At 65.2% G+C, this 57,671-nt stretch carries 39 protein-coding genes and 1 pseudogene (1 of these 40 running past the window's edge); 29 read left to right on the top strand and 11 right to left on the bottom strand.

What is annotated here, in order from left to right; genetic code table 11:
- From guaA to ACOGXH_RS01450, 3 genes are all read left to right on the top strand, one after another.
- Positions 1–1,221, top strand: the 3' portion of a protein-coding gene (guaA, locus tag ACOGXH_RS01460; protein ID WP_419927345.1) for a glutamine-hydrolyzing GMP synthase. Its footprint begins 339 nt before the window's first position; the window shows 1,221 of its 1,560 coding nt (coding positions 340–1,560); its start codon lies off the left edge, out of view; it ends in the stop codon at positions 1,219–1,221.
- A 343-nt stretch (positions 1,222–1,564) separates the two neighbouring features.
- Positions 1,565–2,086, top strand: a complete 522-nt coding sequence (locus tag ACOGXH_RS01455) for a hypothetical protein (protein ID WP_419927344.1) — start codon at positions 1,565–1,567, stop codon at positions 2,084–2,086.
- Between the two features lie 56 nt (positions 2,087–2,142).
- Entirely contained in the window at positions 2,143–3,060 is a 918-nt protein-coding gene (locus ACOGXH_RS01450) for a cache domain-containing protein (protein WP_419927343.1), read from the top strand.
- On the opposite strand, the gene ACOGXH_RS01445 is transcribed toward ACOGXH_RS01450, so the two are convergent.
- Complete coding sequence (locus ACOGXH_RS01445) at positions 3,057–4,421, bottom strand: KamA family radical SAM protein (RefSeq protein ID WP_419927342.1); 1,365 nt, start codon at positions 4,419–4,421, stop codon at positions 3,057–3,059. The genes ACOGXH_RS01450 and ACOGXH_RS01445 overlap by 4 nt on opposite strands.
- Positions 4,422–4,528: 107 nt before the next feature.
- On the opposite strand from ACOGXH_RS01445, the gene ACOGXH_RS01440 reads away from it, so the two are divergent.
- The 4 genes from ACOGXH_RS01440 (at position 4,529) to ACOGXH_RS01425 (ending at position 7,196) form a co-directional block, all read left to right on the top strand.
- Positions 4,529–5,659 (top strand): hypothetical protein, encoded by a 1,131-nt coding sequence (locus ACOGXH_RS01440; RefSeq protein ID WP_419927341.1) that lies wholly within the window; start codon positions 4,529–4,531, stop codon positions 5,657–5,659.
- A gap of 199 nt (positions 5,660–5,858) precedes the next feature.
- The gene (locus ACOGXH_RS01435; RefSeq protein WP_419927340.1) at positions 5,859–6,101 is read left to right on the top strand and encodes a hypothetical protein; all 243 of its coding nucleotides are present in this window, start codon (positions 5,859–5,861) and stop codon (positions 6,099–6,101) included.
- Positions 6,098–6,517, top strand: coding sequence for a PIN domain-containing protein (locus tag ACOGXH_RS01430; protein ID WP_419927339.1), 420 nt, complete (start codon positions 6,098–6,100; stop codon positions 6,515–6,517). The genes ACOGXH_RS01435 and ACOGXH_RS01430 overlap by 4 nt, the downstream gene beginning before the upstream one ends.
- Positions 6,518–6,806: 289 nt before the next feature.
- Positions 6,807–7,196 (top strand): hypothetical protein, encoded by a 390-nt coding sequence (locus ACOGXH_RS01425; RefSeq protein ID WP_419927338.1) that lies wholly within the window; start codon positions 6,807–6,809, stop codon positions 7,194–7,196.
- A 107-nt stretch (positions 7,197–7,303) separates the two neighbouring features.
- On the opposite strand, the gene ACOGXH_RS01420 is transcribed toward ACOGXH_RS01425, so the two are convergent.
- Positions 7,304–7,945 carry a TetR/AcrR family transcriptional regulator gene (locus ACOGXH_RS01420; protein WP_419927337.1) on the bottom strand — a complete coding sequence of 214 codons (642 nt, stop codon included), beginning with the start codon at positions 7,943–7,945 and terminating at the stop codon, positions 7,304–7,306.
- Positions 7,946–7,997: 52 nt separating this feature from the next.
- On the bottom strand, positions 7,998–11,063 hold the full coding sequence (locus tag ACOGXH_RS01415) for a cadherin-like beta sandwich domain-containing protein (protein WP_419927336.1): 3,066 nt from the start codon (positions 11,061–11,063) through the stop codon (positions 7,998–8,000).
- 339 nt (positions 11,064–11,402) lie between these two features.
- On the opposite strand from ACOGXH_RS01415, the gene ACOGXH_RS01410 reads away from it, so the two are divergent.
- From ACOGXH_RS01410 to ACOGXH_RS01390, 5 genes are all read left to right on the top strand, one after another.
- Positions 11,403–13,016: a hypothetical protein gene (locus ACOGXH_RS01410; protein ID WP_419927334.1), complete on the top strand. Its 1,614-nt coding sequence runs from the start codon at positions 11,403–11,405 to the stop codon at positions 13,014–13,016.
- Between the two features lie 68 nt (positions 13,017–13,084).
- Positions 13,085–14,725 carry a hypothetical protein gene (locus tag ACOGXH_RS01405; protein ID WP_419927333.1) on the top strand — a complete coding sequence of 547 codons (1,641 nt, stop codon included), beginning with the start codon at positions 13,085–13,087 and terminating at the stop codon, positions 14,723–14,725.
- A gap of 93 nt (positions 14,726–14,818) precedes the next feature.
- On the top strand, positions 14,819–15,190 hold the full coding sequence (locus ACOGXH_RS01400; protein ID WP_419927332.1) for a hypothetical protein: 372 nt from the start codon (positions 14,819–14,821) through the stop codon (positions 15,188–15,190).
- 73 nt (positions 15,191–15,263) lie between these two features.
- Positions 15,264–15,527: a type II toxin-antitoxin system Phd/YefM family antitoxin gene (locus ACOGXH_RS01395; RefSeq protein WP_419927331.1), complete on the top strand. Its 264-nt coding sequence runs from the start codon at positions 15,264–15,266 to the stop codon at positions 15,525–15,527.
- Position 15,528: 1 nt separating this feature from the next.
- Complete coding sequence (locus ACOGXH_RS01390; protein ID WP_419927330.1) at positions 15,529–15,930, top strand: type II toxin-antitoxin system VapC family toxin; 402 nt, start codon at positions 15,529–15,531, stop codon at positions 15,928–15,930.
- 237 nt (positions 15,931–16,167) lie between these two features.
- Here ACOGXH_RS01390 and ACOGXH_RS01385 read toward each other — a convergent pair whose 3' ends face one another.
- Both ACOGXH_RS01385 and ACOGXH_RS01380 read right to left on the bottom strand, forming a co-directional pair.
- Positions 16,168–20,868, bottom strand: coding sequence for a SwmB domain-containing protein (locus ACOGXH_RS01385; protein WP_419930307.1), 4,701 nt, complete (start codon positions 20,866–20,868; stop codon positions 16,168–16,170).
- 36 nt (positions 20,869–20,904) lie between these two features.
- Positions 20,905–21,414, bottom strand: a pseudogene (locus ACOGXH_RS01380) (choice-of-anchor R domain-containing protein); the annotation flags it as partial.
- Positions 21,415–21,708: 294 nt separating this feature from the next.
- Between ACOGXH_RS01380 and ACOGXH_RS01375 the strand changes: the two are divergent.
- Both ACOGXH_RS01375 and ACOGXH_RS01370 read left to right on the top strand, forming a co-directional pair.
- Positions 21,709–21,942, top strand: a complete 234-nt coding sequence (locus tag ACOGXH_RS01375; RefSeq protein ID WP_419927329.1) for a FitA-like ribbon-helix-helix domain-containing protein — start codon at positions 21,709–21,711, stop codon at positions 21,940–21,942.
- On the top strand, positions 21,939–22,340 hold the full coding sequence (locus ACOGXH_RS01370; protein ID WP_419927328.1) for a type II toxin-antitoxin system VapC family toxin: 402 nt from the start codon (positions 21,939–21,941) through the stop codon (positions 22,338–22,340). The genes ACOGXH_RS01375 and ACOGXH_RS01370 overlap by 4 nt, the downstream gene beginning before the upstream one ends.
- A 43-nt stretch (positions 22,341–22,383) precedes the next feature.
- Here ACOGXH_RS01370 and ACOGXH_RS01365 read toward each other — a convergent pair whose 3' ends face one another.
- Complete coding sequence (locus tag ACOGXH_RS01365; protein ID WP_419927327.1) at positions 22,384–23,568, bottom strand: ATP-binding protein; 1,185 nt, start codon at positions 23,566–23,568, stop codon at positions 22,384–22,386.
- Positions 23,569–23,734: 166 nt separating this feature from the next.
- Between ACOGXH_RS01365 and ACOGXH_RS01360 the strand changes: the two genes are divergently transcribed.
- Entirely contained in the window at positions 23,735–23,974 is a 240-nt protein-coding gene (locus ACOGXH_RS01360) for a ribbon-helix-helix protein, CopG family (RefSeq protein ID WP_419927326.1), read from the top strand.
- A complete protein-coding gene (locus tag ACOGXH_RS01355; RefSeq protein ID WP_419927325.1) occupies positions 23,961–24,278 on the top strand; it encodes a type II toxin-antitoxin system PemK/MazF family toxin in 318 nt (105 codons plus the stop codon). The genes ACOGXH_RS01360 and ACOGXH_RS01355 overlap by 14 nt, the downstream gene beginning before the upstream one ends.
- 28 nt (positions 24,279–24,306) lie before the next feature.
- Here ACOGXH_RS01355 and ACOGXH_RS01350 read toward each other — a convergent pair whose 3' ends face one another.
- Positions 24,307–25,062 carry an SDR family NAD(P)-dependent oxidoreductase gene (locus ACOGXH_RS01350; protein ID WP_419927324.1) on the bottom strand — a complete coding sequence of 252 codons (756 nt, stop codon included), beginning with the start codon at positions 25,060–25,062 and terminating at the stop codon, positions 24,307–24,309.
- A gap of 139 nt (positions 25,063–25,201) precedes the next feature.
- Between ACOGXH_RS01350 and ACOGXH_RS01345 the strand changes: the two genes are divergently transcribed.
- Positions 25,202–26,362, top strand: a complete 1,161-nt coding sequence (locus ACOGXH_RS01345) for an IS481 family transposase (RefSeq protein WP_419927323.1) — start codon at positions 25,202–25,204, stop codon at positions 26,360–26,362.
- A gap of 513 nt (positions 26,363–26,875) precedes the next feature.
- On the opposite strand, the gene ACOGXH_RS01340 is transcribed toward ACOGXH_RS01345, so the two are convergent.
- Genes ACOGXH_RS01340 through ACOGXH_RS01330 form a run of 3 tightly spaced genes read right to left on the bottom strand, consistent with a single transcriptional unit; the run spans position 26,876 to position 28,446 of the window.
- On the bottom strand, positions 26,876–27,472 hold the full coding sequence (locus tag ACOGXH_RS01340) for a hypothetical protein (RefSeq protein WP_419927322.1): 597 nt from the start codon (positions 27,470–27,472) through the stop codon (positions 26,876–26,878).
- Positions 27,394–28,251: a hypothetical protein gene (locus ACOGXH_RS01335; RefSeq protein ID WP_419927321.1), complete on the bottom strand. Its 858-nt coding sequence runs from the start codon at positions 28,249–28,251 to the stop codon at positions 27,394–27,396. Before ACOGXH_RS01335 ends, ACOGXH_RS01340 begins: the two co-directional genes overlap by 79 nt.
- A gap of 3 nt (positions 28,252–28,254) precedes the next feature.
- The gene (locus tag ACOGXH_RS01330; RefSeq protein ID WP_419927320.1) at positions 28,255–28,446 is read right to left on the bottom strand and encodes a hypothetical protein; all 192 of its coding nucleotides are present in this window, start codon (positions 28,444–28,446) and stop codon (positions 28,255–28,257) included.
- Between the two features lie 104 nt (positions 28,447–28,550).
- Here ACOGXH_RS01330 and ACOGXH_RS01325 point away from each other — a divergent pair, with 104 nt between their 5' ends.
- Together ACOGXH_RS01325 and ACOGXH_RS01320 are read left to right on the top strand one after the other, a co-directional pair.
- Positions 28,551–28,832 carry a hypothetical protein gene (locus ACOGXH_RS01325; RefSeq protein ID WP_419927319.1) on the top strand — a complete coding sequence of 94 codons (282 nt, stop codon included), beginning with the start codon at positions 28,551–28,553 and terminating at the stop codon, positions 28,830–28,832.
- A 758-nt stretch (positions 28,833–29,590) separates the two neighbouring features.
- A complete protein-coding gene (locus ACOGXH_RS01320) occupies positions 29,591–30,022 on the top strand; it encodes a hypothetical protein (RefSeq protein ID WP_419927318.1) in 432 nt (143 codons plus the stop codon).
- Between the two features lie 174 nt (positions 30,023–30,196).
- Here the strand turns inward: ACOGXH_RS01320 and ACOGXH_RS01315 are convergent, their stop codons facing one another.
- The gene (locus ACOGXH_RS01315) at positions 30,197–33,079 is read right to left on the bottom strand and encodes a cadherin-like beta sandwich domain-containing protein (protein WP_419927317.1); all 2,883 of its coding nucleotides are present in this window, start codon (positions 33,077–33,079) and stop codon (positions 30,197–30,199) included.
- Between the two features lie 530 nt (positions 33,080–33,609).
- Between ACOGXH_RS01315 and ACOGXH_RS01310 the strand changes: the two genes are divergently transcribed.
- From ACOGXH_RS01310 to ACOGXH_RS01265, 10 genes are all read left to right on the top strand, one after another.
- Entirely contained in the window at positions 33,610–37,047 is a 3,438-nt protein-coding gene (locus ACOGXH_RS01310; RefSeq protein WP_419927316.1) for a fibronectin type III domain-containing protein, read from the top strand.
- A 213-nt stretch (positions 37,048–37,260) separates the two neighbouring features.
- Positions 37,261–42,210: a cadherin-like beta sandwich domain-containing protein gene (locus ACOGXH_RS01305; protein WP_419927315.1), complete on the top strand. Its 4,950-nt coding sequence runs from the start codon at positions 37,261–37,263 to the stop codon at positions 42,208–42,210.
- Between the two features lie 236 nt (positions 42,211–42,446).
- Positions 42,447–44,804: a cadherin-like beta sandwich domain-containing protein gene (locus ACOGXH_RS01300; protein WP_419927314.1), complete on the top strand. Its 2,358-nt coding sequence runs from the start codon at positions 42,447–42,449 to the stop codon at positions 44,802–44,804.
- 236 nt (positions 44,805–45,040) lie between these two features.
- Positions 45,041–47,587, top strand: coding sequence for a cadherin-like beta sandwich domain-containing protein (locus tag ACOGXH_RS01295; RefSeq protein ID WP_419927313.1), 2,547 nt, complete (start codon positions 45,041–45,043; stop codon positions 47,585–47,587).
- 236 nt (positions 47,588–47,823) lie between these two features.
- The gene (locus ACOGXH_RS01290; RefSeq protein WP_419927312.1) at positions 47,824–50,682 is read left to right on the top strand and encodes a cadherin-like beta sandwich domain-containing protein; all 2,859 of its coding nucleotides are present in this window, start codon (positions 47,824–47,826) and stop codon (positions 50,680–50,682) included.
- Positions 50,683–50,701: 19 nt separating this feature from the next.
- Positions 50,702–51,058 (top strand): hypothetical protein, encoded by a 357-nt coding sequence (locus tag ACOGXH_RS01285; RefSeq protein WP_419927311.1) that lies wholly within the window; start codon positions 50,702–50,704, stop codon positions 51,056–51,058.
- Positions 51,059–51,318: 260 nt separating this feature from the next.
- Positions 51,319–52,512, top strand: coding sequence for a hypothetical protein (locus ACOGXH_RS01280; protein ID WP_419927310.1), 1,194 nt, complete (start codon positions 51,319–51,321; stop codon positions 52,510–52,512).
- Positions 52,513–52,727: 215 nt separating this feature from the next.
- The gene (locus ACOGXH_RS01275) at positions 52,728–54,428 is read left to right on the top strand and encodes a hypothetical protein (RefSeq protein ID WP_419927309.1); all 1,701 of its coding nucleotides are present in this window, start codon (positions 52,728–52,730) and stop codon (positions 54,426–54,428) included.
- Between the two features lie 128 nt (positions 54,429–54,556).
- A complete protein-coding gene (locus tag ACOGXH_RS01270) occupies positions 54,557–56,698 on the top strand; it encodes a hypothetical protein (protein ID WP_419927308.1) in 2,142 nt (713 codons plus the stop codon).
- A 100-nt stretch (positions 56,699–56,798) separates the two neighbouring features.
- A partial coding sequence (locus tag ACOGXH_RS01265) for a hypothetical protein (RefSeq protein ID WP_419927307.1) occupies positions 56,799–57,671 on the top strand: 873 nt, incomplete at its 3' end.

Genomic DNA, 57,671 nt, shown 5'->3' with positions numbered 1-57,671 from the left:
CGAACGGCCATGAGCGTGAGCCACCCCGGCACGTTGTTCAGCCCTGACGAGGACACCGAGCGTCCAGTGTGGATGAGCCACTTCGACTCCATCTCCACCCCGCCCGACGGCTTTGTGGTCACCGCCTCCACCCCCCAAGCCCCCGTGGCCGCCCTGGAGAACCCCGACCAACGCATATTCGGCGTCCAGTTTCACCCCGAGGTGGCCCATACCCCCGGCGGTCAGGCGGTGCTGGAGCGCTTCTTGTACCGAGGCGCTGGCTTGGCCCCGTCGTGGACCACCGAGTCGTTCATCGACGAGGCGGTAGCCGCCATCCGCGCTCAAATCGGCGACGGGCGGGCGGTGTGCGGCCTGAGTGGCGGGGTGGACTCAGCAGTGGCCGCCGCCCTGGTCCACCGAGCGGTGGGCCATCAGCTCACGTGTGTGTTCGTCGACACCGGCCTGATGCGACAAGACGAAGGCCAACAGGTAATCGACGCCTTCCGCCGTTCCCAGGGCATCGAGCTGATCGCGGTGGACGCCGCCGATCGCTTCTTCGACGCCCTGGTGGGGGTGATCGACCCCGAGGAGAAGCGCAAGATAATCGGCGAGCTGTTCATCCGCATCTTCGAGGAGGCCGCCAACCAGGTGGACGGCGCCGCCTATCTGGTTCAGGGCACGCTGTACCCGGATGTGATCGAGTCGGGCTCCGACTCCGCCGCCAAGATCAAGAGCCACCACAACGTGGGCGGCATCCCCGAGGAGATGGACTTCGAGCTGGTGGAGCCGCTGCGGGACCTGTTCAAAGACGAGGTGCGGGCGGTGGGCCACGAGCTGGGCCTGCCCGACGAGATCGTATGGCGCCACCCCTTCCCCGGCCCCGGCCTCGGAGTTCGGGTGATAGGCGAAGTCACCCCCGACAAAGCAGCCCTGCTAGCCAAGGCCGACGCCATCGTGAGAGCCGAGATCACCGCGGCCGGCCTGGAGCGGGAGATATGGCAGGCCTTCGCGGTGCTGCCCGATATCCGCACGGTGGGGGTGATGGGCGACGAGCGGACTTACGGGCAGGTGGTGGTCATCCGGGCTGTGACCAGCGAGGACGCCATGACCGCCGACTGGGCCCGGCTGCCCTACGAGCTGCTGGAGAAAATGTCGAGCCGCATCATCAACGAGGTGGACGGCATCAACCGGGTGGCCTACGACATCACCTCCAAGCCCCCCGGCACCATCGAATGGGAATGAGCGCAAGGAAGCTCCACACCTGAGAATCACGGCATAGACACTTCACAATCACCACATAGTCTCCATATACTTTGTCGATATGGGGAAGGCTGGCAGAGCAAGAAACCGATCAACCGCTCGCGCGGTTGCAGTTTTCGCTGTTGGCATCGTTCTCGTGTCCGGGTTGGTTCTGGCAACTGGCGCGCAAGCACAGAGCGTGACGTGTACGGGAGGTGAATCCTCCCTCTCGATGTCGTGGAGCGGCGAGACGCATGTATTCCAGTACACGGCGTATGTAAGAAATTCCTCGAATCAGGAAACATCGCAGATCTTGGCCTGGAGGAGTGCGTCTGGAACCGCATCGGTGACGTTCTCGTCTTTGTCAGCAGACACCTACACCGTATGGGTGGTCAAGCAAACCGTCGACGGCTCATGGATCAAGTTCGGGGAAACCACCTGCACGGTGACTGCCCCAACCGCCACGGCCACCGCGACCGCCACGGCCACACCCACTTCGGTGGCGACGAGCGGGGCCGGCACCATCGGCTGCTCAACTGGCGCTTCTTCGATCACCGTGACGTTGGATCCTGAGACGGGGACGACCTCCTGGGAGGTGTTCGTGGAGCATTCCACGGGGTATCCGAGGATCGGGCAATTGACCAGTCGCTCATGGTCTCAGGCCCAGCTGGACATACTCAACAACGACGACCCCGACGACGATGCCGCGGTTCTCGCCCAAGGGCCCCAGGGCGACTTGTCGCTTTCGACCACGTTTACTGGGCTTGCTCAGGGCAGTTGGACCGTGGACGGCTTTGCGACCATCTCCGGCCAAACCGAGCGGTCGACGCTCGCCAGCATCACCTGCACCGTGGCCGGCGGGTTGTAGCGGTCGCGGCATTACGCGGCTGTGCACAACGGCGGGAACGCTGAGCAAATCGGAAGATGAACGCTGGCTTGAAGTTGGGCAAGATCGCCTTGGCTGTGCTCGCCGTCGCAACCGCCGGTTTGCTGTCTGGAGCTGGCTGTAGCGATGACGCCGGCACTTTTGGTGGGGTGTCGGCGCCTTCGAAGTCTGATCCGGCGGCCTACACGAAGTTCGTCGTGGACCAGGCCATCGCCCGCTATGAGGCCGAAGGGCTTGACGCCGCGCTGGCCCACTTCAATAGCCCGGACAGCGTCGATGACCAGTGGTACGTGTTCGTCATCGACGAGGACGACACCGTGATTGGCCACTACGTCGCCGATCGGCAGGGTCTGGACGTCAAGGGCTGGGTGGGCACCGACATCAACGGCTACAACTTCGGTCCCGAGATGCTCGCCGCCACCGAGTCGGGCCGCTGGGTGCCCTATGTGTATGTCAACCCCGTCACTGGCGCCCTGGGCGACGAGGGTGCGTTTGAGCTGAAGAACGCCTGGGTCGTCCGCCACGACGGGCTGCTGTTCGGGTCGGGGTGGTATATCAACACCGAGGAGTTCGTACCCCAGCTCATTGCCGAGTCGGCCGAGCACTTCCGCCGAGGCGGGCTAGAGGCCATTTTCGAGTTCTACAACGATCCCCAGGGCATCTCTGTCGGCCTCATTCCGACTGCGCAGTATTACAACAGCACCGACACTCTCGACGGATACTTCACCGGCATTATCGCCACCCCCGACGGCGAGATCCTGACCCATATAGACCCCACCTTCATTGGAACCGACATCGAGGACCTGCTGGGTCCAGCCGTACGCAGCGCTACCCCCGAGGGCACCTGGATCACCGCCGACGACAACCCCGCCGACCAGGGTCCCCAGACCATGCGCTTCTGGGTCATGGACGTTGACGGCACCCTCATCGGCGCCGGCTGGTACAGCGCGGGCTAGGCCGCCCGGGTCGTGATGAGCTGCACCCGCTGGGGGGTGTCGGTCTTCATGTTGTTCAGCTCGTCAGTCCAGAAGAACTTCTCCTCGCCGAACGCCGGCCGCAGCTCATCCAACCAGGACGCCTCTTCGTCATAGGCGGCAAAGAACAGCTTGTTCACCCAATCGGGATCGCGGGCCTGGACGAACTTCAAAGCGATCACCTTCTCGCCACCGATCTCGGTTACGCCGTCCACCAGCACTTTGCCCGGTGTGGCCGACATCGACGGCCCTCGCCAGGTGCGGGCCAGGCCCGACACCTGTTTATAGGCATCGGTGTAGATCTGGTAGGCCTCCACCAGCGGCACCTCGAAGTACCGCTTGGCCCCGGTGTCGCGCTCCACGAACATGTAGTAAGGCACGGCACCCAACTGCACCTCGGTGGTGATCATGTCGGCCCAGTCCCGGGCGCTGTCGTTCACGTGGCGGATCAGCGGCGCCTGGCAGCGCACCACCGCACCGGTCTCGATGATGCGCCGCAGCGCCTCCCGAGACGCATCGGTGGCCAGCTCTACGGGATGGGAATAGTGGGCCATGATGGCCAGGTGGCGGCCTGAGGCCACGATCTCCTCGAACAGCCGCAACAGGTCGTCGGCCTCCTCGCCCTCGGTGAACTTGTAGGGCCAGTAGGCCGGCGCCTTGGTGCCGAACCGGATGGTGCTGATCTCCAGATCGTCGGCCATTAGCGGCTCGGCGTAGCGGCGGATGAGCTCAGTGCGCATGATCATCGGGTCGCCCCCGGTGAACAGCACATCCGACACCGTCGGGTTGAGCTTGAGATAGGCCGCCAGCCGGTCGATCTCCTTGCTGGCGAACTTGAGGTCGTCGAGCTGCACGAACTGCGGCCACCGGAAGCAGTAGGTGCAGTAGGCGTGGCAGGTCTGGCCCTGGGTGGGGAAGAACAGCACCGTCTCCCGATATTTGTGCTGCACGCCCTGCACCACCTCTTCCTCCAGGTAGCCGGCGTTCATCTCCACCTGGCCGGCGGGATGGGGGTTCAGGCTGAGTTGGATCTCTCGGGCGGCCGCCTTGATCTCGGGTTGCGGCACCTCGGCCTTGATCAGATCGGCAATGCGGGAGAAGTGCTCAGGGTCGAGCATGCCCTCTTGGGGGAAGGTGAGCTGGAACATGGGATCGTCGGGCACGTTGTCCCAGTTGATGAGCTCCTCGCATACGTAGTTGTTGGTCTTGAACGGAAGCACCGAGCCCACTACGCGGGTCACCATCTTCTGGTGGTCGCTCAGCCGGTCAAAACCGGGGGTGTCCTCCAGATTGCGGAGCTGGAAGGTGCGGAAGGTGTGCTGCTCGCCATTGCCGGTGCTCATAGTGGGGTCCTCGCAGTCGAATTTTCTAGCTGTTAACTGGGTATACAACCGATGATACCAGTACCTCCGACCATCATCGGAAAGACACGGTCTGCCACGATAGGCGGGTGCTAACCAAATTCGACGATTTCCCCATCCACCAGACCCCCGATCCCATCTCCACCCCATCCACCGGGGAGAAGGACTTCTACGAGCGCTACTGGTTCAACGGCTACTCCAAGGTCGGCGACATGTACCTCGGCGTGGGCACCGCCCGCTATCCCCACCTCGGCATCCAGGACTGCGGCATCAGCATCGTCCACAACGGGGTGCAGCACGCCTTCCACGCCTCGGCCCGGGCCAACCCCGAGCCCTCAGACCTCAGCGTCGGCCCCTTCAACCTGGAGATCACCGAGCCCATGAAGGCCTGTCGAGTGGTGCTGGAGCCCAACGACACCGACTTCGCCGCCGACCTAACCTTCGAGGCCCGCACCGCGGCCATCGAGGAGCCCCGCCACCACTGGTCCGATGGCAGCCGCCGGATCATGGACACCACCCGGTTCACCCAATTCGGCAGCTGGCACGGCTGGATCGAATACGACGGCCAGCGCATGGAGATCGACCGGACCGAGACCTACGGCACCAAAGACCGCTCCTGGGGCGTCCGCCCGGTGGCCGGCGGCGACAACCGGGGTGCCCCCCAGGCGCCGCGGGCCATGGGGCTGTTCTTCTTGTGGGCCCCGCTGCACTGGGATGACATGTGCAGCCACTATCAGCTCTTCGAGGACACCCTGGGCCGGCCCCGGTTCCACGTGGGGGCCTTTTTGCCCGCCTATGAGAACCTCGACGACAACCCCGGCGTGGAGGACCCCGGCGTCGAGCCCATGCACCGCTTAGAGCACCAACTCGAGTTCGAGTCCGGCAGCCGCATGATCAAGAGCGCCACCTTGGCCATGACCTCGCTGGAGGACGACACCCGCCACGAGATCACCTTCGAGAAGCAGTTCACCTACCGCATGAAGGGCATCGGCTACAGCCACCCCACCTGGTCGCACGGCGACTGGAAAGGCGAGCTGGCCATGGAGTCGGAACGCTGGAAGCTGGCCGACGTCGACGAGACCGCCTTCGAGAACCAGCACGTCCAGCACCTCATGAAGGTCCGGATGGGCGACCGCCAAGGCATCGGCGTCCTCGAGCAATCCATCTTCGGCCCCTACCGCCCCTACGGCCTAGAAGGCCACATAGCTCCCCCGAGCTAGAAGCGATTACCTCAGAGTCCGATTTTTCGAGCGAAAAGTTATCTGAATGAGCTGATATTTCATAAATATCTCCGGTAAAGAACAGAAAATATAGATATAGTCTGTACTTCATGAAGGACACCAGCCGCAGCGGGGGCGTGAAGAACAACGACCTCACTCCCGAGGGTGTTGTTATACATATGTTGTACACTGGACGGGCATGGGTATGAAGTTGATGGCCGTGCGGGTCGAGACCGAGCTGTGGGACGCTGCCGCCCGCCGAGCCGAGGTATTGGGCACGTCGGTCTCAGAAGTCGTGCGGGAGGCGCTGCGCGAGGCAGTAACAGCCCGTCCGCTGGGCGACCGCGTGGGCCTTCTCCGAGGCTCGATCCATGCCGACACCTCCGACGCCCCCCAACACGACTGGCTATCGGAGATACGCGCCCACAACTGGCGCTCGTGAGCATCTGGCTGGTCGACACCGGGCCCCTGGTCGCCTACCTCGATTCCAGCGAGACCGAACACCACCATGTCGGTGACATCATCGACGGCTTCACCGGCGTGCTGGCCACAACAGCCGCAGTGGTAACCGAAACCATGCACTTCGTAAGCCGTGCCCGATACGGCGCCATTGCCATCAGCGAGTTCATCTCCCACAGCGGCATGCAGGTGCAGGGGATGTGCGAGCCTGCCGATATCCGAGCCGCCTCCGAGTTGATGCAGCGCTACGCCGACACCCCCATGGACTTCGCCGATGCCACCCTGGTGCTGCTAGCCGAGCGGCTGGCGGTGCCAGACGTCCTCACGCTAGACCGCAGGGGCTTCAACACCTACCGCCTGGCCGACGGCACCGCCTTCAACCCCGTCATCGACAACTGAGATCCTCCGGCTAGTTGGCGGCGGTCCAACCGACACGCAGCGACAACCATGCGCCACTATGCATTTCACTGTGGAACAACAGCGATTTCGAGGGCCTGCACAATCTCATCGACGTCGTGGCGGTCTAAGGGACCTGCCCTACGGCCTCGAAGGCCACATAGCTCCCTCGAGCTAGAGCTGCTTAGTCGGCTGGAGGGGGGCGGACGCCTCTGAGGTATCTCTCCATGCAGGCGATCCAGTCACTTGTGGGAGGGATTAGGTCTTCGTCCAATCCACCAGACCTGATCATGTGGACGCCGACTTCTATCGCCTGCAACGCGAGCGCGAAAGCAGCGGCGCTAATCTCAGAATCGACATGGCCTTCGTCTTTGGCTCGCTCAACCAAACGCAATGTGTGGGCAAACGAGTCATTGAGATATTCCGCCAAGCGCGCTTGTCCGTCAGCATTGGTTTGGTTGCTGCCGAATACCTGGGTGAAATCGTCTCGCCGCGAGCTGGATTCCATCAGACTTGCTCCCCACAGCAGCAAGAGGTCGGGCAAGGACCGGTCGTCATCCACAGCTCCACCACCTCCTCAGAAAAAAGAAAAAGAATCACGCTTGCAATTGTGATCGTTCACTATATATCTAGCCCCTACATACCTTGCACAGTTGAAACACATCCACCAGCTACCCTCTGAAGCGCGACAACCCGCCCATCTAAGTGCTTCAATTCCGCAGTGCTGGGGCTGAACTAAAAGGCGACCGCAGCCTTCCCTGCAAGCATTCCAATGGGGCCGACAGCCCCTCAGTCGGCTTCAGGGGGGTGCACGCCTCCGAAGTACCTCTCCATGCAGGCGGTCCAGTCGCTTGTGGAGGGGACATAGTCCTCGTCCAACCCGCCAGACCTGATCAAGTGGACGCCTACGCCTACCGCCTGCAAGGTCAGCGCCACAGCAGCGGTGCTGACCTCGGGATCGACATGGCCTTCTTCCTTGGCCCGCTCCACCAGACGCAGTATCTGGACAAACGACTCATTGAGATATTGTTTTAGGCGCGCTTGCACTTCGGGGTTGTTTTGGGCGCTTCCGAATACTTGGGTGAACACCTCTCGCGGCGAACTGGGTTCCATCAGATCTGCTCCCCACAACAACACCAGGTCGGGCAAGGACAAGTCGTCGAGACTGAGGCCGAGGCTCTCGAATCTCTGCTCGGGAAGAATCTGGTCCAAGATGTGATCGAGGGCCGCGACCATCATCTCGGTCTTGGTGGACCACCGAGCGTAGATCGAGCCGACGGTCACTCCGGCGCTACGGGCGATGTCGGAGACCCGGGCACTGTCATATCCGCGCTCCACAAACTCGGTAGCGGCGGCCTCCAGCAGCCTATGGGTTGTAGCGGCTCGATTGCCCCGGCCGTTTGAGCCGTGGCCGCTCTCCTGCGCTTTCATCTCAGATCAGGCTACATAACACTCCACTCCGGATGATGGGTCCACACGAGCACTATCTCTGTGCGGCGGTCAGAGTGACGTTGAAATCGGCCACCGCGGTGCCATCGGAGTCCAAGAGGGCGTTGGAGGCCGCGGCGCCCACGTAGCGGACGGTGGCCTCGTCACCGACAGCGACGGCGGCACCGAGGGTAAGCGTAAGGAGGTTGCTCTCAGCCGCGAACCCGGTGGGCGCCTGGCCGTCTACCGCATTGCCGTCGCGGTCTTTGCCGCCGTCGACGACGAACGCATAGCGCAGAGCTCTAGCCGCTGCATCGTCGATGGCAGCCAGTTCTTTGGTGAAGACGAGCGTCAGCTCGTTGCCACTCACCATCGCGTGGACTGGCACCGCCACCGTCGCAGACGGAGGGTCGATCGTGATGATGGTTGGCGGGGCCTCATCAACGTCGGTCACCTCGACTGCGACGCTTGACTGCCGCGTCTGATCGCCCACGGCACCGCTGATGGTGACTTCATAGACATTGTCTCCGTCGCTGTCGGCAGGCGCTTCAAAGTCGGGCGGCTCAGCAAAGCTCAGCGTCCCATCGTCGCTGATCTCGAATCGGTCGGCGTCGTTGCCCGACAGCGACCACGACACCACCGCATTGGTGGGGCTGGTCACCGAGCAGCTGCCCGCGATCAAGCCGGCGGTAAGTCGGACGCCAGACTTACCCTCTTGCGACTCTGCCACCGTCCACCGTTGAGTTGCCCCATCTTGGCCCTGCGCGGGCTGGCAGGTCATCACCATAATCACCTCCAGCGCCGGTGACACCCGCCGCCAGTCCACCTTGTGGGCAGGATCATGGTTCAAGCCACTGTGGGCTAGATCGGCATCGGCTCCGCCGGCTGCCGCTTGAATAGTGCCGCCGTTCAAAGCGAGCGTGTTGGCCAGCACCGCGATCCCCTGGCTCGAATAATTAGGCCAGGTCACCTGGTAGGTGAAGGTCAGCTCAGCCGTGCCGCTGCCGCTCGCATACACCGCGTCCTTGCGGCCCCAACTCGCCGGGTCCATGTCGATTCCCAACGTCGGCGAACCTGTCACCACCACTGCTTCGCTGAACGCAACCCGCACCGAGATCATGTTCGACAATTCATACCAACTGTCTTGGCCCGCCGAAGAAGCCACCTCCACGCCAGTAACCGAAGGCACCAGGGTGGAGAACGACTCCGAAATCACGCCCGCAGAGAAGTCCTCGTCGAAGGACGCCTGCACCTGATACTCGGTCCCCGCATTGAGGCCAGCGATCGAAATCCGCGCCGGTGACGACGTCACTTCCTCCTCAGTCTCCGTCCAGGCCCCCGAGGTCCCGGCCCGGTAGCGCAGATAGAGCATTCCGGCGGGGTTGTTGGCCTGCACCACCACCTCCGCGGAGCCGGACTCGATGTTCTGCACAGCTACTCCCGTCACCGACGGCGCCAAGGTGGTGAACGACCCCGACACCACGCCCGCAGAGAAGTCCTCGTCGAAGGACGCCTGCACCTGATACTTGGTGTCCGCGGTGAGACCGGCGATCGAGAACTGCGCTGGTGACGACGTCACCTCCTCCTCAGTCTCCGTCCAAGCCCCCGAGGTCCCCGCCCGGTAGCGCAGATAGAGCGTCCCGGCGGGGTTGGCGGTCTCAACAACGACGTCCGCAGAGTCCGACGCAACATTTTGCACCGCCACTCCCGTCACCGCCGTGGGCGACTTGATGAGTATTGGCACCTTGTTGTCGACGAGCTGTGAGAGGCCCGTGTAGTCGCTCGGGGCGAGGGCCACGTAGAAGATCTCGGCCGCTACACCGCTAATCCCGCTCGTGTCGTGGATCTGGATGGTGACCGTGCGGGTGTCTCCGGCCGAGGCGGTGCCCGACCAGTCGAATTTCTCGTACCCGTAGGTGCGGTACAGCGTGCGTGAACCGCCCGAGAACAGCTCCCCGTAGCCGTGGTTGAAGGCTTTGCGCGCCGGCTGCTGATTGCCCAGCGACACGTCCTTGCTGTAGGCGGGGTCGGTGTCGGGAATGATCGGGTCTTCAGCTACCAGCGCCCGGGAGGCCCCGTCGGCCGAGCTGTGAATGATCGCCACCACCGGCCATCCGGCCGAACTGGTGGCTCGCAGCGTGCATTGCGCATTCGTGGCCTTGGCAACCTCCGCCGGGCAGGTGAGGGTGAAGCTCGGCAAAGACACCGCCACCGTGTCCACACCGTCTCCCAGTGCCGAGCGGACAATGCTCACCGTATGGGTGCCGGTGGTGGTGCCGTCCTCGGCTGTCACGGTCAGAGTCACCGTGGTGGTGCCGACGGAAAGGGGCACCGCCGCGCTCTCCTCCTCGCTGATTACCCCGATGCTGGTGGCGCCCCTGCCGTCGAGGTCCAGGGTGCTCCCGTTGAACGACGCGCTCATGGTCATGACTGTCCCGCGGGCCGACGCCGCGGTCAGCGTCGCCTCCGTCACTTCGTAGGCCACGGTTCGCGACTGCCTGCCCTGCGTGGGTGACAGCGTGTGGCTCTGTCCAGCGGACAGCTTCAAGTTGCTTAGCGATGTGTCGGTGCTGGGGCCATCGTCGTCGGTGAGGGTGACGCCCGTCTTGTTGTTATAGAGGAGGCCGACGCCCCTGCTGCCGTCGGGACCAAGCGCCACGTAGAACTTCTCGCTGTCCTCGTCGAAGCTGTCGTGGCTGGCGACGACATTCACCGTGCGGCTGCTGCCCGTTGCACCCTTGGCGCCGGCGGTGCCCGACCAGTCGAAGCGGGAGTAGCCCACGAGGGTGTCGCCGATCCAGGTGACGCCGCCGTCGATGGTGGCCCCGGGACTCGGGGTGCCCAGGGACACGTCGATCAAGGTGCCCCGCACCAGCGCCCGGTCGTCGTCGGTGGACAGATGCAAAATCGCCACCACCGGCCACGGCTTCGCCTCTTCGGCGGTGTTCGTCAGCGTGCACGCCAGCGTGGCGTTCTCGGCCACGGTACCGGTAGGACAAGTCAGCTCGAAGTCACCCTGGGTCACCGTGATCGAAGAGTCGGTGCTGGCCAATCCGCCAAAGAGCACGAAGCCGAGCCCCGCCGCCAGCACGGCGATCGCGGCCCACAGCCCGATATGCACTCGGACTCTGCCAAGTCTCTGACGCTCTGTTGATCTCAGTTGATTCAATGCCCTCTCCATATGCATATAATTCTGACCATTCACTATATGCGAGATGTAATCAAAACATCAGGGAGCCGTATCGACCTCCTCTCCCAAAGGCGCAGGGGCAACATCAAGCGGGAGCGCTCTAGGGGTTGGGCAAATGCGATCGTCGCGCTTTCTGTGGCGGCGACGATTCTCGTGCTGCCAGCTTCTGGTGGGGCATCCTTGAATTCGCTGGGATCCGCCCCAGCCGCCCCGGCCGTCGCGGCCCCGTCATCGCTCGGGCCGATGTCGTCAGGCTCCTACGGTCCTGCAGTGGCATTCACCGACACAGAGCACTCGGTCCTGCCCATGAACCAACTAATAACCAGAGCCCAGCATCCTGGAGGCAACAGCGCGCTACCCGGGACTGTCTCGCTGTCGGTTCCCGCCAACCGATACAACTACTTCGGCGAACTGAAGATGAAGGAAAGGTCCGGCACGAATCTGGATCTGACGTACAAGGTCGAGAACCAGCCCGACCGTTCGTCGTATCGGTTCTGCCAACGGGGGTCGAATGCCTGCCAGGAGGTGGAGATGAGGGCCACGGCCGAGCAGGGGCTGCTGTACCTGTGGCACTCCGGCTCGATGAGCACGCCCATCATGATGTCTGGGTTCCCCCAACAGCGGCTGGAGGTGTCGGCATCGGACGCCACCACGGGGCTGAAGGTGTACCGCGAGGTGCTAGTGAACCCGCCGCCCGACGTGCCGGAGTGTGAGTCGGACTACGGCGAGGCAACCGTCGACGCATACGTGTGCCTGTACCTGCGGGAGCTGATTCCAGAGGGGGCTGGGGGCGGCGCCAATGAATCGACACTGCGGGCCAAACTGCCCGGCCTCGTGCAGGATGCGTCGAATTACCAACTGGTGTTCGCTGAGGAATTCAACGGCACCCCGCCTGCGGCCAACTCCGCGGGCTGCCGCGACGGGCTGTCAACATTGGACGATTCCGCGTGGAATCACGGCGACCCGTGCCTCTGGGTGGACTCCCGGGGCGAATCGTGCGGCAACGTCGCCAACGGCAGCCTCCGCGTCGCCGCGGCCTACAAGTGCTTTGCCGGGCTGAACACATTCGGCAAGCTTCACTACAAGTACGGGTATATGGAATTCCAGTACACCATCAATACCGACTATTGGCCCGCTGACCTGAACTACAACTTCATCGCCTGGGCTCCGCTTTCTCCAGAGCAGCACCTGTGGGAACAGTACGGAGTGGCAATCACCGACTGGGAGGACTTTCTCAAGTACTCATCTGTCGAACTCGACTTCCTTGAGTATTCACCCTCCAGCAAACACTCATCTTGGATTCAGCACGCAAACTGGCACTACAACTTGTTCACGACGCAGCCAGCATTCAAGAGCGGGAAGCGGTTGGACTACTGCGGTCCCCACCCCCACAGCCGGAACGGGAACAGACCGTACTGGAACTTTTTGGTGAATCCCAGGCCGTGTCCAAAGTCGTCAAATCACACTCACACTGTCACTTTGGGAGTGGAATGGACTCCACGCGGTTACCGGACCTTTGTCAGGTGGGACGGCGTCAACATGTGGAACGGCGAGAAGTATGTTCCCATTGAGAATGAGCTGACGTTGTGGCACAAGGACATGATAGAAGTCTTCACCAATACAAGAGACTGGCGTGGTCGGCGTGATGTCACCATTAGGGGAGATGCCCGGGATCAGTACTTCGAATACCTCGACCCTGCGGACCCCAGCACCCTCCTCGAGCAGGTCGGCATCGTACACACGCCGAATCCCCTGTCCATCGGCACTTGGGGATTCCCGAACAGCAGGAATCACACCTACATCCGATCGACGCTGAGCTTCGACTACATCCGCCTGTGGAAGCCCCAGAACCACTACTCCGACATGGAGCCCGTGTATCAGTGATCAGCCGCAGGCCGACCGCGGCGCGGTTGGCGGCCTTGCTGACTGCGGCATTGGTAGCGGCGGTCCTCGTGGGGCCGGCGCCTAGCGGGAGTCCCCTCGACTCGCTGGGTGCCGCCCCGGCCGCCGCCGCTCCGTCGTCGCCGGGGCCGGTGACCTCGGACAGCCATAGCCCCGCGGTGAGCTTCACCGCTATGGATTATCCGGTCGGCTTCTGGCAGCGGATCTTCGGCGCCACGGAGCCAGCGGACAGCAGTTCGCCGCAGCTCAAGGCGCCGACGGGAACCTTCACCTTTGCATGGTTCGGCGAGGTGACCGCCTATGAGCGCTCGGACGACCTGGATCTGTTGTTCGCGGTGGAGCACCAGCAAGACCCTTCGGGCTACCAGTTCTGCGCATCGCCGGACATCTGCGGTGACGTGAACGTGGCTGTCACACCGGAGGGACTGCTCTATCTACAATGGCCGCTACCCCACGCCGACTTCGGGTACTTCGCAGACTTTCCGGCCCGCTCGGTGGAAGTCTCGGCGGCAGACGCCGCCTCGTCGTTGAAGGTGTACCGGGAGGTGCTGGTGGGTCCACCGACCGCCGAGTCCGGATGCGAGGACTATGGCGTGAACAACCCCGACGCCTACGCATGCCTATTCCTCCGGGAGGTGATCCCCAAAGGGTTCGGAGACAGCAGCAACGAGGCGACGCTGCGGGCCAAACTGCCCAGCCTGGTACAGGACGCCGCCAACTACAACCTCGTGTTCTCCGAGGAGTTCAACGGCACCCTGCCCGCGGCCAACGCCGCCGGCTGCATCGACGGCCTGTCCACCCTCGACACCGACGTGTGGAGCTACCGGGACGCCTGCGACAACATCGACTCCAGGGGCGAGACCTGTGGCAACGTCGTGAACGGCCACCTCGTGATCGGCGCAACGGGAACCTGTTACAACGAGAAAATCTCCACCCACGGCAACCTCCACGCCAAATACGGCTACTTCGAAGTCAAGTACACCGTGAATGCGCGACGGTGGCCTCAATTCGCCAACTTAAACGTCGTCCTGCATGCCCGCGGTGAGAGGCTTCGGGGACTTTTCGACCGGTACGGAGTCGACATCGACAACTGGGAGGACTATCTCACCAACGTGGACGTTGAAGTCGACCTCGTCGAATACGACGCCCAGAACCGCCAGGACGTCTCGCACCAATACGGCAACTGGGCCTTCAATTTCCGCAATGCCGATATGGAGCCGATACGCACCGTGAAGTGGAACCGGTACTGCGGTGGCTTCTACTCAATCACCAACAATCCCAACCTGCCCTGTCGCGCCACCGACACCTTCACCGTTACCAGAGGGGTCGAGTGGACTCCCCGCGGCTACCGGACCTTCGTCAAGGTGGACGGCATCACCGACGACATGATCGTGGTGCCTGAAGACAAGATCGGCGTCGAAGTTCGGCGGGTGATTGATGGCGAGATCCGCTATCGGGAGGGGTTGGGCGGCAGCGACAAGGACAAGTACTTCGAATACCTCGATCCCGAAGACCCCGACACGCTGCTGGAGCAGGTCGTGGTCTCCCACGTTCCCCTCCCAATCGCCATCGGCACCTGGGGATGGCTGGGCGAGAAACACCCCTACATCCGCACCCGGATGAAGGTCGACCACGTCCGCCTGTGGCAACCCGAGAACCACTACTCCGACATGGAGCCCGTCTTCCAGTGAGCGGCCCTATCCGCCCGCTTGATGTAAATACACTAAAATATATCTAAAAATATTGTTCTTGCGTTGTGCGGAGTGTTTCAGTAGGGTGGGGGCGTGGAGGGAGTGACGCTGACGGTGGCCGATTTGGCCATGGTGTTTGGGCCGATGTTCGCCGTCGTTATTGCGTTGATGCGCTACCAGCACGTCGACGGCACCAAGACGCGGGAGCTGATGCACAAGCTGATCACCGATTCGACCCGGGAGACTCGGGAACTCGTTGAGAAGACCAACCAAGAGACTCGGGAACTCGTCAAGGAGAACCGAGAGCTCATCGAGAAGAACCATCAAGAGCTGTCGGGCAGCATCTCCGAGTTAAGCGGACGCCTCTCCTCATTAGGCGAACGCGTGGCCCGCATCGAAGGTTTTCTGAAGCTCTGGCCCTCACCCCCACCGTCCCCCGAAGACGGCGACGCCCAAGCGGCCTAACAACTGGGCCTCCGACACGGACATGGACACCGATCTGACCCAGTCCGCTACTCAATGTGCTACAATGAAGCACATGGCGGAGGTGGGTATTCGTGCTCTCAAGCAGAACGCTTCGGCGGTGGTGGCCAAAGCAGCCGCCGGCGAGATTTTGACGATCACCAGCCGGGGACGGCCTGTGGCACTGCTAACACCGATTCCCAAGTCGCGTCTTCAAGAGTTGGCTGATGCCGGTCTGGTGACAGAGGCCACAAGAGGCATCGCTGATCTGCCCGATCCCATCGAAGGGCCGAGCCTGTCGGAGGTGCTCGCTGAAATGAGGGAGGGCGAACGCTACTGAGATGGCGTTCTATGTCGATACCTCGGCATTGGTGAAGTTGGTTGCCGCCGAGCCCGAGACACCGGGGTTCCAATCCTGGCGGGCCCAGCAGCACCGAGATCTGGTGGCCGGCGACCTCGTGCGCACAGAGCTGCTGCGCGCCGCTCGCCGGTTGACATCAGATCACGTTCGAACCGCCGCAGAAGTGCTCGCCTCAGTGCGGCTAGTCAGGGTCGGAGAGCACATCTTTGAGAGGGCGGGACTCCTGGACCCGCCCTCTTTGCGCTCCCTAGACGCTATTCACCTCGCATTGGCCATAGACCTCAGCCGAGACCTTGAAGGCATCGTCACCTACGACAACAGACTGGCTGAGGCAGCCCAGCAAAACGCAATCCCCGTCATCTCGCCAGGAACAGACCAGTAGATCACGCCCCTCCCGGCCCGCTGACCTCGCCGAGACACCGGCATGGAGCCCGTCTACCAGTAGGACTACTTGAGCACCCAACTTCGAGGCGTTCAGGAAACCCCGGCGGGTTCGTCAACGGATTTGGTCCAGCAGGAGATGGTCTGGTCGGCTCTGATGGCACACGAAAGGTGATCGCCGCCATCAACGGCCGCGGCCCTGCTGTCGCACCCATGCCTCTTCCCCCGCGGACAAGGATTACTCGGGTGTTGTGGTGGTGGCGGTGAAGGTGAAGTCGGTGAGGGGGGTGCCGTCGGCGTCTTGGAGGGCGTTGCCGGCGGCGGATGCGTAGTAGCTGACGGTGGCGTCGTCGCCGGGGGCGACGGCGGTGCCGAGGGTGAGGGTGAGCGTGTTGCCGTCCACGGTGACACCGCTGGGGGACTGGCTGTTGACCGGCGTGCCCTGGTGATAGGCGCCGTCGACCAGGAAAGCCCAGCGCAACGACCTGGCCGCTGAGCCGCTGATGGCGGCGAGGTCGCGGTTGAAAGTGAGCGTGAGCTCGTTGCCGCTCACCGTCGCACAGACCGGCGTCATGGGGCCGTTCAGATCGGGGGTGCAGTCCCCCGCTTCGGGTTCCTCGGGTGTCTCAACCTTCTTGGGTACCGCGGGCGCCGCGGGTTCCTCGGGTACCGGGGTGTTATTGGTGACTGCCTGGTCGGCGAAGGCGGCCGCCATCGGACCGGGGCCGGGGATGTAGCTCACGGTGACGGTCTGGCCCGCCGTCACCGGCGAAGCCAGAGCCAGCACGATGGTGGTGCCGCTGGCCGAGACCGGGTCGGTGTCGGCCAGCGCGACCGCGGTGCCGTCAACTTTGACCTCCAGTTCATCGGCGGTGGGCGGGTCATATGTCGGCGGCATCAGGCCATCAGCGGCGAGCGTGATCGTCACCGTGGCGCCGTCCACGGCCGCCGACGAGAACGTCGGGCACGCATAGGCCACCTGGTGGGTGCGGAACGTGGCGGTCGCCGACGCAGAGGCGCCGGAGGGATCGGTCGCCGTCAAAGTGATGACCGTGTCGAACTTGCCGCCGGTCGGCGGATCCAACAGGGCCAGCGCGCACGCGGTCTTGGCCCGGAACCAGATCCGACCATAGCCCTCGATGTAGCCGTAGCCGTCGGGCCCGTAGATGTCGTCGCGGCTGGCCGACAGCGTGAACGACAGCTCGTCGCCGTCGGGGTCGCTGAAGTCGTCCTTGGATACCGTCAACGACACCCAGGTCTCCGGCAGCGCGTTGTCGTGGTTCTTGGACGTGCCCGCGAACACCGGCGCCCGGTTGCCGTTGGCGTCGGGCGGCGACTGCCGCCAGTCCACCTTGTGGGACTGGTCGTGGCCGAGACCAGTGTGGGACAGATCGGCATCGGCCTGCGACGCCGACGACCGGATCGTGCCCCCACCCAGAGCCAGTGTGTCGGCCAGCACCGCGATGCCCTGAGACGAGAAATTCGGCTCGGCCACCTGGTGGTTGAACGTCAACTCAGCAGTCCCGCTGCCGCTGGCATAGGTGGCGTCCTTGCGGCCCCAATGCGCCGGATCCATGTCGATGCCCAAAGTCGGCGTGCCCGAGACATCCACCGCCTCGCTGAACGTCACCCGAATCCTGATCACCTGGCCCATCGCATAGGTGTCATGCACACCGGCGTCGGACACCACCTCCACTCCGGTGACCGTCGGCGACGTGGCAGGCACCACCGTCGACGCTGAGAACGGCGCGATCTGGTTGCCGTCGCTGTCCCACAGCCCCGGGCCCGAGCGGGGGTGCTGATAATTCACCGTCGCCTCCTCGCCGGGGCCGAGCGTTCGGCTGAGGGCCACCTGCAACTGCCTGCCGCCGGGCGAGAACTGGACGCTCTCTACCTCCACTGGTGCCGCCGGGGCGCCCCGCGGGGTGCGCGCCCGCACGGTGAACCCGACGGGGTCGGGCACCTGCTGGTGCATCGATCGGTCAAAGCTCAGCCCCACCCGGTCGGTACCGCTGTTGCCTTGGAGGCCGCTGTTGCCCATCGGGGACGCCGAGACGGGTGTGCGCACGCATCGGCTCGACTGCTGGTTGGTCACCGCCTGGTCGGAGAACGACGCCGCGTCGGTGCCCCACAGGTTGCTGAGCGCATTGTCGTCCGGTGCTGTGTAGCTCACCGAGATGCCTTTACGGCAGGGCAGGAACCCGGGGCTGATGGTTAGCTCCACCTTCGTGCCGCGTATCGCCACATCGGTGATCGCCTGCCCGTGGTTGGTGCCGAGTACCGAGTCGCCGATCGTGAACGCGTCCGCCGAGGGGACCTTGGACGGGTCGAGCGCCCGGTTGAAGGTGAGCCGCAGGACGTTCTGGTCGGCCACCGCTGGCGAAGCGGCCGCCAGCGACGGCGCGCCTGGGTCGGACGTGATGCTGCGGTCCAGCCGCCGCCTGGAGAACGCCGCAGCCTTGTTGCCCGCCACGTCTTGAATGGCGTTTTCGGTGAGGACGGTGTAGTCGAGGCCGAACGCTGATTCCGTACGCGTCGGGAGGGTCAGCGTCACTGCGTCGTCATGGACAGCGATGTCGCTCGCAACAAAGAAGTTCGTCGTGCCATGAGGGGCCAACAAGAACGCGAGCGCCGACAGCCCCCCGCTGAGCGAAGGCACCGAACTGGTGTCCAGCTCCTCGCTGTAATACAGCACCAGCGTCGTCCCTTCGAGAACGCTGTCAACGATGGTGGGCGCGGTGCGGTCGGCCACGCTGATCACCGTGTCCCAGATGTCGATCACCTTCGGTCCTGACGACGCCCCTCGCAGAGGACTCGTGTCGGTGCTGAGCGGCTCGTACCACACCGCGGCGCGTTCACCCTCGGCCACCGCCGAGGCCAGCGTGACCGTGGCCGTCTTGCCGCTCACGGTCGCAGTGCCGGTGCCGCGGATTGGCCGCACCGGTTGGAAGAAGTCGACCGGATCGGCCTCGACGCGGAAACGGCTTCCCGGCGGCGCGGACGAGCTGTCCAGATCGCCGTCGAAGGTCAGCGTCAGCTCGGTGCCTGCGACCTGGCCCGACACCAGCCGCGGCGGTGCCGTCGCGGGAACTGTGGCCGTCACCGCCTGGCCCGACACGCTGGGCACCCGGATGCTGTCGGCGTCGAGCAGGCCTGAGCCGGCCGTCTGGGCGATGCCCGAGTAGTAGTCCACGGTTACCTGCTTGCTCGGCACGATGTTCGATCCGAAGGTGAGCGTCACCACAGCCCCGCTGATGGAGACCGACTCGGGTGCCACGCGGCGCAGCGGGATGCTGCCGTCTGGGGTGTTGTCGTTGTCCTCGTCGACGCTCCAGTGCATACCCGTGGCCGAGAACGCCCTGGCCAGGTCCGCAGCAGCGCCGCCGGACTCGATCGACACGTCCCGGTTGAAGGTGACCGTCATGGTGTTCCCGCTCACCGCTGCGCTCGACGGCACCGTGTTGCGCGCATTCACCACCGGCTGGTCGGTGAAGGGTCGTACCGCGGGCTTCAAGGGGGTGAAGCTCGCAGTTACTTCTTGGTTGCGGGTCACCGCAGTGGCCAAGGTGAGCACCAATGACAGGCGATCGCTGCTGCGGGTGACGGGGTTCACGCTGGCGAGCTGTGCAGTGGCGCCGTCGACTTCGATTTCAAACTGATCGGCTGCGCCGGTTTCGGCAAAACTGGATTCCAGTCTGGAGTTGAACGTGATTGTCATGGTGGCTCCGTTCACCGACGCGCTGACGAACTCGCCGCAGTGCCAGCTCGTTTCCAGGGTTGAAGTCAAGGTGGCGCTGGCACCGTCGGGGTCGAATGCCTCGAGGGTTACGACGTTCTCGAACTTGCCGTCGTCGTTGACGAGCAGAGGAGGTGTCAGGTCCTCGAGCACGCAGGCATCGTGAGACTGGAAGAACCATCCGATTTCGTTGATGAGATGGAGGTTGAGCGCTTCGGGACGGGTCGCTGTGACCGTGTAGCGCAGCGTGTCGTTGTCGGCATCGCTCATTTTGGCCTTGATTGACCTATGCTGGGATGTAACCCCCGAAGACAAATTGACAGAGCCCAGGTCGGCGGTATCGACGGGATCGGTCGAGGGGTTGTCATCGTCGTCGAATTTCGGCCCGGTGTTTCCGGCCGCGTTACCGAGGCTGCCCTTCACCCGGTGGCCGGACTGAGCGCTCAGACCCGCGGCAAAGTCCACGCCCGCGTTCTTCTCCGCTGCGTCGGTACCCGCGGCGCCCTTCAGCGTCGCGCCGTTGCGCAGGCGCACCACCCGGTCTTTGTTGTTGTTCGTGCCCCCCGGCGTTTCGACCGCCACACCGTCGGTGTCGGTGTCGCCAGCGACCACCGTGTAGCTGAACCACAGCGTCGATGCGGTGCCGCTGGTCTCCCCATCGGTCACCAGCTCCGCTCTCCGCTTGTTGCTGCCGATCGTCACCTGCACCCCAATGCCCGCGGAGGCGGCGCTCAGATCCCACGCCACCGGGCCGTTCCAGGTCACCGCCACCACGATCGGCTGGCCCGTGAGATAGGTCGGTAATAGCTCTGGAGGGGGGCCCGGATTGACCTGTTCCGAGTTACGCGGCCTGGACACGATCTCGATGCTCGAGATCACCGGCGCGGTCACGTTGGTCACCGGCTGAGCGCCGAACGTCTCCACGTCGACGTTGGACGTGTTCTCCAGCGGCATGGCCGTGGCCCCCGTCGGCTTGGTGTAGCCCACGGTGACGGTTTGGCCGAACGTGACCGCCGACGACAGCGTGAGCGTGACCTTCTTGCCCGAAATCGCCACACCCCCCGACGCCACGCTGCGGCTGCTACTGGTGCCGTCGCTCGCCGTTACCGTCACCGTGAAATCGCCCGGCGCCGGCACCACGGCGGTGTTCAGGCTCTGGTTGAACTCCATGGCCAGCCTCGTGCCGTCAACCTCTGCTGACACCAACCCCGGTAGAGGATTTGCGGAACCGTTCACGCGGAATAGCACCGTGGTGCTTTGGGTGACAAAGTTCCCGGTCGAAGTTGCGCTCCTCCAGCGCGTGTTGTCATTCGCACTCCATCCGGACGCGCCACCCGAATCCTCTGAGTCCGATTGTGTTCGTGTCACGTTCCCGGCAGCGCCCTCCACCACCACGAAATAGGTCGTACTCGCCGACAGCGTGGTGTTGGCAGGCGCTGCGAACCTATTGATCCCCCGGACCAGCGTTGCCGGGTTGATGAGCGTCGCGACGTCTGTCAGGTTGCCGGAGGAACCCGTCGCCAGCCTGACACTCAAGCCCGATGGCGTTGAGCCCGCTCCAAACCGAATCTCGATGTCCTGCAATTGGTAGTCGGTCACGTGTGACCCAGTTGCAAATCCCGCCGCAACGTCGTGGGCCTCGAGATTCCAGGAACTGGTGTTCGGGGTTTGGTCAATAGTCGACACCAGCGTCGTCGTGGTCTGCGCCTGCACCGGCCCCGTGGCCAGCGCGAGCAGCGTGGCCAGCATGGCGAGTGCAATGAGAAGGGCGTTGAGTCTCTTCCCGCCCCTCCCTCCGGGCATTTGTTCCCAATCCACAGCGGCACCTCTCTCGCGACTAGGGAATTACAAACCCCCGATACAATAGTGACTGTTCATTATATTTCCAACACCCACAGTCCCCGGTCATAGGCCCAGCACCTCGACCGCCTACCCCCGGCCAGCCAAACCCCACCCGCGCTGGGATGCTGAACCAAGTGAGACTCTGATGGCTCCCGACGGCTCGCTGATTATTGCATGAGATATTCATGCTATGTTCATGCAATGGCCAATCTTCAGGTGAGGAACATGCCCGACGTGCTCCATGAGCGATTGCGGGCGCACGCCCGCGAGCGCAATTGCTCGATGAGTGCGGCGGTGCTCGATGCCATCGAGCGAGAGCTGGCCCGCTGGGAGTGGAGCAAGCATCTGTCCCAACGTCCGACCGTTGATCTGGGTATCGACGCGGCCTCGCTTCTGATCGAAGTGCGGCACGCCCGAGACGCAGAGATTGAATGACCGGCTACGTTGTTGACGCCTCGGTGGCGGTTGAGTATCTCCTGCGCACCCCGCTAGGTGTGGCGCTAGCCGACACCGTGGAAGAAGCATCGCTGGCCGCCCCCGAGATGCTCGATGCCGAGGTCATGTCGGTGCTGCGCCGGGCCGTGCTCACCGGACGCCTCGACGAGGCCCGAGCAGTGATGGCTCTGAGCGATCTGGCCCTATGGCCCATTGATCGCATCTCCCACCGGGCCTTGACGCTGTTGGCCTGGGAGCACTACAGCAACATCAGCGCCTACGACGCCTTCTATGTTGCCGCCGCTCGCACACTGGGAGTCCCACTGTTGACCGCCGATGGCCGACTGGCGCGATTAACGGGCCTCGACATCGCCGTCCACCACATCCAACTGAGCTGAGAGAGCTTGGCACCGCGAATTCAAAGGCGTGGCCACGTGAGAGTCAACCAGAGGGTGGGGAGAGGTCTGCTTGGTGCAGTTGGGCCCAGGGGACCAAGCTCTCCTCGGTTCGCTGTTGGAGCTGGTCGCCTCCGTATACCGCGACCAGATCGCACCGATGCTGGTCCTGGAGGTGGGCGGCCACTTTCCGGGCGGTTTTGAGGAAGCCGGCTGAGGGGGTGGTCGCGGATTTCGCCTCCAGCAGGGTCAGCCGCTCCGTGTGCTCGACGACTAGGTCGACCTCGGTTCCGCTGCGGTCGCGGTAGAACGAAAGGCCCCGGGTCAGGCCGCGGTGCGTGCGTTGCTTGGCAATCTCCGAGACCACCCACGTCTCGAAGATCGGGCCGCGCAGCGGGTGCGAGTGCAATTGCGAGGCTGAGCGGATGCCCAGGAGGTGGCATACCAGGCCGGTGTCGTAGAAATGCAGCTTGGGCATCTTCACCAGCCGCTTGCGGAGGTTGGAGTGGAAGGGGGGAAGCAAGAACACCACGAAGCTGGCCTCGAGGATGCTGAGCCAGGCCTTCGCCGTGGGCTGGGAAATACCGCAATCGTCGGCCAGCGACGAGAGGTTGGCCAACTGCGCGGTGCGGCCCGCGCACAGTTGCACGAATCGTCCGAAAGCCGAGAGGTCGCCCACGTTTCGCAGCGTCCGAACGTCGCGCTCGAGATAGGTGGCAATGTAAGACCCGATCCAGTCGGCCGGGTCGAGGCCGCGGTCGTAGATGCGGGGATAACCCCCGGTGAGGAGGGCCTCATCCAGGCTCTGGGGATAGCGGGAAAATCGGATCGCCTCGCCGCGGCTCAACGGCAGCAGGTTGAGCACTGCGGTGCGGCCAGCTAGCGACTGGTTGACCGACTCGACGAGCGAGAAGTTCTGCGAACCGGTGAGGATCCACTGCCCCGGCGTGGGATCGGCGTCGATGAGCCCCTGGAGATACGACGGCAAGTCCGGGGCCCGCTGGACCTCGTCGATGATCGCCCCCCGGGGAAATTGGGCCAGAAATGCCCGAGGATCCTCAGTGGCGAACGAGCGCACATCGGGTGCTTCCAAGCTCACGTAGGGATGTTGCGGAAACACCGTTTGGCACAGGGTGGTCTTCCCGCTTTGGCGTGGACCAGTGAGCGTGATCGCGGGCGCGCTCCGCGCCGACCGAACCAGCGCCGGCGCCAGATCGCGATCAACTGCCATAATCACAAGCCTAAACCAATCTGGCTGTTTCAAAATTCAATTTTGAAACAGCCACTCCCCGCAGCCATCGGCGCTGCGGCGGGCTGTGCTCACCGAACGCCTCGGGAAATTGCCGGTATCATGCATTCTAGGTGGATGTACCCCATTTTGTGATACACTCTGGCCCGTGGCTCATGCAGTATCAGTTCGACTCGATGATGAGGCCGTCGGCGCTCTAAATCGGCTCACTTCGACCGGTCTGTCTCAGTCGGAGGCGATCCGGAGCGCCCTCGTTGACGCGGCGGATCGTCTCCACGACATGGTCTCTTTGGCCACTGAGGCCAGAGCGCTTGAGGCCGACGAATTTGATCGGGCGGAAATGCTCGCCATCGCAGAGATGATGGAGAGCCTGCGTGCAGAGGGGTGATGTCTTTCGCTTGCGTCTCCCGAAGGGCGTCGGCCACGAACAGCAGGGAGAGAGGTTCGGTGTAGTTGTGCAGTCGGATGCCCTGCTGCCTCGCTCAGTGGTTCTCGTTGCGCCGACATCGACGAGCGCCCTGCCCGCTTCCTTTCGTCCCGAAGTTCAGGTCGACGGATCGGCCACCAAGGTGTTGGTAGAGCAGGTCGGTGCGGTGGATGCAGGCCGATTGGGCGAACTCGTCGGCCGGCTCACTCCGGAAGAGCAATGGGGCGTGGACACCGCCCTGACCGTTGTTCTGGGTCTGAACTAGGGCCGGTTGCGGACGACCCCGAGGACAGCTAACGCAGGTAGGCGTCTCCGCCGTCGATGTTGACGGTGGTGCCGGTCATGTAGCTGGCGGTGTCGCTGCACAAGAAGGCCACCACCCGGCCGATGTCGACCTCGGCGTCGCCCACCCGCTTGAGAGCGAAGCGCTCTTGGAGGGCGGCGAAGCCGTCGGGGTTGAATCCCTTCCAGTTTTCCATGGCCGGCGACATGGCCACCGGCATCAGGGTGATGGCCCGGATGCCGTCGGCGCCCCATTCCATGGCCGCGGCCCGGGTGATGGACTGGATGGCCGACTTCACCCCTGCATACACCCCCATGCCGCTGGGATCGGTCTTGAGGCTGGAGCCCGAGCCCTGGTTGATGATCACCCCGCCGTCTTTGAGGTACGGATGGCATAGCCGCATGAAGCGGATGGAGGCCAGCGGGCCCGACGTCCACGCCGCCATGCACGCTTCGTCGCTCACCTCCAGCAAGTGCCCGTGGGGCACCTGCTGGGCGTTGTTCACCAGGATGTCGATGGTGCCGAAGTGCTCCACGGTGCGATCCACGCAGGCTTGGATGTCGTCCAGTTCGTTCACGTCGCACACCAGCGCCAGCGCCGAACCACCCCGCTCGCTTATCTCGGCCGCTACCGCCTGCACTTTCGACTCGGTGCGAGCCGCTACCGTGACTCCGGCCCCCTCGGCTGCCAGCGCCAAGGCAATACCCCGACCCACTCCCTGGCCCCCGCCGGTCACTATGGCCGTCTTTCCGTCAAGCATTCCCATGGCGTCGAACACTATCCCGGCGAGTCGGGCAAACCACGGGCGACCAGCGATGAGCGGAGAGGGTGGTGTGTTGGTTCAGGACATAGGAACCTTATGTCGCGAGACATAGGAACATCGCGGCGGCGGTCCAGGGTGGGGGATGTCGAGGGCCCGCTTGGTGATCACCGCTGTCGTTGTCGAGGGGCGCACGCACGCCGATGTCGCCGCCCAGTACGGCCTTTCGAGGTCATGGGTCACCCGTTTGGTCGCCCGGTACCGCGCCGAGGGGCCTGCCGCGTTCGAGGCCCGGTCCCGGCGCCCCAACACCACACCGACAGCGATTTCGCCCGAGGTTGTGGAGCTGGTCGTGAACCTGCGCTCAGAGCTCGCCGCACAAGGGCTCGACGCCGGGCCGCACACCATCTGCTGGCACCTCGCCCAGCGCCACCAGATCACCGTGTCGCCGGCCACGGTCCGGCGCCGCCTCGTCGAGCTCGGCCTCGTCGAGGCCAACCCCAAAAAGCGGCCCCGATCGTCCTACACACGCTTCGAAGCCGATCTGCCCAACGAGTGCTGGCAGTCCGACTTCTGCCGCTGGGCGCTCGCCGACGGCTCGACTGTCGAGGTCATCACCTGGCTCGACGACTGCTCCCGCTACGCCCTGTCGGTCACCGCCCACCGGCGCATCACCGGCCCCATCGCGGCGGCCACATTCGACCACACGTGCGCTGACCACGGCATTCCCGCCTCCACGCTCACCGACAACGCCATGGTCTACACCACCCGCCTCTCCGGCGGGAAAGGCGGCCGCAACGCCCTGGAGTCCCGCCTCGCGGCCCTCGGCGTCGCCCAGAAGAACTCCAAGCCCAACTGCCCCACCACCTGCGGCAAAGTCGAGCGATTCCAGCAAACCCTCAAGAAATGGCTCAAAGCCCGAACCCCGCCCCACAGCCTCGACCAGCTCCAAACCCAGATCGACGAATTCACCCGCACCTACAACCACCACCGCCCCCACCGATCCCTCGGACGCTCAACCCCAGCCGCCGCCTACACCCGACTCCCCAAAGCCACACCCCACCAAAACAGCGACAGAACCCACTACCGCGTCCGACGCGACCGCATCGACAAATCCGGCACCGTCACCATCCGCCACAACGGCAAACTCCACCACATCGGCATCGGCCGAGCCCACAAACACACCCCCGTCATCCTCCTAGTCGACGGCACCCACACCAGAGTCATCGACCACACCACCGGCGAACTCCTACGACAACCCCACCTCGACCCCACACGCGACCACCAACCCCGCCACAAGAACTGACAAACACCCCGCCGCGCAGGTTCACAAGGTTCCTATGTCTCGCGACATCACATGAGCGGAGAGGGTGGGAGTCGAACACAATCCCCTGACCAGGGGATATAGGTGCTCTCAATACTGCTGTATCAACTCCCGTGTCACTTTCGGATCCGGCGCCCCCTCACCGGGCCCGGAGGCCGTGTCAGCGGACTGCCGGGTATTGGTACTGAGGTGGCAGCGATCCTTTCACCTGGGAATATGGATCCAATAGCGTTTCCAGTGTCACATATAATATTACTTTTGGGTCGTGCGACCAGGCCCTGCCGGGGCGCTTGCAACCTCGCACATGAGCATACCAGGCGGGCTGGCGCGAAATACGGCGCGAAATAAACGGTAGCAAGATGGGGGTGGGGCTGCGTGTTTTAGCCGTGTGGCGCTGGTCGGGGGTGCCAGGTGCTTTCGGGGGGGCGTGTTGAGCGGTTTTGGGGTGTGGGCGGGCGCATTCGGTCGGTGCTGGTTGTGTTCGATCGGATTTGGCTAGGCGGCTTTGGGTTTCTGCTTGCCGAATTTCAGCTGTTCGGGGTCTAGGTCGCGGATCAGCCTGTGGAGATCGAGCGGGCTTTTGCGCCCTTTGGGGTCGATGCTGCGTGCCAGTTCGTTGGGGTCGAGGTTGCGCACTAGGTCGTAGGGTTCCAGCGGTTTGAATTGGCCGAACCATTCTGTGATGCCGGCTCCGGCGCGGTGGTGGTGGGCGATGATCGCAGCGGTGTTGTTGTTGTGGACGTGGGCAAGGAGATCGAGTTGGAGGCGACCGGCGCTGGTGGAGCGGGCCCGGTCCAGCGGGGTGGAGCGCTTGTAGTCGCTGATGCCTGATTCGCTGTCTTGGCGCAGGCCGTGGAGATCCCGGGCTGTTTCGCCGCTGTCTTCTGCCCATGCGCGCAGGTAGCGGGTCCGCCGCCTGTGGGGTCGGGCTTCTGCTTCTTCGGTTGTGCTGTTCAGCCCGATCCTGGTTTTCGCCCCGACGAGGTCTTCGGGCACGAGGTCGCTGTCGGGGATCAGCAATTCCGAGTACACGTAGATGCGCTTGCTGTTCTCGGGTCGGATGCGGGTGATCCGCTTGAGGATGAGCGGCACGTACCAGTCGTCGCCTGCGCCGTCGGTGCGGACCATGACCGCGGAACCGGCCACCGCGATGACTTCGATGCTCTCTTTGATGCCGTCGGTCCGGGTGAATTTTGGGGTCGGAGGCTCACCGCGCCGGGCTTGTGCCCTTTGGTGCGGCGCGTCCCGGTGTGGGGGATGACCCCCATGTCGAGAAGCCGGTCCTGGGTCTCCGAGTCCATGGCCCCGTCGTGGACCGCGGCGAAGAGGCCTTTGGCGATTTCGGGGCTGTAGTCCAGCATCCGGGATATGTGCTCGGAGAACAGGTCGTCCTCCGTCACCCCTTTGGGCTTCACCTGGGAGGCGAAGACCACCCTTTCCTGGCGGTGGGGGCTGCGGGCCGACGTCTGCACGAACTGGTGCCCCCTGGCCGGCCGGTCTTCCGATCGGTGGAAGTAGACGGCGTCCGGGTCGTGCTTGCTCTTGTTCCGCTCTGTCGGGGTGTGCACATCGGTCATGGTCCTGAGCCAGGCGGCGTCTCCGGTGGCGGTATTGGTCTTGTCGGGGGCGGTCGGCGTGCCCGCTGACGGGTCGAACAGGCCGATATGCAGGGCCGTGTCGCACGCGCCTTTCAGCTTCTGGTCCAGGTGGGCTTCGCGCATCTCGGCAATGCGGCAGTTCTTCTCGAAGTAGCTGAACTGCAATCTGCTGACCGGCTGGATGGACAGGCACCGCTCCGGGCGGTCGGGCCACGCCCTCATGAGCGCGAGCTGCACCCACATCATGAGCTGGGGGTCATGGATCTGCCGCAATCCTCATCGCACGCTCCCGTAGATGTCGGCGGCTTTCGAGGCGAACAGCCAGTCGGCCACGGTGTGCTCCCGGAGCCGGCCCCGGGTCTCGCCTTTCTCCGGCATCGCCTCTTCCAAGCTGTCGACCTCGTCCCAGAAGTCCTTGCTCGTAGCGACCGCCTGCAGAAGCTGGAGCTCGGACCAGTCCAGCGCCATCGCAGACTGATACGACTGGGGTCGCCGCCCCGAAGCTGAAGGGACTGACATGGCTGGTGGCCCTGCTGCTGGCTGCGGTGGTCACCCTGATTGCTGTCAGTCTCGTGAGTTCCGCATCGCAGCGTGAGGCACTAGACGAAGTGCGGGAGGCTGTTGAAGCGAACACGGCGGCTGTGCAGGAGATCGAGCAGAGCAAGGATCAACAACAGGCTGTGGTGCATTCCTACGCTGATGAGTGCAGCGACCGGGGAGGAACCCAGGTTTATGTGATCCAGCAGTCGCTAAGGGCGTGCAACGCCGGATGGAGAGACTCGTTCAGCATCCTCCACGACCGAAACAGGGACGACGAGTGCGGCGATGCGTACTACTGGTCGCCTCCCGGGTAGGAGATGGCGCAATCAGTCCGAACCCCTTCTCAACAGCTCGCCCAAACGCGGTTGGAAACGCTCCCCCCGGATTCGAAAGACGGCTGTTGGTGAGTCAGCGATTCTAGAGCTGGCCTGCTCTCCTAGCTCCCGCTCCTCGTCTTGTTGTAGTGGGGGTTGCGCCCCTTGTTCTGTCGGCGGTGTCTCGCCAGTCTTCCGGCTTCCCACCGTCGAGCTAATCCCCTGGGCATTCCGACCGTCTCCACTTCCAGGTGCCCGTACTTGCCTGACTTCTGGTGCGCGACGGCCCGCCGCCGAGGACTGTTCGTGATTCCGACGTAGACGACTTTGCCGCGAGGGCTACGCAGCGTGTACTCCCGCACAGATCGCCATCGTCTGGTGCGCCGTCGCCGAGTCATTCGCCCGCCGTAACACGACAACAGCATCCTCCCATTGTGGGAAACGGTCCCTCGTTGCATGGGGTGTGTTCTTGCAACCAAGCGACACGGGCTGGTTCTCAGGTGAGGTTGTCGTACAGCAGGATGCCGATGAAGACAGCCACTGGCAGGATCGAATGGGCGATGCCTGTTCTGGCGAGCCGCAGGTTGGGAGAGCCGTGAAGGACAGCTATCCGTCGAATATTTCCAATCAGCAATAGCGATGGCCGCTGCAAAGACTGTCAGTAGCTATAGCATGTCCTGTGACCCGCGCGGTTTCCGGGTGAAGTGGGCAAACGTGATGCGGGCAAAGTGGCGCGCTGGTCGCGAGTCTTGCACAAGATGAGTGACCGGACCTTCTACTACGTTTACGCCGCAGTCATCGCCACCGCGTCGATAGCGGCCTTGGGAGCGTTCTTCCCCTGGGGCACATTCACCGGGGAGAGCGGCACTTCCTACTTGGACGGCTACAGGACTGACGACGACCCGCTGGTGCTGGCCTATTATTTCGCGACGCTGTTCTTGCTAGCGGTGTACAGGTATTTCGACCGGCTCTGGCTGCTGGTCATCGCCACCGTGCCCGCCGCTTTGATGCTGGATGTTTCGGCACGAGTGATGAAGCGGTTGCAGGGTTTGGACTACAGCGGCACGAGAGAGTTCAGCGTCGGTTACGGCATCTACCTCACCCTGGCCGCTGCGTGCCTGCTCATGTTGTTGATGGGGCTGCTGCTTTGGGATCGGATCAGGTTCGGCCCTGCTCGTGCGGGGCTATAGCAGTCTTGTCCCAGCGTCTCAAGATGACGAGCGACGCTATCCAGATAAGGTTGACGCTGGCCGCGAGCCCGCGCGTCCCATGCCCCTGCTGCCCGCGCCAACTCCCCCCGACAGTCCGCATCGGCTTGACGCGCTGAAGCGAACCCCGAGAGCCGACCGGTCGCCGCCAGCCGGTCAGCTGTTGTCGTCGGGGGCTGGGGGCACGGTGACGGTCACCGTGTAGGTGCGGACGTCGGCGTTGTCGGTGTTCACGTCGCCGTCGGCGTCATAGGACGAGGTGACCGTGATGGTGTTGTCGCCCTCCGACAGCGTCACCGTGGTCCCCGTGCCCGTTGTGCCGTCGGCGGCCTCCCACGCGACCGTCACTGTCGCGTCGTCCGCGAACGCCGCCGCCGCGGTCACCGTCGCCGACGTCGCGCCCGCCGCTGCGGTGCCCGCATAGGCGAACGTGCCGGTCTGGAACACCCCGAAGTCCACATCGGAGATCGACAGCGACCTCAGAGCCGCCGAGACCGGCATGTTGTAGGCGAACACCTTGCTGTCGGTGCCGTCCGGCCGCCCGGCAACCCACATGGTCGCGCCGTCGGACCAGATTCCCTGGATCCGCTTGTTTCCCGACTTCGACAGGGTGGTGAAGTCCAGACTGCTGCGCCGGACGCCAGTCGCCAGGTCGTAGGCGTACAGCTTGCTGTTGAAGCTGTTCGCGACCCACATGGTGACGCCGTCTGACCAGATGCCCTGAGCGTCTCGATTCTTCGAGAACTGCGGGTAGAGATCGATGGTGCGGGAACTCACATGATCGCCGCTCTCGACGTCGTAGGCATGTATGCGCTCGGTCACTTGGTCGAGCACCCACATGAGGGTGCCATCAGACCACAGCGACTCGGGATCGGCCGGCTTGTCGAATCGCGGGAGCACGATCTCCTTGTCGGCAAGCCTGCTGCCGGTGTCGAAGTCGATGGCGACGACTTTGGCCGCAGTGCCGAGGTCGTCGGCCAGCCACATGGTCTCACCGTCAGACCAGAACCCCTTGATGTTCACATTTCGATCCAGCAATTCTTGATAAGCGAATGTGCTGAGGCAGGCGCCGGAGTCTGAATGGACGTTGAGGCAGGCGCCGGTGTCCAAGTCGAGCTCGTAGACCCAATAGGAGTTCACCTGCACCCAGACCGTGGTCCCATCGGACCACAGATCGGTCACGCCGCTCCGGTCTCGCGGAAGCACCGGAGAGACGTCCTTGCCAGAGTCATGGGCGAACGGGACGTACTCCTCTGCCTCCTCGTCGTCGGTGTTCTGCTGGGCGGCGACGGGCTCCTCCTCGTCGTCGTCTTGTTCGACGAACTCGACTTGCGGCGGCGGCAGCTCGATCTGGGGCTCCTCGGCGTCCTGATCGTCCTGGGTGCCCTGCCCTTCCTGCTGGGAAGACTCGCCGTCGTCCTGTTCGTCGCGCTGTTCGGCCTGCTGCTGGGCGAGCAGTGTCGTCGCTGAGTGCACGGTCGCTGTGGTCTGGGTGGTCCACGGCGACGCCGACACCTTGCCCCGGGCGTCGCGGAAGCGCGCCCTCATCTGCACCTTGTAGGCGGCGCCCTCCTCGAGGCCGCTCAGCGTCACCGAGGAGGCGTCTGCGGCGGGCCACTCGTTGCCGCGGTGGGCCTCGTTCTCGAACCGGAACGACAAGAACTCCAGGTCCTCGCGCGCCCAGCTCACCCGGTACTCGAACGGCGTCAGCGCCGGCGCCTCCCACGAAATTGCCAGCTCGCCCGCCGCCCCGCTCGACAGCGACACCTCGCCGATCTCGTCCTCAGCCCGCACCACCGCAACCTGCTCTTGCTGCTGCTCTGCCTGCTGCTCGTCGCCCTGCTGCTCGTCGCCGTTCTGCTGGCCGTCGGCCTGCCCATCAGCCTGGCCCTGCCCATCAGCCTGACCCTGCTGCTGCTCGTCGCCGTTCTGCTGACCGTCGGCCTGCCCATCAGCCTGACCCTGCTGCTGCTCGTCGCCGTTCTGCTGACCGTCGGCCTGCCCATCAGCCTGACCCTGCTGCTCGTCGTGCTGCTCGTCGTGCTGCTGTTCGTCGTGCTGCTGCTCGTCGTGCTGCTCGTCGTGCTGCTGCTCGTCGTGCTGCTGATCTGCCTGCTGATCTGCCTGCTGATCTGCCTGCTGATCTGCCTGCTGCTCGCCCTGCTGCTGGTCGGCGTCCTGCTCGGCGTTTTGTTGTTGGGTTTGGGGGGGTTGGGTTTGGGGTTGTTGTGCGTTGTTGGGGGCCATGCGGTAGGCGAACACGCGGTGGCGCAGGTGGTCCAGCACCCACATGGTGTCGCCGTTTGACCAGATCCCCGCCGGGTCGGAGTTGCCCGCGTCGGCCAGGCCGGCGAACCCCGACTGCGGCCTCGGCTCGCCCGTCGCCAGGTCGTAGGCCCGGATCGCCGCCGCGGGTCCGTCGGCGACCCACATCGTGGCCCCGTCAGACCACAGCCCACGCGTGCCCGACCCCGCTATCCCCGCCAGCGACCGGCCCTCCAGCGCGTCGCCGGTCGCCGCGTCGAACGCGGCCAGCCCGCCCCCTGAGGGGTCCACCACCCACAGCGTGTCCCCGTCGGACCACACATCGCGCGGCGAGAAACCCGGCACGACCGTGCGCCCCGCCAACAGCGCGCCCGACACCAGATCGAACGCGAACACCCTCTCGCTGGCCAGATCGCTCACCCACAACACCGACCCGTCCCCGCCGACGCCCATCGGCATCCAAAACCCCACCTCGGCCCCGTCGAGGTCGCGGCCCGCGCGGCGCTCCCCCGCCGCCAGGCCATAGGCCAGCACCGCACCCGCCACCGGATCGGCCACCCACAGCGTCGCACCGTCAGACCACAGCGAATACGGCAGCACATGACCCGCGCCCAGCGAAACATCGCCGCCCGCCACCCGGCCCCACGCCGCGCCGCCGTCGCCCGAGCCGCTCCCAGCCCCCGCCGGCGCCGCCACACCCACCACCAACACCAACACCAACACCGCCGACCACCACCGACGCACCACACCGCGCACCACACCCCGAACAAACACTACGAACCCCCCAGCCAAACCGGACTGACACCATCATGCCAGCCCACAACCACCACCCGCCAACAACACACCCCAACCGGCCCGCCCCACCCGCGACAAAACGCCCCGCAGACCACGCCCGACACACAAAATTCCCGACAGGCCCCCTGACAGGCCGTGATGGCTTTTCGGGGCTCACCGAGGTGTCTTGGATCTCGGCGAGGTGCGCTTGGATCTCCCCGGTGGTGAGCCCCTGGCGGTCTGCCCAGAACATTGGGTCGTTGGCCGCTATGTGTTGGGCGGTCCGTGTCATCTGCGATCTGACGGTGCCTGCCGCCACTGACGAATCGAGTAGGGGCAGTCCGGCGCGGCAGCATTGTCGTGCTGATTGGGGTGTGTTATACAGTATTGCTATTGGCGGCAGGACAGTGTTGATGTCGGTTGTTTTATGGAGGCTGGTGCGGTGAGCGATTCGGTGAGGGTGGGCGTGCAGCGGGTGCGCGAGGTGACGGCTGGTTGCCCCCCCCCCCCGCCCGAGAAACCGCCGCGGGGTGAGGCGCTGGGCGGCGGCGCTTGCGGTGTTGGCGCTGGGCGCGTCGGTGGCGGTGCCGGTGGGTGCCAGCGAGTCGGTGCCTTCGTTGGCCGGGGTGGCGGTTGCCAGTGATGCTGCGGGTGAGCTGAGGGTTTCGTGGGAGGCGCCAGAGGTGGCGCCGTTCGAGTATCGGGTGCGGTGGGCGCGCGACGATTTGGAGTTTTTGTCGTGGCGGCAGGCCGATGAGGCCCATCGGGGCAATGAGTGGCCGGCTGGGGACGCGACGTCGGTGACGCTGAGCGGTCTTGATGAGGGCGCCGGCTACAAGGTGATGGTGCGGGCGCGGTTCCGCACCGCTGAGGGCAAGGTGGCCGCGTCGCCGTGGAGCGACGAGCTCACCGTCACCGTCGCCGCCGCGCCCCCGCCCGTCCAACAGCAGCAGCAGGAGCCCCACCAGGACGAGCAGGCCCAGCGGGACGAACGGTCCCAGCAGGGCGAGCAGGACGATCAAGAGCAGCAGCAGGCCCAGCAGAAGTCTGACCCGCAGCAGGACGAGGAGTCGTCGCAGGGCGAGTCCCAGCAGAAGTCTGACCCGCAGCAGGATGAGGAGTCATCGCAGGGCGAGGCCCAGCAGGAGGCCGAGGATCAGCAGCAGGAGGCCGGCCAGCAGGAGGCTGAGGAACAGCAGCAGGAGGCCGGCCAGCAGGAGGCTGAGCAGGGGTCTGAGGGGTCTGGGCTTGGCTGGGGCGAGATCGGCGGGTTCGAGGTGTCGAGCGGTGCGCCGGGGGAGTTGACGATTTCGTGGTCGACGCCGGATCCGGTGCCGGATGACTATCGGGTGATGTGGGCGCAGGAGGATCTGGGGTGGCTGACCTATCGGCAGCTGGGCGACGGCGAGACCCGCGGGAACCTGTACCCGCAGGGCGATGTGACGTCGTTCACGCTGCGGAACCTGCCTGTGGGCGTCGCCTACAAGGTGCAGATGCGCGCCCGCTACGGGGTGAGCGGCTCGGGGCCGTTCGCTCGCACCGAGCGCAGCGGCCCGCTCACCGGTCTGGCCACCGTCGAGATCGCCGACACGGTGCCGCCGCCGGGCGCGCCGCGGCTGATGGGCACTGCGCTGGGCCCGTTCGGGGCGGTCACGCTGTGGTGGGCCGCGCCCGCCGAGGGCGGCCCCGTGGAGGGCTATCGGGTGTGGCGCGGCCCCCGGCCTGACGAGCTGGCGGTGATCGCGGACGGCCTCGCCCCTGAGGCGACCACTTACACCGACACGACCACGCCGCCGGGCCAGACGCTGCACTACGCCGTGCAGGCCTACAACGGCACCGGCGAGGGCCCCGCCTCTGGCGCCCTCAGCGCTGCCACGCCCGCGCTGCCCCAAGCACGCGCCGAGCCGGTGCTGATCGAACCGGTGCTGATCGAGTTCGTCGACCCCGAGCCGCTCATCGCCGCCCCCCAGAACACAGAAACCCCGCTGGTCACCAACTTTGCTCGTAGTGCGTCTGGAAGTTATGAGCGATCGGTGGCGCAGCGGTTCTTAGTAGACAACACCGGAACCTGGCGGCTCAATGCGATCGAGCTGAGGATGAGTCGCCAAATCCCCGCTGTGCGCAACGCGGCGACTGTGGGGGTGCATGCCGACGTCGGCGGCGCAGCCGGCGAGCTCTTGTGGCAGCTGACCCCGCCGTCGGACTACCTCACCGACGCCGACACCGACTTCCGCACCTATCGGTTCAGCGCGCCCGAAGGCGCCATCCTCGAAGGAAGTACACCTTATTGGGTCGTCGCGACCGAGGAGTCTACTGGCCCCAACCAAATCCCCGGTTTCGAGTTCGCTATCGGCGGCGGTGAGGAGGGCACCGGGTTCAACATTAGCAACAGTAGTTTAATCGGATTGAGTCTCTCGACCTTCAGGGCGCTCCCGCTGAAGATGGCGGTCCACGGCGCCCAGTTCGACGAGCCCCACGACGAGGCGTCGCGCAGTGTGGTGGCTGCGGGTGGCACGGTTGGGGGTGCGTTTCATCGGTCTCGTGATGTGGATTGGTTCAAGATGACGGGTTTGGAGGCGGGCCGGGTGTATGTGGTTGATGTGCGCGGTGCGTACCGTGCGGCGATCGTGGGCATCTACAACGCCGACGCGACGCGGCTCGACAACGACGGCAGCGGTGGCGACGACGATTACCAGTTGCACAGCGTGGGGGGCGATGCGCGTCGTCGCGCCTATTTTTCGCCGCCGTCGGATGGGGATTATTTCGTGGGGGTGGAGCTGCCGCATCTGAGGGGCGGGGTGTGGGCGTTCTACAGCGATGTGGTGTCGGATCCGGCGTCGGCGCCCGCTGGTGCGCTGGTGGATCGCTGCCACAGATGCGGGCTCCGGGAGGCGTATGTGGTGCTGTCCACCTACACGGTGGCGGTCACCGACCTGCGCAGCACTGATGTGACGCATAATCTCGGTTCCAATGTCGCTGCCGACATTGCCACGGTGGCGGTGGGGTCGAGCGTCGAGGGGTTCTTGCACGACAGCTTCACGCTCGGCGCGCTCACGACCGGCGCGGGCGCGCAGCTGGTGCGGGTGGAGGGGCTCGAGGCGGGCCGCCGCAACCAGTTCACGCTCAGGATGCACGACATCGGCGGGTCGCTGCTCAACGACGTCAGGCCGCAGGTGAACCTTTTCACCCTCGACGGCTCCGATCCCGAGGGGCTGAGAGGCCTTGTCAACTTCGGGGTTTCGGGGGGCTTTTCCCGCACCGGCGGCTCCTGGGAGCACTATTTCAACCGGACCGCCGGGGATTATGTGCGCACGGCTGCCAATTTCGAGAACGAGGGGCTCGTCATAAGCGCCGTAGACGGCTTCGGCGGGGAGCCGCCGAGCGCGTATTTGGGGTCGCGTTACACGCTGTATGCGTGGGGGGAGGCCGAAGATCCCGTGGGGGAGGCCCCCGGCGAGGACCTGCCCGGCACCGACGGGTGGCGCTGGCAGCAGCGCCGGCACCTGTTCACGCCGGGGTTCGTGAGCGCCGACGCCGGAGAGGCGGCGGTGTCGGCGACGGTGGACCGCGACGGCGACAGCGACTGGTTCCGGGCGTGGATGAGCATGCACGACTACAACACCGCGACGGTCACCCAGACCGCGTCGGCGGGCTGTCTGCGGGTGCGCATGTACCAGTCCCCCAGGATCAACGACGTGGCGGTTCCGTGGATCCGCGGCGAGAGCGAGTGGTCGAACGCGACGCGCATCACCGCCGCCTGGGACCCCTACTACGACCACGGCGGGCTGCGCGAGCAGTTCACCTTCGAGGGCATCCACTACATTGAAGTCGAGGCTGGCCCGCTGTACACCCACAACACCGACAGCACCACCCGCTGCACCCTGTCGGGCCTTACCGGCACCCAGCGAGCCGACTACACCGAGTCGAACCCCCGCACCGCCTACACCGTCTCCTTCGCCAACAACTAGCCTCCCACCCGGCACCGACCCCCTCACGGGGGTCTGTCAGGGGCCTGTCGGGGATTTTGTGTGTCGGGCGTGGTCGGGTCTGTCGGGGATTTTGTGTGTCGGGCGTGGTCTGAGGGTCCGCGGTTTGGTGTGGTGGGCTGGTTCGGGTGTGTTGTTGATGGCGGTTGTGGGTTGGTATATTCGTGCCGGTTCAGCTTTGCGGGGAGTTGTGGAATGTTTGCTCGCGGTTGTGGGTGGCGGTTGTGGCCGGCGGTGTTGGTGTTGGCTGGGGTGTTGGTGCCGGTTGGGTTTGGTGGTGCTGGTGCGCAGGGGCTTGCGGCGTTTTCCCGGTTGGTGGATGCGGAGTTCGACTCGTTGGCTGGGGCGGGCAATGAGTATCCGGGGGCGTTGTGGTCGGACGGGTCGGTGTTGTGGGTGGCTGATCTGGTGGAGGACAAGGTGTTCGCGTACGATGCCGCGACTGGCGTGCGCCGGCCGGGCGATGATGTGGATTCGCTGCGGGGGGCGGGCAACACGTTTCCGACGGGGATGTGGTCGGACGGGTCGGTGTTGTGGGTGGCCGACGGCGCCGATTCCAAGGTGTATGCGTACGATCTGGCCACCGGTGCTCATCTGCCGCATCTGGGCATCGAGACGCTGGGCGGGGCGGGCAACGATTGGCCGCGGGGGCTGTGGTCGGACGGCTCGGTGCTGTGGGTGGCCGATTACTGGGATGGCAAGGTGTACGCGTACGATCTCGCGACCGGTGAGCGCCGGCCTGATGATGATGTGGGCTCGCTGGATGCGGCGGGCAACGACCGTCCTACGGGGTTGTGGTCGGACGGGTCGGTGCTGTGGGTGGCCGACATGGCCGACGACAAGGTGTACGCGTACGACCTGGCGACGGGCGCGCGGCGTCCTGCTGGGGATTTCGACACGTTGGCCGCCGCGGGCAATGGCCGTCCGGCGGCGCTGTGGTCGGACGGGGCGGTGCTGTGGGTGGCCGACAGCGGCAAGTCGAACGACGACGGCGAGTCGAGGCTGTTCGCGTACCGGATGCCCGACAGCGCGCTGCTGCGGTCGCTGTCGCTGAGCGGCGCGGACTTCGGGGTGTTCTCCGCGGGCCGGTTCTCCTATTCGGTGCGGGTGCCGTCAGCGACGACGCAGACGACGGTAGCCGCGGAGGCGGCGGGCTCGGGAGCGTCGGTTGTCATCGCGCCCGCCGACGCCGACAGCGGCGCCGAGGGCCACCAGGTCGACTTGTCGCCGGGCGCGAACGCGATCACGGTGACGGTCGCCAACGGGACGCTGGTCGAGACCTACAACGTGGCCGTGGAGCGCTCCTCGCTCGGCGCGGTCGACGACGACGCGTCGCTGGGCGCCTTGAGCCTGAGCGGCGTCGACATCGGCGCGTTCGACCCCTACGACCGCCGCTACGCGGCGGTAGTGCCGTCCACGGTCACTTCTGCCACGGTGACCGCCACTCCCACGAACGCGGACGCGTCGGTCACCATCGCGCCCGCGGACGCGAACTCCGATCCCGACGACGGCCATCAGGTAGCGCTCGGCGCGGGCGCCAACACCGTCACCGTCACGGTGGCCTCGTCGGATCTGACCGCGTCGGCGGTGTACACGGTGCGCGTCACCCAGGTCGACGCTCCCGCCGTCACCGGCGACGCGTCGCTGAGCGCGCTCACCGTGGCCGAGACCGACACCGACGACGCAGTCGGGATCGGCGCCTTCAGCGCCGACACCCGCTCATATGCCGCTGCGGTGGACAGCTCGGTCGGCTCGGTCACCGTCGCGGCGACGCCCGCTGACCCGCACGCGTCGGTCACCATCGCGCCCGCCGACGCCGACACCGCGACCGACGGCCACCAGGTCAGCCTCGCCGCGGGCGCCACCACCGCCGTCACCGTCACGGTGGTCTCCTCCGACCTGTCCGCCACCGCGCAGTACACGATCAGCGTGGGACGCGCCTACACCGACGGCGTCATCCGCCTCGACCCCGACACCACGCCCGTCGCCTCCATGTGGTCCGACGGCGACGTCTTGTGGGTCGCCGGCCCCGACTGGGTCCACGCCTACGACCTCCAAACCGGCGCACGCCAGACCGACCGCGACTTCCCGCTCACCCACGCCCACGACATCCACGGCGACGACCTGCGCGACGGCAGATTCGAAGGAGGAGGCCTGTGGAGCGACGGCGAGCACCTCTACGCCCTCGAAGGCCTCTACGGCGGGCTCTACGCCTACGACCCCGCCACCGGCGCACGCCGACCCGCCTACGACCGCAACGGAACCAGACCAAACCGGCCGGATCTGGTCGTGTTCCCGATCGCCGACTATGCGCCTGAGGGCATCTGGTCCGACGGGACCAACATGTGGATCGCCGACAGCGAGTTCTCGCAGATCTTGGTCGTCGACCTCACCACCGGCAACTACCGTCACGGCGGGCGGCCCTTCAGCACTATCGGCAGCATCGGCGGGCGCTTCGGCAACCGTTCCCCACGCGATGTGTGGTCAGACGGCGAGATCATGTGGGTGCTCGACGACGACGACGACAGGATCTACGCCTACGCCTACGACTGGGACTACGTCGACCGCCAGACCAGCTTCGAGATAGGCGCGCTGGCAAGAGTCGGCAACGACGATCCCGCTGCCATCTGGTCCGACGGCGACACCATGTGGGTGCTCGACAGCGAGGACCTCATCGTCTACCCCTACCCGATGGCACCGCGTGCGCGGCTGGCGAGCCTCTCGTTCACCGACGTCAGCTTCCGCGGACTGCGCCCGAGGGTCGACACCTACAAGGCCGCGGCCGACAACACCGTGAGCGCCACCACCGTCGCCGCAGCCGCCACGGAATCCGACGCGACGGTGACCGTCAGCCCCGCCGACGCCGACAGCAACACCGACGGCCACCAGGTCGACCTGTCGCTGGGCTCCAACACCGTCACCCTCACCGTCACGCTCGGCACCCAGGTCAGGACCTACACCGTGAACGTGGTCAAGCACGACGTCGCGACTCTTTCCTCGGACGCATCGCTCAGCACGCTCAGCTTCAGCGGCGCCTCCACGTTCAACCCCGATGAGTGTCCCTGCAACGCCCAAGTCGACAACGACGTCACTCAGACCACCATCACCGCTGCTGCGACGGACCCCAACGCGACAGTGACCGTTTGGCCCTATCACACCAAGAGCGATGCCGGCTACCAGATGGGCCTCGCAGAGGGCGGTAACCGCCGCTTCACGATCACCGTGGTGTCCTCGGACCTGTCGACGACACGGCTGTACACCGTGAACATACATCGCCCTCCTGCAGACAGATTGCCGAAGAAAAGCACTGGCCCGAGCCTGCGCGGCTTGTGGTCCGACGGCGAGGTCATATGGGCGGCCGAGCAGGAGTCGAACACGCTGTTCGCCTACGACTTGGAGACCCTCGCGCGCCTGCCTGACCGCGACTTCGGCGGATTGGAGAGCGGCCACGACACGGTGGTCGGGTTGTGGTCCGAGGGCGACATCATGTGGGTCGCCGTCACTCGCTACGGAATGGCCCGCGCCTACGAGTTGTCCACCTGGGAGTACACGTCAAGTCGCGACGTCACTATCTCGTGGTTCACCCCTGCGCGCCCGGCAGGCCTGTGGTCGGACGGAACGACCATGTGGTACACCGACCGGAAGCACCAGCGGATCTTCGCCGTCGATCCGGCCACCAATCAGCGGGTCGGGGCCAAGGACATCCTCGGTCTGGGAAGACACGGCAACGACACTCCGGGCGACCTCTGGTCCGACACGGTCACGATGTGGGTGCCCGACTACTGGGATTCGAAGCTGTACGCCTATGAGCTAGCCACCGGCGATCGCCAGCCGCAGCGCGATGTGGAGGTGCGGGGGACGAACGGCGAGCTGACCCGCCCGCAGGGAGTGTGGTCTGACGGTCACACCATGTGGGTGACCGACCATCTCAGCGACAGCATCGTGACCGTGGATGCGCCGGTGAGCACGCTGTTGACGTCGCTGGCGCTGAGCGGCGTCGACTTCGGCACTTTTGACAAGGGGACGAGGGACTACTCGGCGACGGTGGCCGCCACGGTGAGCTCGGCCACGCTCACCTATGAGGTGTTCGACGACGAGGCCGAGGTCGTCGTCTCGCCCGCCGACGCCGACACCGGCGCCGACGGCCACCAGGTCGACCTCGCGGAGGGCGCCAACACCATCACGGCGACGGTGACGGCGCCCGACGGCACAACCACGGTGTACACCGTCACCGTCGAGCGGGCCGCGGCGTCGCCGCCTCCGGATGTGCGATTCGTGCCCGGTGACGACCCCATTGAGAAGCATAAGGAGCCGGCCCAGCAGCAGTCCGAAGAACAGCAGTCCGAAGAGGAGCAGTCCGAAGAGGAGCAGCGGTCCGAGGAGTCTCAGTCCGAGGAGTCTCAGGAGTCGGCGGCTGATGAGGTCGGCGCGGTGGTGGCGTCGAGTGGTGCGCCTGGGGAGTTGAGCGTGTCGTGGGGAGCGCCGGGTGTGGCGCCATTCGGGTATCGGGTGATGTGGGCTCGTGAGGATCAGGGGTATCTGTCGTATTGGCAGGCCGATGAGGCCCATCGGGGCAACGCGTGGCCTGACGGCGACGCCACCTCGGTGACGCTGTCGGGCTTGGAGGAGGGCGCGACGTACAAGGTGCGGGTGCGGGCGCGGTTCCTCACCGAGGGGGGGAGGGTGTCGGCGTCGCCGTGGACCGATGAGGTCACGGCGGTGGTGTCGGCGTCGCCGGCCGCCCAGCAGCAGCAGGCCGACGAGCCCGAGACTGAAACGGACGAGTCTGGGTCTGTGGGGCCGGCGTTGACGGCGAGTTTTGAGGGGGTGCCTGATGCGCATTCGGGTGCGGGCAGCGATTTGGTGGTTCGGGTTCGGTTCAGTGAGCCGTTGGCGGTGAGCTATGTGACGATGCGCGACGGCGGTGGGGTGTTCGTGCAGTCCCCGCATCGGGTGGTCAGGGCCAAGCGGGTGGAGGGCCGCAGCGATCTGTGGGACATCACCATCAGGGTCGGCGGCGACCGGAGGCTGTCGGTGACGGTGTTCGAGGGCTCTGGCTGTGACGGCGAGCATGCGGTGTGCACCGCGGACGGGCGGCCGGTGTCGAGGTCGGCCCAGGTGTTCGTCGAGGGCCCCAGCGGCTAGCCAGGCGGCGCGGTCTCGACGCTGAGGCGGCAGCCCGGGCGCCTGACCAGCGCCAGCGGCTGTACCGCGGCTCCGTCTTGCCGATAGCAGGCTGCCGGCGGGCTGCTGCGGTTTTGGTGGCCGCGCGGTGTTCGTGCCGGTTCGTGGGTGCCGGTTCGTGGGTGCCGGTACGGATGTACTATGGCTGGGCGCAGGGCCGCGCTGGTGTGGCTCGCCGGGCACGGAAGGGGTGCGCTGTGGTGGATTGGGCAGCTTCAGGCGGCGGAGGCGGCGGGGCGGCGGCGCCGGATGCTCGTAGGCGGCGGCGCCGGCTGGTTCGCTGGGGTGCGCTGGCGGCGGTGGCGGTGCTGGCGGCTGGTGCGCTTCCTGCGGGGGCGCAGAACGCCGACCCGCCCATGGATTCGATGGCGGACCCGCCGCCGGCGGCTGATGATGCGTCGCTGAGCTCGTTGAGCCTCTCGGGTGTGGACTTCGGCGGCTTTTCGGGGGAGGTGCTGGTGTACGCGGCGAACGTGGCCGCGGATGTGTCGGTGACCACGGTGACCGCGACGGCGGCGAACCCCGCGGCGAGCGTGTCGGTCAGCCCCGCCGATGCGGACGCCGATACGGTGGGCCACCAGGTGAGCCTGGCGCCGGGCCGCAACTGGGTGCGGGTGAGCGTCGGCTCCGCTGACGGCAACGTGCAGCAGCAGTACACGGTGGTGGTGATGCGAGACCCCGGGCCGGCCATGACCCGCAACCCCGACAAGGACATCGGATACGCCTACGGCAGCGACGAATTCACGACCAATCCCGACTACGACTGGAGCGAGGGCGGTGGCCCGTTCACGGGGATGCTCTGGGGCGAGGGTACGACGCTGTGGATGAGCGACGGTCGTCATCTGCTCGCATATGACCTCGAGTCCGGTTTGCCTCAGGGCGACCTTCACTATCCCGTGGAGGGCATGCCCAGGGACATGATCAATGGGCTGTGGTCCGACGGGACCACGATGTGGGCGTCTCCCGGGCACTACTTTTCCGAGATCATCGCCCACGAGCTGGGGACGGACAAGCGCACATGGGACGGGGACAAGCGCACATGGGAGGGGGACCTCGACACCGGGCTCTGCTGCGAACCGCAGCTTCGGGGACTGTGGTCGGACGGCGACACGATGTGGGTTGTGGAAAAGGACAGCCAGGATCTGCTCGCGATCGGTCTCGAAGACGGCGAGCGCCGCCACGACTCGGACATCGACCTGGGCGATATCTACCACGCCGTGGGCCTGTGGTCGGACGGCAAGACCATCTGGGTGACAGCCAGCAGGGGTCCGTTCGGCGAGGCTGAGTACGGGGAGATCCGCGCCTATGGCCTGGAGTCGGGTGAACGTGTGCCGGAGCTGGACTTCGGCGAGTTGGACTACATGTGGCGCACGACGGGCATCTGGTCTGACGGCGCGACGATGTGGGCCGCCGAGGGCCGGTGGGGCACCCAGATCTGGGCGTTCAACATGCCCGAGAGCGGGCTGTTGTCGTGGCTGGATGTCAGCGACGCACACATTCCGTTTGCCGCGGACCGGTTCGACTACTCGGTGGAGATGCCTGATGGGGTGTCGCGGGTGACGCTGTCGGCTGCTGCGGCGTTCTCGTCGTCGGAGGTGTCGTTCTCGGTGGCGGACGCGGATGCGGCTGTGGGCGGCGTGCAGGTGGACTTGGCGGAGGGGCTGAACACGGTGGTGGTGACGTCGGTGAACGGCGACGACACGCGCACCTACACGCTGCGGATCAACCGCGCCGACCCGCCGCCACCCCCGCCGCCGCCGCTCAGCACGGCGCTGTCGTCGCTGGCGGTGAGCGGTGTGGAGCTGGCGTTCTCGGCGGATCGGCTGACCTATGCGTCCGAGGTGGGTGCAGATGTCGAGAGTGTGACGGTGTCGGCTGTGGCTGCTGATGAGCGGGCGTCGGTGACGGTGCTGCCCGCGGACGCCGATTCGGTTACTGATGTGCATGAGGTGAGCCTGTCGGTGGGCGCGAACGTGGTGACCATCACCGTGGTGGCGGGCGAGGACATACTCACCTACACGGTGGTGCTGACCCGTCCCGCCGGCGAGAGCGAGGGCAGCGACGATGCTGTGGGCGGCGAGAGCGACGGTGACGGACCAGAATCGCTTCAGCAGTCAGAGTCTGATGAGTCGGAGTCTGGGTCTGAGCAGCGGTCTGATGAGCAGCGGTCGGAGTCGGAGTCTGATGTGTCGGAGTCTGGGTCTGTGGGGCCGGCGTTGACGGCGAGTTTTGAGGGGGTGCCTGATGCGCATTCGGGTGCGGGCAGCGATTTGGTGGTTCGGGTTCGGTTCAGTGAGCCGTTGGCGGTGAGCTATGTGACGATGCGCGACGGCGGTGGGGTGTTCGTGCAGTCCCCGCATCGGGTGGTCAGGGCCAAGCGGGTGGAGGGCCGCAGCGATCTGTGGGACATCACCATCAGGGTCGGCGGCGACCGGAGGCTGTCGGTGACGGTGTTCGAGGGCTCTGGCTGTGACGGCGAGCATGCGGTGTGCACCGCGGACGGGCGGCCGGTGTCGAGGTCGGCCCAGGTGTTCGTCGAGGGCCCCAGCGGCTAGCCAGGCGGCGCGGTCTCGACGCTGAGGCGGCAGCCCGGGCGCCTGACCAGCGCCAGCGGCTGTACCGCGGCTCCGTCTTGCCGATAGCAGGCTGCCGGCGGGCTGCTGCGGTTTTGGTGGCCGCGCGGTGTTCGTGCCGGTTCGTGGGTGCCGGTTCGTGGGTGCCGGTACGGATGTACTATGGCTGGGCGCAGGGCCGCGCTGGTGTGGCTCGCCGGGCACGGAAGGGGTGCGCTGTGGTGGATTGGGCAGCTTCAGGCGGCGGAGGCGGCGGGGCGGCGGCGCCGGATGCTCGTAGGCGGCGGCGCCGGCTGGTTCGCTGGGGTGCGCTGGCGGCGGTGGCGGTGCTGGCGGCTGGTGCGCTTCCTGCGGGGGCGCAGAACGCCGACCCGCCCATGGATTCGATGGCGGACCCGCCGCCGGCGGCTGATGATGCGTCGCTGAGCTCGTTGAGCCTCTCGGGTGTGGACTTCGGCGGGTTCTCTCCGGATGTGGCCGACTATGCGGCGAACGTGGCCGCGGATGTGTCGGTGACCACGGTGACCGCGACGGCGGCCAATTCGGCGGCTGAGGTGTCGATCCTCGCTGACGACGCCGACCCCGATACCGACGGGCATCAGGTGGGGTTGAATCGGGGCCGCAACTGGGTGCGGGTGTCGGTGACGTCCGCCGACGGGATGGTGCAGCAGCAGTACGAGGTGATGGTGGTGCGCGATCCGGGGGAGGCGATGAGCCGCAATGCCGATGCCGACATCAGCATCCACGGCGACCCGCCGCAGGACGGATGGGCCTATTTCAAGGGCGTGTGGGGCATCAACGACCGGCTCATGCTGATCGGCCATGGCGGCAGCTCCCAAATCCGGGAGGCGTGCACGATCCAAAGCTATGACTTGGCGACGGGTCTGCAATTGGATCCTCGGCTGCTGGATGACCCGTTCCTGCCGGGGTGCAGTCCCTTTCCCACGCTGAACGCGGTCGTCAACGGCGCGTGGTCTGACGGGGAGATCTTGTGGGTCTCGTATCTGCATCAGAAGGTCATCAGGGCATATGACCTCGAGGCAGGCGCGTTCTTGCCTGAGCGGCACATCAGCACTCGGAGCGCGAAGTCCGGGTCGCAGCTGCTGCGCGGGGCGTGGTCCGACGGCGAGACGATCTGGGTCGCCGAGAACTATGCCTTGAAGGTGTTCGCGTTCGACCTCGCCAGCGGCGAGCGCCGGCCCGATGCCGACATCGCGCTGGAGACGGGTGCCGACAGAGCAGACGCCGGGCTGTCGGAGAGGTACAAGATCTTCGGGCTGTGGTCCGACGGGGAAACGATGTGGGTCGGCGAGGGCTGGGCCGCCTCCCAGATCTACCCGGGACCCAACCGCATCTGGGCCTACGACCTGGAGACAGGTGTGCGAAAGAGCGACCTGGACATTCCCGACCCGCTCGGCACCAACAGCACCGCATACGAGGGTGCCAACATGGCGGGGTTCTGGTCTGACGGAGCGACGATGTGGGTCAGCGAGACCCGGTATTCCGAGTCCATCAGGGCGTTCAACATGCCCGCCAACGCACTGTTGTCGTGGCTGAAGCTCAGCGACGCCGACATCCCGTTCTCCGCGGACCGGTTCGACTACTCGGTGCGGGTGCCGCTGGAGGTGTCGCGGGTGACGCTGTCGGCTGCTGCGGCGTTCTCGTCGTCGGAGGTGTCGTTCTCGGTGGCGGACGCGGATGCGGCTGTGGGCGGCGTGCAGGTGGACTTGGCGGAGGGGCTGAACACGGTGGTGGTGACGTCGGCGAACGGCGACGACACCCGCACCTACACGCTGCGGATCAACCGCGCCGACCCGCCGCCACCCCCGCCGCCGCCGCTCAGCACGGCGCTGTCGTCGCTGGCGGTGAGCGGTGTGGAGCTGGCGTTCTCGGCGGATCAGCTGACCTATGCGTCCGAGGTGGGTGCAGATGTCGAGAGCGTGACGGTGTCGGCTGTGGCTGCTGATGAGCGGGCATCGGTGACGGTGCTGCCCGCGGACGCCGATTCGGTTACTGATGCGCATGAGGTGGGCCTTGCGGTGGGCGCGAACGTGGTGACGGTCACGGTGGTGGCAGGCGAGGAGATGCGCACCTACACAGTGCTGTTGACCCGTCCCGCCAACGACAGCGATGGCAGCGACGATGCTGTGGGCGGCGAGAGCGATGGCAGCGACGATGCTGTGGGCGGCGAGAGCGAGGGCAGCGACGATGCTGTGGGCGGCGAGAGCGATGGCAGCGACGATGCTGTGGGCGGCGAGAGCGAGGGCAGCGACGATGCTGTGGGCGGCGAGAGCGACGGTGACGGACCAGAATCGCTTCAGCAGTCAGAGTCTGATGAGTCGGAGTCTGGGTCTGAGCAGCGGTCTGATGAGCAGCGGTCGGAGTCGGAGTCTGATGTGTCGGAGTCTGGGTCTGTGGGGCCGGCGTTGACGGCGAGTTTTGAGGGGGTGCCTGATGCGCATTCGGGTGCGGGCAGCGATTTGGTGGTTCGGGTTCGGTTCAGTGAGCCGTTGGCGGTGAGCTATGTGACGATGCGCGACGGCGGTGGGGTGTTCGTGCAGTCCCCGCATCGGGTGGTCAGGGCCAAGCGGGTGGAGGGCCGCAGCGATCTGTGGGACATCACCATCAGGGTCGGCGGCGACCGGAGGCTGTCGGTGACGGTGTTCGAGGGCTCTGGCTGTGACGGCGAGCATGCGGTGTGCACCGCGGACGGGCGGCCGGTGTCGAGGTCGGCCCAGGTGTTCGTCGAGGGCCCCAGCGGCTAGCCAGGCGGCGCGGTCTCGACGCTGAGGCGGCAGCCCGGGCGCCTGACCAGCGCCAGCGGCTGTACCGCGGCTCCGTCTTGCCGATAGCAGGCTGCCGGCGGGCTGCTGCGGTTTTGGTGGCCGCGCGGTGTTCGTGCCGGTTCGTGGGTGCCGGTTCGTGGGTGCCGGTACGGATGTACTATGGCTGGGCGCAGGGCCGCGCTGGTGTGGCTCGCCGGGCACGGAAGGGGTGCGCTGTGGTGGATTGGGCAGCTTCAGGCGGCGGAGGCGGCGGGGCGGCGGCGCCGGATGCTCGTAGGCGGCGGCGCCGGCTGGTTCGCTGGGGTGCGCTGGCGGCGGTGGCGGTGCTGGCGGCTGGTGCGCTTCCTGCGGGGGCGCAGAACGCCGACCCGCCCATGGATTCGATGGCGGACCCGCCGCCGGCGGCTGATGATGCGTCGCTGAGCTCGTTGAGCCTCTCGGGTGTGGACTTCGGCGGCTTTTCGGGGGAGGTGCTGGTGTACGCGGCGAACGTGGCCGCGGATGTGTCGGTGACCACGGTGACCGCGACGGCGGCGAACCCCGCGGCGAGCGTGTCGGTCAGCCCCGCCGATGCGGACGCCGATACGGTGGGCCACCAGGTGAGCCTGGCGCCGGGCCGCAACTGGGTGCGGGTGAGCGTCGGCTCCGCTGACGGCAACGTGCAGCAGCAGTACACGGTGGTGGTGATGCGAGACCCCGGGCCGGCCATGACCCGCAACCCCGACAAGGACATCAAATTCGACTTCGACAATGCCTCCGCACGTGACCCTGACAATCCCCAACTTCCGTCCGATCCCAGACTCCCGTACGTTCCCCTGACTACGGGGTTACAGGTAGGGCTGCTCTTTGGCCAGGGAACCACGTTGTGGGGGAGCGACGCTCGCACGCTGTTCGCGTATGACCTCGAATCCGGTCTGCCGTCGAGTGGCCGGCACCTCCGCCTGGCGAACGTTCCCAATTCGATCTACGGGCTGTGGTCCGACGGGACCACGATGTGGGCGTCTCCCGGGTACCACGAGTTCGTCATCCAAGCGTATGAGGCGAAAACGGGTGAGCGCACGCCGGACAGGGACATCGACACCGAACTCTGCTGCTACCCAGTGCTCAGGGGCATATGGTCTGACGGGGACACGATGTGGGTTGTGGACGACGACGTCCAAGATCTGCGCGCGTACGACCTCGCCACCGGCGACCGTCGGCCCAACTCGGACATAGAACTGGGTGAGATCTACAAAGCGATGGGCCTGTGGTCGGACGGCAAGACCATCTGGGTGACAGCCAGCAGGGGTGGGTTCGGCGAGGCTGAGTACGGGGAGATCCGCGCCTATGACCTGGAGTCGGGTGAGCGTGTGCCCGAGCTGGACTTTGGTGAGTTGGACTACATGTTCCGCACGACGGGCATCTGGTCTGACGGCGCGACGATGTGGGCTGGCGATGGCCGGTGGGGCACCCAGATCTGGGCGTTCAACATGCCGCAGAGCGGGCTGCTGTCGTGGCTCGATGTCAGCGACGCGCACATTCCGTTTGCCGCGGACCGGTTCGATTACCTGGTGCAGGCGCCTGATGGGGTGTCGCGGGTGACGTTGTCGGCTGCTGCGGCGTTCTCGTCGTCGGAGGTTTCGTTCTCCGTGGCGGACGCGGATGCCGCTGTGGGCGGCGTGCAGGTGGACTTGGCGGAAGGGCTGAACACGGTGGTGGTGACGTCGGCGAACGGCGACGACACCCGCACCTACACGCTGAGGATCAACGCCGGAGATCCACCGCCTCCGCTGCCGTCGCCGCCCAGCGCGGCGCTGTCGTCGCTGGCGGTGAGCGGTGTGGAGCTGGCGTTCTCGGCGGATCAGCTGACCTATGCGTCCGAGGTGGGTGCAGATGTCGAGAGCGTGACGGTGTCGGCTGTGGCTGCTGATGAGCGGGCATCGGTGACGGTGCTGCCCGCGGACGCCGATTCGGTTACTGATGTGCATGAGGTGAGCCTGTCGGTGGGCGCGAACGTGGTGACCATCACCGTGGTGGCGGGCGAGGACATACTCACCTACACGGTGGTGCTGACCCGTCCCGCCAACGACAGCGATGGCAGCGACGACGCTGTGGGCGGCGAGAGCGACGGTGACGGACCAGAATCGCTTCAGCAGGAGGAGTCTGATAAGTCGGAGTCTGGGTCTGAGCAGCGGTCTGATGAGTCGGAGTCTGAGTCGGAGTCTGGGTCTGAGCAGCGGTCTGATGAGTCGGAGTCGGAGTCGGATGTGTCGGAGTCTGGGTCTGTGGGGCCGCCGGTGACGGCGAGTTTCGAGGAGCTGCCTGCTGCTCATGGGGGCGCGGGCACTGATTTGGCGGTGCGGGTGCGGTTCAGCGAGCCGTTGGCGGTGGGCGTTGAGACGATGCGCGGCGGCTGGGCGCTGTTCGTGGGTTCCCCCCATGAGCTGGTCGGCGCGCGGCGCGTCGGGGGGGCGAGCGATGTGTGGGAGTTCACGGTCAGGGTCGGCGACGACGAGCGGCTGAGGCTGACGGTGTTCAAGGGCACCGGTTGCGATGGCCGTCACGCGGTGTGCACTGCTGATGGTCGGCCGGTGTCGAATTCGTTGGTGGTGTTCGTGGAAGGGCCCGACACCGGCGGCGATGATGGCGACAGCGGCGAGGCCGCCGACGACCAGCAGGCCGGCGACGAGCAGCAGGGCGACGAGCAGCAGGGCGACGAGCAGCAGGGCGACGAGCAAGAGCAGGTTGCGGTGGTGCGGGCTGAGGACGAGATCGGCGCGGTGGTGCTGTCGAGCGGGGCGGCGGGGGAGCTGACGGTGTCGTGGGAGGCGCCGGTGCTGGCGCCGTTCGAATACCGGGTGATGTGGGCCCGCGACGACCTGGACTACTTGTCGTACTGGCAGCCCGACGAGGCCCACCGCGGCAACGCGCGGCCCGCGGGCGACGCCGCCTCGGTGACCCTCGCCGGCCTCGAGGAGGGCGCTGTCTACAAGGTGCAGATCCGCGCCCGCTTCCGCGACGAGAAGGGCAAGGTCTCGGCCTCGCCGTGGACCGCCGAGCACACCGCGACGGTCACGGCCTCTTCGCAGCCCTAGGGGCCCGCGCCGGGGGAGCATGGCCCCCGCAGCGGGCGGCGCCGTGTTGGGGCGCGCCGCTTCCGCTGCTGGCGGCGCCATGCCGGCGGGGATCTGGTCCGACGGCGAGGTCGTTGTCACCAAGGTCGCTTGGTATCGCGGGATGTCGGAGACCGTGACCAGGACCGATCACGCCGACTACGAGCGCATCGTCTTCTACGCGCCGAACTGGTCGATACCGCAGGCCCACTACGGGGAGTCCTACACCCCCACTGAGGACGACGTCGGCAAGTACCTGATGGTCAACGTGTACTACTGGGATCGGCTGAACGGCGGCACGATATTGCATGACGTGCAGGCGGTTCGCACCCCGGGGCAGGTCGTGGCCGCGTCATAGAGCGCCAGGCCCCAGCGACACTGCCTCGGGAAAGCCCCCGGGGAAACAACCGCAAGACGCGAGCCCGTCCCGCCGCCGAGCTGCACCTCACCGATCACAGCAGGTGCCTGATCTCGTGCTGACGGATAGGTATTGACTCAATTATGTTGTAGATTAGACTTACCAGTGTCGGCAGCTATTCGGTGTCGGCAGTTCCCTGCGAGAGGCGTTTGGTGGAAGGTGCGATCAGGCGACCGGTGCAGAGAGGATCTGCGCGGTCGGTGCGACGACTCACGGCGACCTGTGTGGTCGCAGCCGCATTCTTGGCAGTCGGCTGCACCGAAGATGTCGAGCCGCAGGCCGACATTTCCGATGTGTCTGTCGAAGAGACCGTCGAGGTCACTACGGCGACGGCCACCCCGACATCGACGCCGGCGGTCGAAGATGTCGAGTCGCAGGCCGACATGTCCGATGTGTCTGTCGAAGAGACCGTCGAGGTCACTACGGCGACGGCCACCCCGACATCGGAGCCGGCGGTCGAAGATGTCGAGTCGGAGCCGGCGGGCGAAGATGTCGAGTCGGAGCCGGCGGGCGAAGATGTCGAGTCGGAGCCGGTAGGGGACGACGCCACGGCTCAGCCGGACCAGGCAGAGGCCAGCGACGAGCCGCCGCCGAAGTCGGATGCCGCGTCCTACACGCAGTTCGTCGTGAGCCAGGCCATCGACCTGTACGACAGCGCAGGGCGGGACGCGTTGCTCGCCGAGGTCAACAGCCCCGACAGCGTCGACGGCCAGTGGTATGTCTTCGTCGTCGACTCCGACGCCACGATCATCGGCCACTACGACAGCAACCGCTTGGGCGCTGACCTGAACGGCTGGATCGGCACCGACGTCAACGGGTACGTCTTCGGAGCCGAGATGCTGGCAGCCACCTCAGCCGGCAAGTGGGTGCCTTACGTGTTTTCGAATCCGGCGAGTGGCGCGCTCGGCGACGAAGACTCGTTCGAGCTGAAGAACGCCTGGGTGGTGCGCCACGACGGCTTGCTGTTCGGCTCGGGTTGGTACATCGACACCGATGAGTTCGCGCCCCAGCTCTTCTCGGCGGCGGCCGAGCGCTTTCGCAGCGGCGGAATGGACGCCTTCTTGGAGTTTTCAAACGATCCCAGCGGCATCAACGCTGGCCTGATACCGATCGCGGAGTACTACAACCGCACCGACGCGCTCGACGGATTCTTCACGGGAATCGCCGCTGATCCCGACGGCACGATCCTGGCCCATATCGATTCTGGGCTCATCGGCAGCGACATTGAAGATCTGCTGGGGCCCGCAGTGCGCAATGCCACCGCCGAGGGCGGCTGGATCACTGCCGATGAGAACCCCGAGGGCATCGGCCCCGAGACCATGCGCATGTGGCTGGTCGACGTCGACGGGACTCTCATCGGCGGCGGCTGGTACCGCCTCGCTGAAGGCGGCTGAGCCGCAAATGGGGGACAGCACTGCGCTCGCTCAATCGAGGCCGCTCGCTGTGCACACGCCGCAACTCGTCCTCGACTCCACCTGAGAGGGCAACCGTTATGAACAGGTCATTCAGTCAAGCTCGGCAGCGTCAGAGTTCTGCGGGATATGGCGGTCGCCGGCTGTCAACGCTGCTGTGGCTTCTTGCAGCATTCGTGCTCCTGGCGGCGACGACAGTGAGTCCCGCCGGCGCCCAAGAATCGACCGATTCGTCGCCCGAAGACTCAGCAGACGGCAGCTCCCAAGGCGACGGCTCAGCCGACGGCGACACTGCTGGCAGCGATTCAGAGACCCAGACAGAGTCGATGCCGCCGCTGGTGATCGGCGGGGCCAATTCCGCCGGAGTTCCCAGCGGGTTTTCTGGCGTCTTGGGGCGGTTCCACATCGTGGCGGATCGTGTCGTAGCGGATGGCGACTCCGCTGTCGGCGACTCTGCTGACAGCGACTCGGCGGATGGCTCTGACGCCGCGGATGACGACTCCGCTGACGCCTGTGCGGACGACGACAACGCTGACGATGAGGTTCAATGGTCGCTGTCCGGCCCCGACAGCGACCTCTTGCAGATCAGCAACAGCGGCGTGCTGTGCTTCGCGGCGCCGCAATATGCGCAATTCGTGGGCGGAAACGACGCCAATGGCGACGACGTGTTCGAGGTCACGGTAGAAGCCAGCACCAGCGCTGGCCGCTCCGGGTCCGCCGACACAAGTGTAGGCGTCTTCGGCGACGGACCCCGGGTGATCGACATCCATCTGGGTCCTGCGAACCCCGACGAACGCTTGATCCTCAAGGGCGAGCGTTCTGTCTACTATCCCGGCGACACCATCAGCGCCACGGTCACGTTCGGCTACGGCGACGCTCCGATATCAGTTCGTGTCGGGGGCTCACCTCAGCTGATGCTGAATGTCGGAGGCACAACCCGAGTCGCCGAGTACCGCTCCTCGCATCAGTCGCAGGTCTTCTTCGAATACACCGTTGCCGCCGACGATGAAGACGCTAATGGGGTTTCGATTGACAAGAATTCTCTGCGCCTCAATGGCGGTTCGATAGCCGGCGGCAGCGGAAGCAAGTCGCCCTTGACGAATTCCTTGCTGCCGAGCAGTCCCGATCACGTGGTGCGTCCGGTGCCCTTCGAGATAACGGGTCCGACATCGCTGACGAGGTACGGGGGGGCCAAATTCGTCGACAGGTTCACCACGGCTGAAACCAAATGGGTGAGGTGGATTCTGATTGGCCCAGACAGCCAGCACTTCCAAGCATCAGGCGAAGTCAACAACAGCGGCAAGGCAGTCGATCTGCTTTTTGCCAGCCCCCCAGATCACGCCACGCCGCTCGATGACGACGGCCAAAACGACTACGAAGTGACCATCATCGCCATTGCGGAAGAAGACATCCTCGAAGCGGAAGAAATCGGCTTCGACATCAGCAGAATTGGGGGATACGAGGCGTCTGTTGACCTCGTGGTGACTGTCGTCGCTCCTCCTCCCGAAATCGACAATATCTACTTCGGTCAGAGTCCTGGCAGGAACGTCTCATCGGGTACGAGTCTTGATGACGGCAACTACGCCGTCGGCGACGTCATCACGGTGAATGTCGAATTCGACACCAGCGTCACGGTCACGGGCACGCCTCAGATCGCGCTGGACATCGGCGGGGTCGAACGCCTGGCCGATTACCACAGCACTGACGGGGCGGTGGTCGTGTTCCGCTACACGGTCGTCGAAGGCGACGCCGACAGCGACGGCGTGACGATTCCTGCGAACTCCCTGCGGCTCAACGGCGGCACGATTGTCAACGCCGATGGAACCGCAGCCAAGTTGAAGCACACCGCGATCCAGGGCGGCTCCGGCCAGAGAGTCGCCACCCCAGGCGGGCTGTAGAGCCCCGATAGATCTGGTCCGCAAGCAAGGAAGTTGACATGAACCGGCCAAAGACCCAAGTTCAGAGTCCCCGGGGCGAAAGGACTGCCGGGCACAACAGCTCCCTGACTTCGGTATCCCGGCGGCTGATGTCGCTTCTTGCTGTGTTGGTGCTCGTGCTGGCAGCGGCGGTGAGTCCCGCCGGCGCCCAAGAATCGACCGAATCCCAGGCCGAAGACCCTGGCGGAGAAAGCGCCGTTGACGACCGTGCCCGCACGCTGACGCCATGGCTCCACAGGGTGAGCGAGTCGGGCACCGAGACGAACCGCACGACAGTGCGAGCTGACTTCATTGTTCGTGTCGCATTTCTTCGCGGCGGGTCAGCAGTGCAAGTGACGGATTTCGACTTGGACAGTGTCGAAGTGGTCAATGGAACCGTCTTGAGAGCCACCGATCATCATCGCGGCTCGCATATCAAGTTCTTCGAAATTCGACCCGACTTCGGCGCCGACTCTGAGACTTTGACGGTGTCGGTTCCGGCAGGGAGTGTGGAGTTTGAAGGCGAGACGAATGAGGCGGGCTCGATTGAGTTTACGATTGGCGCCCCGTTGACGGTTACTTGGGAATTGCAGTCTCCCGAGCCGATTACCGCTGCCGAATTCGACGTTCAACTGCGCCTTTCGCACCCGGTGGTCACTACCGCTGATGATGGTACGGCCTTTGAAGCATGGTCGGATATCGACGTCACGGGAGGCTGGATAAGCGATGTTCGGGGCCTAAGCGATCAGCTGTACCACCTCACGCTACGTCGGACTGATCTCGGCCGAGGGTCGGTAACGCTCCATGTGCCCGCGAAGCGGTTCGTGATACGTCAGGCGAGCCAGGTTCATGAGTGGAATCAGGAATCGGAAATCCTGACGGTGACGACGCACCCAGTGCCGCTGACGCTCCAAGGGCGCACGTCCTATGCGGTCCCCAGCGGGTTCAGCGGCGACGTGGGGTCTTTCAGTGCGACAGGTACCAGCGAGAACGTCGAATGGTCACTGTCCGGTCCTGACAGCGACATGTTGCAGATCAGCAGCGACGGCGACCTGGGCTTCGCCGCCGCGTACCAGTACTCAGGCGGCGACGACTCCGACGGCGACGATGTGTACGAGGTCACCGTGGAAGCCAGCACGAGCGGCGGCCGCTCCGGGTCCGCCGACGCAACCGTCACGGTCCAGGGCGACGGGCCTGCGGTGCTTGGCCTCGATTTCCGCCTAGCTGGAGGCCCTGTGTTCTACCCCGGTGACACCATCCGCGTCAGGGTCCACTTCGGCGACCCCGCGGCTCCGCAATGGGCTCAGCTCGAAGAGCCAGTGGTGGTCGATGGTGCACCTCAGTTGCTGCTCAACGTCGGTGGCACTGCACGAACCGCCGAATTTCTCTCCGCACGCGGGCCATATGTATTTTTCGAATACACCGTTGTCGACGGCGATGAGGACAACAACGGCGTCTCGATTGACTCCACTTCCCTGCGGCTCAACGGAGGCTCAATCACTGACAGACGGGGAAGGCACTCGCCGCTGACGCACGGCCCAGTGACGGACAGTGCCCCACACCTAGTTCAGCCGCCGCCTTTCGAGATACTGGGCTCGTCATCGGCGACGGTCTACACCGGAACCGACGAGTCAGTCGGCACCTTCAGCGTTACGAAGTACGGCGCGTATGTGTCTTGGTCCTTGGAAGGCGCAGACAAGGACGACTTTCGACTCACCGACGTCGATGATGGGGTTTCACTGGAGTTCGCCAGCCAGCCGCATCACGCCGAGCCACTCGATGCTGACGGTGACAGCGACTACGAGGTGACCATCGTTGCCAGCTCGCAAGTCTTCGAGGGTTACGAAGCGACGCTCGACGTTGTGGTGACCGTTTCGGCAGCTCCTCCCAGGATCCAGAGTGTCGAGTTCAGTTCGAGTCGCGCCGGCGGCAACTATTTCGTCGGCGATGTCATCACGGTGAATGTCCGATTCGATTCCGGTGTCACGGTGACGGGCACCCCGCAGATTGCGCTGGACATCGGCGGAGTCGAACGCTTGGCCGACTACGCAGGCAGCGACGGAGCAACGGCCGTGTTCCGCTACACGATCGTCGAAGGCGACTCCGACAGCGACGGCGTGACGATTCCCGCGAACTCTCTGCAGCTCAATGGCGGCACGATCGTCAACGCCGACGGAACCGCAGCCAAGTTGAAGCACAGCGCGGTCGAAGGCGGCTCCTCTCAGAGGGTCGCCGCTCCAGGCGGGCTGTAGGCCCCGACAGGTCACCGAGAACTACCGAGAAAGCGAAGTCGGCATGAACAAGAAAGGCATCCTTATGAATGGGTCAGAGAGCCGAGACAAGAAGTACAGGTTGACAGCCGCGAGCCGGCCGTCCCGACTGCTGATGTCGCTATTGGCTGTCTTCGCGCTCCTGGCGGCGACGGCAGTGAACCCCGCAGGCGCCCAAGACTCGACCGAGTCGACGCCCGAGGAGTCCAACCCAGACCGGGATCCCTCGCGCGATCTTCTGAACCTTGACGATGACGGCCGTCAGTCTCCGATATTGCACGGCATCTGGTCCGACGGCAGCACCGTGTGGGTGAGCGACGGGCATATTGCCGACAAGATATTTGCTTACGACTTCGATTCCGGCGAACGCATTGCCGACAAGGACAATGACGGGCTGCGAGTCGACTGGCACAGAAATGTTCGTGACATGTGGTCTGACGGGACCATCATGTGGGTGGCCATAGATGACAGCCGCGATTGGCTGTTCGCCTACGAGCTAGAGTCCGGCCAGCGCCGGAACGAGCGAGACATCGACCTCAAAGACCCCTACGATGGCGTGTCATCAGCGGAGTGGGCGGCGTACCGTAACGGTAAGCCGAGAGGGTTGTGGGGGGACGGCACCACCCTGTGGGTGTCGGACCACAACGGCGTCATTTTTGCCTACGACTTGGAGACCGGCGCCTTCTCAGACGAACGGTCCTTCAGCACCGGCTTTGGCTTGAAGGACTGGGTGAGGGGCATTTGGTCTGACGGACTCACCATGTGGCTCCTCGAGGGCAAGACCAAGCAGATCTTGGCCTACGAGTTGGCCACCGGCCGCCGTCAGCCACACTATGACATCGACGCCGACGTCGAGGCCTTCTCGCATTACAACTACGACGGCGAGTTCGGTCCTGCAGGCCTCTGGTCTGACGGAACCACGATGTGGGTGCCTATCGGAAAGTTCAGTTCCAAC

Source organism: Candidatus Poriferisocius sp. (genome assembly GCF_965208355.1).
Lineage (GTDB): Bacteria > Actinomycetota > Acidimicrobiia > Acidimicrobiales > Bin134 > Poriferisocius.
This window is presented reverse-complemented; position numbering and strand designations above follow the sequence as displayed.

What these genes read in the sequence shown, in the direction of transcription:
- ACOGXH_RS01420 (WP_419927337.1), bottom strand. Translation starts at nt 7,945, where the DNA reads ATGAAAGCGCAGGAGAGCGGCCACGGCTCAAACGGCCGGGGCAATCGA.
- ACOGXH_RS01450 (WP_419927343.1), top strand. Translation starts at nt 2,143, where the DNA reads ATGAACGCTGGCTTGAAGTTGGGCAAGATCGCCTTGGCTGTGCTCGCC.
- ACOGXH_RS01270 (WP_419927308.1), top strand. Translation starts at nt 54,557, where the DNA reads ATGTCGCTTCTTGCTGTGTTGGTGCTCGTGCTGGCAGCGGCGGTGAGT.
- ACOGXH_RS01445 (WP_419927342.1), bottom strand. Translation starts at nt 4,421, where the DNA reads ATGAGCACCGGCAATGGCGAGCAGCACACCTTCCGCACCTTCCAGCTC.
- ACOGXH_RS01305 (WP_419927315.1), top strand. Translation starts at nt 37,261, where the DNA reads ATGTTTGCTCGCGGTTGTGGGTGGCGGTTGTGGCCGGCGGTGTTGGTG.
- ACOGXH_RS01370 (WP_419927328.1), top strand. Translation starts at nt 21,939, where the DNA reads ATGACCGGCTACGTTGTTGACGCCTCGGTGGCGGTTGAGTATCTCCTG.
- ACOGXH_RS01375 (WP_419927329.1), top strand. Translation starts at nt 21,709, where the DNA reads ATGGCCAATCTTCAGGTGAGGAACATGCCCGACGTGCTCCATGAGCGA.
- ACOGXH_RS01330 (WP_419927320.1), bottom strand. Translation starts at nt 28,446, where the DNA reads ATGGCGCTGGACTGGTCCGAGCTCCAGCTTCTGCAGGCGGTCGCTACG.
- ACOGXH_RS01390 (WP_419927330.1), top strand. Translation starts at nt 15,529, where the DNA reads ATGGCGTTCTATGTCGATACCTCGGCATTGGTGAAGTTGGTTGCCGCC.
- ACOGXH_RS01350 (WP_419927324.1), bottom strand. Translation starts at nt 25,062, where the DNA reads ATGGGAATGCTTGACGGAAAGACGGCCATAGTGACCGGCGGGGGCCAG.
- ACOGXH_RS01395 (WP_419927331.1), top strand. Translation starts at nt 15,264, where the DNA reads ATGGCGGAGGTGGGTATTCGTGCTCTCAAGCAGAACGCTTCGGCGGTG.
- ACOGXH_RS01285 (WP_419927311.1), top strand. Translation starts at nt 50,702, where the DNA reads ATGGCCCCCGCAGCGGGCGGCGCCGTGTTGGGGCGCGCCGCTTCCGCT.
- ACOGXH_RS01345 (WP_419927323.1), top strand. Translation starts at nt 25,202, where the DNA reads ATGTCGAGGGCCCGCTTGGTGATCACCGCTGTCGTTGTCGAGGGGCGC.
- ACOGXH_RS01435 (WP_419927340.1), top strand. Translation starts at nt 5,859, where the DNA reads ATGGGTATGAAGTTGATGGCCGTGCGGGTCGAGACCGAGCTGTGGGAC.
- ACOGXH_RS01365 (WP_419927327.1), bottom strand. Translation starts at nt 23,568, where the DNA reads ATGGCAGTTGATCGCGATCTGGCGCCGGCGCTGGTTCGGTCGGCGCGG.
- ACOGXH_RS01320 (WP_419927318.1), top strand. Translation starts at nt 29,591, where the DNA reads ATGAGTGACCGGACCTTCTACTACGTTTACGCCGCAGTCATCGCCACC.